Annotated in this window: 41 protein-coding genes; 14 read left to right on the top strand and 27 right to left on the bottom strand. The window is 54.5% G+C overall.

Going from position 1 to position 47,882, the window contains the following annotated elements; genetic code table 11:
• The first annotated feature begins 347 nt into the window (after positions 1-347).
• Positions 348-758 carry a GlcG/HbpS family heme-binding protein gene (locus ACT3TJ_RS15020; RefSeq protein WP_087107899.1) on the top strand — a complete coding sequence of 137 codons (411 nt, stop codon included), beginning with the start codon at positions 348-350 and terminating at the stop codon, positions 756-758.
• Positions 759-899: 141 nt separating this feature from the next.
• Here the strand turns inward: ACT3TJ_RS15020 and ACT3TJ_RS15015 are convergent, their stop codons facing one another.
• The 9 genes from ACT3TJ_RS15015 to pilM form a co-directional block, all read right to left on the bottom strand.
• Positions 900-2,318 carry an FAD-dependent oxidoreductase gene (locus tag ACT3TJ_RS15015; RefSeq protein WP_444665972.1) on the bottom strand — a complete coding sequence of 473 codons (1,419 nt, stop codon included), beginning with the start codon at positions 2,316-2,318 and terminating at the stop codon, positions 900-902.
• A 33-nt stretch (positions 2,319-2,351) separates the two neighbouring features.
• Positions 2,352-6,794, bottom strand: a complete 4,443-nt coding sequence (gene gltB, locus ACT3TJ_RS15010; RefSeq protein ID WP_444665970.1) for a glutamate synthase large subunit — start codon at positions 6,792-6,794, stop codon at positions 2,352-2,354.
• A gap of 456 nt (positions 6,795-7,250) precedes the next feature.
• Positions 7,251-8,357, bottom strand: a complete 1,107-nt coding sequence (aroB, locus tag ACT3TJ_RS15005) for a 3-dehydroquinate synthase (protein WP_444665969.1) — start codon at positions 8,355-8,357, stop codon at positions 7,251-7,253.
• Complete coding sequence (gene aroK, locus ACT3TJ_RS15000) at positions 8,354-8,920, bottom strand: shikimate kinase AroK (RefSeq protein ID WP_192526567.1); 567 nt, start codon at positions 8,918-8,920, stop codon at positions 8,354-8,356. Before aroK ends, aroB begins: the two co-directional genes overlap by 4 nt.
• Positions 8,920-10,959 (bottom strand): type IV pilus secretin PilQ, encoded by a 2,040-nt coding sequence (pilQ, locus tag ACT3TJ_RS14995; RefSeq protein WP_444665967.1) that lies wholly within the window; start codon positions 10,957-10,959, stop codon positions 8,920-8,922. Before pilQ ends, aroK begins: the two co-directional genes overlap by 1 nt.
• 60 nt (positions 10,960-11,019) lie before the next feature.
• Positions 11,020-11,550 (bottom strand): pilus assembly protein PilP, encoded by a 531-nt coding sequence (locus tag ACT3TJ_RS14990; protein ID WP_444665966.1) that lies wholly within the window; start codon positions 11,548-11,550, stop codon positions 11,020-11,022.
• Positions 11,547-12,269, bottom strand: coding sequence for a type 4a pilus biogenesis protein PilO (locus ACT3TJ_RS14985; RefSeq protein WP_444665965.1), 723 nt, complete (start codon positions 12,267-12,269; stop codon positions 11,547-11,549). The genes ACT3TJ_RS14990 and ACT3TJ_RS14985 overlap by 4 nt, the downstream gene beginning before the upstream one ends.
• Complete coding sequence (locus ACT3TJ_RS14980) at positions 12,266-12,838, bottom strand: PilN domain-containing protein (protein WP_444665963.1); 573 nt, start codon at positions 12,836-12,838, stop codon at positions 12,266-12,268. The genes ACT3TJ_RS14985 and ACT3TJ_RS14980 overlap by 4 nt, the downstream gene beginning before the upstream one ends.
• Entirely contained in the window at positions 12,835-13,896 is a 1,062-nt protein-coding gene (gene pilM / locus ACT3TJ_RS14975) for a type IV pilus assembly protein PilM (protein ID WP_444665961.1), read from the bottom strand. The genes ACT3TJ_RS14980 and pilM overlap by 4 nt, the downstream gene beginning before the upstream one ends.
• A gap of 193 nt (positions 13,897-14,089) precedes the next feature.
• Here pilM and ACT3TJ_RS14970 point away from each other — a divergent pair, with 193 nt between their 5' ends.
• Positions 14,090-16,615, top strand: coding sequence for a penicillin-binding protein 1A (locus ACT3TJ_RS14970; RefSeq protein ID WP_444665959.1), 2,526 nt, complete (start codon positions 14,090-14,092; stop codon positions 16,613-16,615).
• 105 nt (positions 16,616-16,720) lie between these two features.
• On the opposite strand, the gene ACT3TJ_RS14965 is transcribed toward ACT3TJ_RS14970, so the two are convergent.
• The 4 genes from ACT3TJ_RS14965 to lhgO all read right to left on the bottom strand — a co-directional run bounded on the left by ACT3TJ_RS14965 (position 16,721) and on the right by lhgO (position 21,568).
• Positions 16,721-18,730 (bottom strand): TRAP transporter permease, encoded by a 2,010-nt coding sequence (locus tag ACT3TJ_RS14965; RefSeq protein ID WP_444665957.1) that lies wholly within the window; start codon positions 18,728-18,730, stop codon positions 16,721-16,723.
• 34 nt (positions 18,731-18,764) lie between these two features.
• Positions 18,765-19,262 (bottom strand): DUF1850 domain-containing protein, encoded by a 498-nt coding sequence (locus ACT3TJ_RS14960; protein WP_444665955.1) that lies wholly within the window; start codon positions 19,260-19,262, stop codon positions 18,765-18,767.
• A 29-nt stretch (positions 19,263-19,291) separates the two neighbouring features.
• A complete protein-coding gene (locus ACT3TJ_RS14955) occupies positions 19,292-20,251 on the bottom strand; it encodes a TAXI family TRAP transporter solute-binding subunit (protein WP_444665953.1) in 960 nt (319 codons plus the stop codon).
• 120 nt (positions 20,252-20,371) lie between these two features.
• Positions 20,372-21,568, bottom strand: a complete 1,197-nt coding sequence (gene lhgO, locus ACT3TJ_RS14950) for an L-2-hydroxyglutarate oxidase (RefSeq protein ID WP_172118657.1) — start codon at positions 21,566-21,568, stop codon at positions 20,372-20,374.
• Between the two features lie 118 nt (positions 21,569-21,686).
• On the opposite strand from lhgO, the gene csiR reads away from it, so the two are divergent.
• From csiR to gabT, 4 genes are all read left to right on the top strand, one after another.
• On the top strand, positions 21,687-22,376 hold the full coding sequence (gene csiR / locus ACT3TJ_RS14945) for a DNA-binding transcriptional regulator CsiR (protein WP_087107872.1): 690 nt from the start codon (positions 21,687-21,689) through the stop codon (positions 22,374-22,376).
• Between the two features lie 146 nt (positions 22,377-22,522).
• Positions 22,523-23,701, top strand: coding sequence for an acyl-CoA dehydrogenase (locus ACT3TJ_RS14940; RefSeq protein WP_444665951.1), 1,179 nt, complete (start codon positions 22,523-22,525; stop codon positions 23,699-23,701).
• 39 nt (positions 23,702-23,740) lie between these two features.
• The gene (locus ACT3TJ_RS14935; RefSeq protein WP_444628710.1) at positions 23,741-24,955 is read left to right on the top strand and encodes a CaiB/BaiF CoA transferase family protein; all 1,215 of its coding nucleotides are present in this window, start codon (positions 23,741-23,743) and stop codon (positions 24,953-24,955) included.
• Positions 24,956-25,036: 81 nt separating this feature from the next.
• Positions 25,037-26,311 carry a 4-aminobutyrate--2-oxoglutarate transaminase gene (gene gabT, locus ACT3TJ_RS14930; protein WP_444665949.1) on the top strand — a complete coding sequence of 425 codons (1,275 nt, stop codon included), beginning with the start codon at positions 25,037-25,039 and terminating at the stop codon, positions 26,309-26,311.
• Between the two features lie 66 nt (positions 26,312-26,377).
• Here gabT and ACT3TJ_RS14925 read toward each other — a convergent pair whose 3' ends face one another.
• The 7 genes from ACT3TJ_RS14925 to ACT3TJ_RS14895 all read right to left on the bottom strand — a co-directional run bounded on the left by ACT3TJ_RS14925 (position 26,378) and on the right by ACT3TJ_RS14895 (position 33,248).
• Positions 26,378-27,682 (bottom strand): TRAP transporter large permease, encoded by a 1,305-nt coding sequence (locus ACT3TJ_RS14925; protein ID WP_444665947.1) that lies wholly within the window; start codon positions 27,680-27,682, stop codon positions 26,378-26,380.
• Between the two features lie 24 nt (positions 27,683-27,706).
• On the bottom strand, positions 27,707-28,219 hold the full coding sequence (locus tag ACT3TJ_RS14920; RefSeq protein ID WP_444665946.1) for a TRAP transporter small permease: 513 nt from the start codon (positions 28,217-28,219) through the stop codon (positions 27,707-27,709).
• Entirely contained in the window at positions 28,216-29,235 is a 1,020-nt protein-coding gene (locus ACT3TJ_RS14915) for a TRAP transporter substrate-binding protein (RefSeq protein ID WP_444665944.1), read from the bottom strand. Before ACT3TJ_RS14915 ends, ACT3TJ_RS14920 begins: the two co-directional genes overlap by 4 nt.
• A 136-nt stretch (positions 29,236-29,371) precedes the next feature.
• Positions 29,372-29,623: a thiamine-binding protein gene (locus ACT3TJ_RS14910; protein ID WP_444665942.1), complete on the bottom strand. Its 252-nt coding sequence runs from the start codon at positions 29,621-29,623 to the stop codon at positions 29,372-29,374.
• A gap of 9 nt (positions 29,624-29,632) precedes the next feature.
• Positions 29,633-30,460, bottom strand: a complete 828-nt coding sequence (locus tag ACT3TJ_RS14905; RefSeq protein ID WP_444665940.1) for an alpha/beta fold hydrolase — start codon at positions 30,458-30,460, stop codon at positions 29,633-29,635.
• A 206-nt stretch (positions 30,461-30,666) separates the two neighbouring features.
• The gene (gene dinB, locus ACT3TJ_RS14900) at positions 30,667-31,713 is read right to left on the bottom strand and encodes a DNA polymerase IV (RefSeq protein ID WP_444665938.1); all 1,047 of its coding nucleotides are present in this window, start codon (positions 31,711-31,713) and stop codon (positions 30,667-30,669) included.
• A 53-nt stretch (positions 31,714-31,766) separates the two neighbouring features.
• A complete protein-coding gene (locus ACT3TJ_RS14895; RefSeq protein WP_444665936.1) occupies positions 31,767-33,248 on the bottom strand; it encodes a protein adenylyltransferase SelO in 1,482 nt (493 codons plus the stop codon).
• A 52-nt stretch (positions 33,249-33,300) separates the two neighbouring features.
• Between ACT3TJ_RS14895 and ACT3TJ_RS14890 the strand changes: the two genes are divergently transcribed.
• Positions 33,301-33,912, top strand: coding sequence for a DNA-3-methyladenine glycosylase (locus ACT3TJ_RS14890; protein WP_172118649.1), 612 nt, complete (start codon positions 33,301-33,303; stop codon positions 33,910-33,912).
• Here the strand turns inward: ACT3TJ_RS14890 and ACT3TJ_RS14885 are convergent.
• Complete coding sequence (locus ACT3TJ_RS14885) at positions 33,846-34,748, bottom strand: NAD-dependent protein deacetylase (protein ID WP_087107848.1); 903 nt, start codon at positions 34,746-34,748, stop codon at positions 33,846-33,848. The genes ACT3TJ_RS14890 and ACT3TJ_RS14885 overlap by 67 nt on opposite strands.
• A gap of 155 nt (positions 34,749-34,903) precedes the next feature.
• Between ACT3TJ_RS14885 and ACT3TJ_RS14880 the strand changes: the two genes are divergently transcribed.
• Positions 34,904-36,076, top strand: a complete 1,173-nt coding sequence (locus tag ACT3TJ_RS14880; protein ID WP_444665934.1) for a UbiH/UbiF/VisC/COQ6 family ubiquinone biosynthesis hydroxylase — start codon at positions 34,904-34,906, stop codon at positions 36,074-36,076.
• Positions 36,077-36,144: 68 nt separating this feature from the next.
• On the opposite strand, the gene ACT3TJ_RS14875 is transcribed toward ACT3TJ_RS14880, so the two are convergent.
• From ACT3TJ_RS14875 to ACT3TJ_RS14860, 4 genes are all read right to left on the bottom strand, one after another.
• On the bottom strand, positions 36,145-36,918 hold the full coding sequence (locus ACT3TJ_RS14875) for an SDR family NAD(P)-dependent oxidoreductase (protein ID WP_087107844.1): 774 nt from the start codon (positions 36,916-36,918) through the stop codon (positions 36,145-36,147).
• Between the two features lie 21 nt (positions 36,919-36,939).
• Complete coding sequence (locus tag ACT3TJ_RS14870; protein ID WP_172118646.1) at positions 36,940-38,289, bottom strand: TRAP transporter large permease; 1,350 nt, start codon at positions 38,287-38,289, stop codon at positions 36,940-36,942.
• Positions 38,282-38,773, bottom strand: coding sequence for a TRAP transporter small permease (locus ACT3TJ_RS14865; RefSeq protein WP_192526547.1), 492 nt, complete (start codon positions 38,771-38,773; stop codon positions 38,282-38,284). Before ACT3TJ_RS14865 ends, ACT3TJ_RS14870 begins: the two co-directional genes overlap by 8 nt.
• Positions 38,774-38,848: 75 nt before the next feature.
• Positions 38,849-39,859, bottom strand: a complete 1,011-nt coding sequence (locus tag ACT3TJ_RS14860; RefSeq protein WP_444665933.1) for a DctP family TRAP transporter solute-binding subunit — start codon at positions 39,857-39,859, stop codon at positions 38,849-38,851.
• 176 nt (positions 39,860-40,035) lie between these two features.
• Between ACT3TJ_RS14860 and ACT3TJ_RS14855 the strand changes: the two genes are divergently transcribed.
• The 5 genes from ACT3TJ_RS14855 (at position 40,036) to ACT3TJ_RS14835 (ending at position 45,956) form a co-directional block, all read left to right on the top strand.
• The gene (locus tag ACT3TJ_RS14855) at positions 40,036-40,875 is read left to right on the top strand and encodes an IclR family transcriptional regulator (RefSeq protein WP_444665931.1); all 840 of its coding nucleotides are present in this window, start codon (positions 40,036-40,038) and stop codon (positions 40,873-40,875) included.
• The gene (locus ACT3TJ_RS14850; protein ID WP_444665929.1) at positions 40,875-42,044 is read left to right on the top strand and encodes an acetyl-CoA acetyltransferase; all 1,170 of its coding nucleotides are present in this window, start codon (positions 40,875-40,877) and stop codon (positions 42,042-42,044) included. The genes ACT3TJ_RS14855 and ACT3TJ_RS14850 overlap by 1 nt, the downstream gene beginning before the upstream one ends.
• A complete protein-coding gene (locus tag ACT3TJ_RS14845; protein ID WP_444665928.1) occupies positions 42,041-43,642 on the top strand; it encodes an acyl-CoA synthetase in 1,602 nt (533 codons plus the stop codon). Before ACT3TJ_RS14850 ends, ACT3TJ_RS14845 begins: the two co-directional genes overlap by 4 nt.
• The gene (locus tag ACT3TJ_RS14840; RefSeq protein WP_444665926.1) at positions 43,639-44,499 is read left to right on the top strand and encodes a hypothetical protein; all 861 of its coding nucleotides are present in this window, start codon (positions 43,639-43,641) and stop codon (positions 44,497-44,499) included. Before ACT3TJ_RS14845 ends, ACT3TJ_RS14840 begins: the two co-directional genes overlap by 4 nt.
• Before the next feature lie 218 nt (positions 44,500-44,717).
• On the top strand, positions 44,718-45,956 hold the full coding sequence (locus ACT3TJ_RS14835) for a PDDEXK-like family protein (RefSeq protein ID WP_444640004.1): 1,239 nt from the start codon (positions 44,718-44,720) through the stop codon (positions 45,954-45,956).
• A 30-nt stretch (positions 45,957-45,986) separates the two neighbouring features.
• Here the strand turns inward: ACT3TJ_RS14835 and ACT3TJ_RS14830 are convergent, their stop codons facing one another.
• Positions 45,987-46,196, bottom strand: a complete 210-nt coding sequence (locus tag ACT3TJ_RS14830; RefSeq protein WP_444665924.1) for a PcfJ domain-containing protein — start codon at positions 46,194-46,196, stop codon at positions 45,987-45,989.
• A gap of 250 nt (positions 46,197-46,446) precedes the next feature.
• On the opposite strand from ACT3TJ_RS14830, the gene ACT3TJ_RS14825 reads away from it, so the two are divergent.
• Positions 46,447-46,869: a hypothetical protein gene (locus ACT3TJ_RS14825; RefSeq protein ID WP_172118635.1), complete on the top strand. Its 423-nt coding sequence runs from the start codon at positions 46,447-46,449 to the stop codon at positions 46,867-46,869.
• A 79-nt stretch (positions 46,870-46,948) separates the two neighbouring features.
• On the opposite strand, the gene ACT3TJ_RS14820 is transcribed toward ACT3TJ_RS14825, so the two are convergent.
• On the bottom strand, positions 46,949-47,882 hold a 934-nt coding region (locus ACT3TJ_RS14820), incomplete at its 5' end, for a ribonuclease Z (protein ID WP_444665922.1).

Raw genomic sequence — 47,882 nt, 5'->3', positions numbered from 1 at the left:
AAATGAGGACACGCCCTAGTTAGCGGCATCTACGATCTCCAACCCCTGGTCGGCACCTATATTAACCAGCCTCTACACCTAACACCCCATCAATCCGCACAGCTAAGTCCATTACACCTACCGATTCACAATCCTGTACCTGTCGCCATAGCTTGGGGAGAGATGGAAACTACTGTTTTCAAGTACCAGAGTTTAGCATTAGCCGAACGACTGACCCACTACATGCCAGTTACAGCAGTACGCAGCTGCAGCGGTCGTAACCACTTTGACATTGTCTTCGATATTGCCATCCCGCAGACCACCCTAAATCAGTGTCTGAAAACTCTGCTTACTCCGGAGAAACTTTGATGAAAGTACGCCATTGCCTCACTGATAAAGATGTTCAATCCATAGCCAATGCCGCTCGTCATTTCGCCCAACAGCATAACTGGCCAGTGGCAATTGCCATCGTTGACGACGGTGGTCACCTATTGAATCTTCAACGCCTAGAAGACGCTGCCCCTATGACAGTGGAGATGGCCACCGCCAAGGCTCGCACGGCTGCGCTGACGCGCCGTCCAACGCAGTTTTATGAAGAGTTAATTCTTGGTCAAGGGCGGCTGTCATTTCTGGCTACGCCTATGACAGGGCTTCTTGAAGGAGGCTTGCCAATCTATGTTCGCGACAATGTGATCGGTGCCATCGCAGTATCAGGGGTTAGCTCCGCTCAAGATACCCAGGTAGCCCAGTCAGGTATTGATGCGCTGGAGCAAGCATGAAATGAACCAGCAAATATTCAGGTTACAATTCGCCAAAGCATCACGGCCCACCCCTCACGAAAAGCATAGCCACTATAAATGTATACTGTAGAGGATCTTCGGGAAGGGCGAGGGGTGCCGCAAGCACCCCATTGCTCCGAATTACACGCCGAGGTAGTCCAATATACCTTCTGCCGCCTGGCGGCCTTCATAAATAGCCGTGACCACCAGGTCAGAGCCGCGCACCATATCGCCGCCGGCAAAGATTTTTTCATTGCTGGTCTGAAAGGCAAACTGGCCGTGCTCGGGGGCTTTTACCAGGTCACGCTCGTTCAGATCAATGCGTGAGCCTTCAAACCAGGGTGCTGGGCTTGCCTGGAAACCAAACGCTACAACCACCGCATCGGCGGCAATAATTTCTTCAGAACCTGGCACCACCTCAGGGCGACGGCGGCCGTTTTCGTCAGGTTCGCCGAGGCGAGTGCGCACAACCTTCACGCCTTCGACCTTCTCTTCGCCCACCACCGCCACCGGCTGGCGGTTGAACAGAAACTCGACGCCCTCTTCACGTGCGTTGGTCACCTCACGGCGTGAACCGGGCATGTTCTCTTCATCACGGCGATAAGCACAAGTAACGCTCTCAGCGCCCTGACGAATAGAGGTGCGGTTACAATCCATGGCGGTGTCACCACCGCCAAGCACCACAACGCGCTTGCCTTCCATTGAGATGTAATCGCTGGGATCTTTTTCAAACCCAAGGCAGCGGTTGACGTTGGCGATCAGAAAATCGAGCGCTTTATATACGCCGGGCAAGTCTTCCCCGGGGAAGCCGCCTTCCATGTACTTATAGGTTCCCATGCCCAGGAAAACCGCGTCGTACTCCTGAAGCAGCGTGTCGAACTCGATATCCGTGCCGATTTCAGTGTTCAGACGAAACTCAATGCCCATTTCCTCGAACACCGCCCGGCGACGCTCCATGACGTTCTTTTCAAGCTTGAATTCAGGAATGCCGAAGGTTAGCAGGCCACCGATTTCCGGGTACTTATCAAACACCACGGGTTTGACGCCGTTGCGCGCCAGAATATCGGCACAACCAAGCCCGGCAGGCCCGGCGCCGACAATGGCGACTTTTTTATCCGTCCACACGACCTTGGACATGTCCGGGCGCCAGCCCATGGCAAACGCGGTATCGGTAATGTACTTCTCAACCGAGCCAATGGTGACCGCGCCAAAGCCGTCGTTAAGCGTACAGTCGCCTTCACACAGCCGGTCTTGCGGGCATACGCGGCCACACACTTCGGGCAGTGAGTTGGTTTTATGTGACAACTCCGCAGCTTCAATGATGTTGCCTTCCACCACCAGCTGCAGCCAGTTGGGAATATAGTTGTGAACCGGGCATTTCCACTCGCAGTACGGGTTGCCGCAGTGCAGGCAACGGTGCGCCTGGCTTGCCGCATCCGTGGGTTTGAACGGCTCGTAAATCTCGGCGAACTCTTTGGCACGCGTATGAGCGGCTTTTTTCTGTGGGTCCTGACGACCCACATCAACAAACTGGAAATCGTTATTTAAACGGTTAGCCATGATATTTCTCCTCGAAGCGTAGACACAGGCGGTTTATTGCGGCTGACGCCGAGATTGATCCAGCAGGCTACCCAGGCTCGCCGCTTTTGGCTTCACCAGCCAGAAGTGGCGCAAGTAGTCGCTAAAGTCTTCTAAAATCGCTGCCCCACGGCTAGATCCCGTCTCTTCGACGTAGGTGCTAATCAGTTCGCGAAGGTGGCGGCGGTAGGCCTCCATGGCTTCGGTACTGACGCGATGAATTTCGACCAGCTCGTGGTTGTACTTGTCCACGAAGGTGCGGTCTTCATCCAGCACGTAAGCGAACCCACCGGTCATGCCTGCGCCAAAGTTAACGCCCGTCTCACCCAGCACGCACACCAGGCCGCCGGTCATGTATTCACAACAGTGGTCGCCTGCGCCCTCAATCACCGCCGTGGCGCCGGAGTTACGCACTGCGAACCGCTCGCCTGCGGTGCCCGCGGCCATCAACGTGCCGCCGGTTGCGCCATACAGGCTGGTGTTACCGATAATCGCGGTTTTATAGCTTTCGAACTGGCTGACTCTGGGTGGCACGATAACGATCTTGCCGCCGTTCATGCCTTTACCCACGTAGTCGTTGGCATCGCCTTCCAGGTACAGGTTAAGGCCTCGGGCATTCCAGACGCCGAAGCTCTGCCCGGCCACACCGGTAAAGCGTGCAGTAACGGGCGCGTTTTCCAAGCCCTCTTCCCCATAACGCTTGGCGATAGCGCCGGAGGTAAGTGCGCCTACGCTGCGGTCGCAGTTGGTGATCGTAAAGCTGAACTCACCGCCCGACTGGCTCTCAATAGCCTCTTTAAGCGCCGCCAGCACTTCCTGGTTTTTGGCGCCCGGGTCGTGCGGCACGTTACGGCTCACCGTACAGAACTGAGGCGCTTCGGCGGGTACAAAGTCATTGGCCAATAACGGCATCAGGTCGAGCTTGCGCTGGCTTGCCGTGTTACCTTCAAGCACTTCCAGCAGGTCAGTACGCCCGATCAGGTCGGTCAGTTGGCGCACGCCCAGCATAGCCATCAGCTCACGCACTTCTTCAGCGATAAAGCGGAAGTAGTTTTTGACCATATCCACCGTGCCGCGGAAATGCTCGCCGCGCAGGAAGTCGTCCTGAGTCGCGACCCCGGTGGCGCAGTTGTTCAAGTGGCAAATACGCAGGAACTTACAGCCCAGCGCCACCATCGGTGCGGTACCAAAACCAAAGCTTTCCGCCCCCAGAATGGCCGCTTTGACGACGTCCAGACCGGTTTTAAGGCCGCCGTCGGTTTGCAGGCGAATCTTGTCGCGCAGACCGTTGATACGCAGCGCCTGGTGCACCTCAGGCAGACCCAGCTCCCAAGGGGAGCCCGCATGCTTGATAGAGGTCAGCGGGCTTGCTGCGGTGCCGCCGTCGTAACCCGACACGGTGATCAGGTCGGCGTAAGCCTTGGCAACGCCGGTGGCGATGGTGCCAATCCCCGGCTCAGATACCAGCTTGACCGACACCTGCGCATCCGGATTGATCTGCTTAAGATCAAAAATCAGCTGCGCGAGGTCTTCAATTGAGTAAATATCGTGGTGCGGCGGCGGTGAAATGAGCGTGACGCCAGGCACCGCGTGGCGCAGACGCGCAATAAGCTGATTGACCTTGCCGCCAGGTAGCTGGCCACCTTCGCCCGGCTTCGCGCCCTGGGCGACTTTAATCTGTAGCACTTCTGCATTGACCAGGTAAGCAGGCGTTACCCCAAAGCGCCCCGAGGCGATCTGCTTGATTTTAGAGCTGCGGATCGTCCCGTAACGGGCCGGGTCTTCGCCGCCCTCACCCGAGTTGGAGCGCCCGCCCGCCTCGTTCATTGCCTGGGCCAGCGCCTCGTGCGCTTCAGGAGAGAGCGCTCCCAGCGACATCCCGGCACTATCAAAGCGCGGCAACAGCGCTTCAACCGGCTCGACGTCTTCAAGCGGCAACGGCGTCGCGGCAGGCTTTAGCGTCAGCAAATCACGAATAGTGGCAACAGGGCGCTCATTAACCAGCTGAGCAAACGCCTTCCACTTGGCGTAGCTGCCCTCCTGCACGGCAGCCTGCAGCGACTTCACCACATCAGGGTTATAGGCATGGTACTCATGACCATGCACATACTTGAACATACCGCCTTGGGAGATCCCTTTACGGGTAATCCAGGCATCCTTGGCCAACAGCTCCTGCTGCATTTGCAGCTCGGTAAAACCCGCGCCCTGAATACGCGATGCCATGCCTGCAAAGCAGGTATCCATCACGTCATCAGAAAGGCCTACGGCTTCAAACAGCATGGAGCCACGATAGGAGGCCAACGTCGAGATGCCCATTTTGGAGAGAATCTTGAACAGGCCTTTTTGCAAGCCTTTGCGATAGTTCTCACGATCGTCGGCCGGGTTGCCGGTAAGCTCACCCGTACGGTGCATATCGGCCATAATCTGATAGGCAAGCCACGGATACACGGCGGTCGCACCGATACCAAACAGCACGGCCATCTGGTGGGCATCCCGGGCGTAGCCAGTCTCAACGATAATATTGGCATTGGGACGCAATGCCAGGCGGCCCAAGTGCGTATGCACCGCGCCAACGGCGAGCGGCGCCTGAATAGGAATAATACCCTTGGGTAGCTCCGCATCGGTAAGTACCAGGATTACCTTGCCCGCTTTCACCTGGGCTTCGGCCTCTTGGCAGAGCGCATTCAGCGCCTGCTTTAAGCTCTGCTGTTCCGGGTCGTAGCCCATTGACAGCGTGTGGCTTGCAAAGGCCGGGTCGTCCTGGCTAACCAGCGCGGTAAATTTACGTGGTGAAAGTACCGGTGTAGTCAGGATCAACCGATGCGCGTGCTCAGGCGTTGCCTTGAAAACGTTAAGCTCAGCACCGCAGCAGGTTTCCAGCGACATCACGATGGCTTCACGCAGCGGATCAATCGGCGGGTTGGTTACCTGAGCAAACTTCTGGCGGAAGAAGTCGGTTAACAGGCGCGGACGGCTAGAAAGCACCGCCATGGGGGTGTCATCACCCATGGAACCCACGGCTTCCTGGCCACTTTCGGCCAGCGGGCGCAGCACCTGGTCACGCTCTTCAAACGTCACCTGGAACATCTTCTGGTGCACGTTCAGCGCATCAGCCTCCATGGTCTGGAAGCGTGCAAGCTCGGTGAGCGCGGATTCCAGATAGTTGGCTTCCTGCTTGAGCCAGCGCTTATAGGGATAAGCAGACTTCAGGCGGTCATCAATATCCCGGGTATGCAGCACTTCGCCGGTTTGGGTATCAACCGCCAGCATTTGACCAGGGCCTACACGGCCTTTGGCGACCACGTCCTCAGGCTTGTAACCGTAAGTACCAATCTCAGATGCCAGGGTGATATAGCCGTTTTTGGTGATGACCCAACGAGCGGGACGCAGGCCGTTACGGTCCAGCATACACACCGCTTGGCGGCCATCAGTCATGACCACACCTGCCGGGCCATCCCACGGCTCCATGTGCATGGAGTTGTACTCGTAGAAGGCGCGCAGCTCAGCATCCATGGTTTCAACGTTCTGCCAGGCAGGCGGCACCATCATGCGCACCGCACGGTGCAGCTCCATCCCTCCCGTCAGAAGTACTTCCAGCATATTGTCCATGCTGGAAGAGTCGGAACCCGTGGTGTTAACGATTTCATCCAGCTGTGCGATATCGGGCAGTCGCTCGTTAACGAAGTTGGCCTTGCGTGAGTTCGCCCAACCGCGGTTAGCCTCGATCGTATTGATTTCACCGTTGTGCGCCAACAGTCGAAACGGCTGTGCCAGCGGCCAGCGCGGCGCCGTATTGGTTGAAAAGCGCTGGTGGAAAACACAGATAGCGGTTTCCAGACGCGGGTCGTTTAAGTCTTTATAAAACGCCGGAAGATCTTCCGGCATGACTAGGCCTTTATACGACACCACGTCAGAGGAGAGCGATGCGACATAAAAGTCTTCTTCGGCCCGTAAAGCCTGCTCGGTATAACGGCGCGCCATAAACAGATCAACAGTGAACTGCTCGCTCTCACCGGGCTCGATAAAGACCTGCTCGATACGCGGCAGGCAGTCAAGCGCCATGGGGCCACAAACGCTTGAATCAGTGGGCACAACGCGCCAGCCGACGACATTTAGGCCACGAGCACCCAATTCGCGCGCAAACGTCTCGCGCGCAGCCTCGGCACGGGCATCATCGTTGGGTAGAAAAACAACGCCCACGGCGAACTGGTCGCCCAGCGTAATCTCCAGCGCGTCTTGTGCGGCTTCGCGCATAAAACGGGTCGGCATTTTAAGCAGCAACCCACAGCCATCACCGGTTTTACCGTCAGCGGCAATCCCGCCCCGATGCGTCATACAGGTGAGTGATTCGATAGCGGTTTTCAGCAAATCGTGACTGGCCTGCCCTTCCATATGGGCAATAAGGCCAAAGCCACAGTTATCGCGAAACTCGCCGGGCTGGTGAAGACCTTTATTCATGGGCGTGCCTCTAGTCAAAGGTATTTTATTAGCAGCGTTATTATGATTTAATAGACGGTTTTTTCTTTTCACACAAAAACCTCTACCCGCCTATAACTGGGTGTTTCCCCGATTCACTGCCGCAAGAAAATGGTCGCTCAGCATAGCGACTTGCTCCCCGCCAGCGCAATCACCGCCAACATCAAAACCCCGAAAAGTCTTTTCAAATCCTATAGTTGCAAACCACCCCTCAACGAAAAATGCATACACTTCAAACACTTAAAAAGCCATATAACGCTATTTCAACGAAGTATGCCGAGCGTTAAACTTTAGTCTAAATACCCCTAATATAGCCATGCCGATAGTGCATACGGCATGCTAATAACATTATCCGGCGCATCGCCTGGTAATATCGGGCCATAAAAAAACCCACCTTGTCGGTGGGCTTAGTGAGCACAAAATACGTTTACAGGCGGGTTACAGCCGTGGGTAGTTATCCAACAAAGCACGCACTAACGCCTCTGGCGTCGTGTCATCAACACATGCATCGCCGGTAGCGTTTAGCAGCACCAGCCGAAGTCTGGTATCCACGTTTTTCTTATCCAGACGCATCCGGGCTAAAAAGTCGTCACTTAGCATATCCGCTGGGGCATGAAGAGGAAGACCAGCGCTTTCAATCACCGCCTGGATACGCGTTAAATCCGCACTACTGATACGCCCCAGTTGCTGAGAAAGGGCAGCCGCCATGGCCATGCCTGCACCGACTGCTTCGCCGTGCAGCCAGTTGCCATACCCTTGGTGGGCCTCAATCGCGTGACCAAAGGTATGACCAAGATTGAGCAATGCGCGCACACCCTGCTCCGTTTCGTCATCGGCCACAATGTCGGCTTTAATCTGGCAGCTGCGTGCGATGGCTTCGACAATAGCGTCGGGGCTGATATGGCGCAGCGCGGCCATATTGGCCTCAAGCCAGCCAAGAAACGCTTCATCACGAATAAAGCCATACTTGATAACTTCAGCAAGCCCGGCAGAAAGCTCTCGCTCGGGCAGTGTCGCAAGCGTTGCAATGTCGATCAGTACCGCTTTCGGCTGCCAGAAGGCACCAATCATGTTTTTGCCAAGCGGATGATTAACGCCCGTTTTCCCTCCGACAGAAGAGTCCACCTGGGAAAGCAGCGTGGTGGGCACCTGAATGAAGGCCACGCCACGCTGGTACGACGCGGCGGCATATCCAGCCATGTCACCAATTACGCCGCCGCCTAACGCAATCAGCGTACAGCGGCGGTTAAACCCTGCCTCCAACAGCGCGTCCCAAATGCGGCTAACCTGCTCAATGCTCTTGTACTGCTCCCCGTCAGGTAGAACGACGGTACGCACCTCCACATCGTCAGGAAGATTGGCGCACAGCGCCTCCAGATAAAGGGGCGCGATGGTTTCATTCGTCACCACCATCACCTGCTTACCGGCCAGATAGGGCGTTATCACCTCTGGGTCGCTCAGCAGGCCGGCGCCAATATGGATCGGATAACTGCGATCACCCAACGCAACATGAAGTGTACGCTGAGCACTGGCGGGCTGTGTCATTGGGATACCTTTGAGTTAAGCGTGGCGCTATTTTCCAGCGGGTCGGTCAAACGCCGCACTCGGCGCAATATCTCATTGACTACGGCGCGCGGGCTACGCCGATCCGTGCGCACTGAAATATCCGAGGTGGCGCGATAAAGCGGGTCGCGGGCAGCAAACATATCGTTGAGCACCTGCTCCCGGTTTGCGCACTGAAGAAGCGGGCGATTACGGTCTTTCGCCGTGCGTTTAAGCTGCTGTTCAACCGTGGTCATCAGGTAGATCACCGTTCCGCGCTCACGCAGCATCCGGCGATTATCCTGGTGCAGCACGGCGCCGCCGCCGGTTGCCATCACCACGCAGGAGAGCCTTGTCAGCTCATCGATCATCTGCAGCTCACGCTGGCGAAAACCGGGTTCACCCTCTACATCAAAGATCCACGGGATATCCGCACCGCAGCGATCCTGTATGGCGTGGTCACTATCATAAAACGTGCGCGTAAGCTCTGCCGCCAACAAGCGACCTATTGTGCTTTTACCAGCCCCCATGGGGCCGATCAAAAAAAGGTTGGGTAAATCCTGCATCAGCGAACCGCCAAGCCATCGTCAAGTAGTCGTGGAGTAATAAAGACTAACAACTCTACCTTTTCATTGCTCTCTTCGGTATAGCGAAACAGGTGTCCGAGCAAAGGAATATCACCCAAAAGCGGTGTTTTGGTCATTTGGTTTAATTGTTCCGTGGTCAAAATGCCGCCCAATACAACCGTTTGGCCATTATCGACCAGCACCTGCGTTTCAATTTGATTGGTATCGATGGGCGGTTCTCCGCCAAATCCCGACTCCCTGAAACTATCATTTTTCACCACCAGGTCCATGATAATACGATTATCCGGCGTGATCTGCGGTGTCACTTCCAACGAAAGCTCGGCCTCTTTAAATTCAGTATCGGGGTTTCCCTGCGCATCGACACTCTGAAATGCGCGCTCCTCGCCTTGGCGAATAATTGCCGTACGCTGATTGGCCGTGATGACCCTTGGCTGCGAGATGGTTTGGCTTTTGCCTTCACTTTCCAGCGCACGAAGCTCCAGGTCCAGCAAAATGTCGCCGGACAAGTAACCAAAGCTAAATCCTGTACCTGGCCCTGAAGGCGCGCCCAGGTCTACCGCTAAACCGCTGCGGGCACGGTTCAAGCCATCCGGATTGATATTGCGCGCGCCAACATTGCCGTTATCCAACGCCTGAAAACCTCGCGTCGTCGAAGCGCCCCAGTTAACACCTAGCGCTCGAGAGGCGGTATCCCGAGCGATAACGATGCGTGCTTCAATTTGCACCTGACGCACCGGCACATCCAGGCGCTCCAGAGTACGCTTGATAATACTTACCTGGTTCGCCGTGTCCTGAACCAATAAGGCATTGGTTCTTGGGTCGACACTGATCCGCCCTTTCTCGGTCAGAAGCCCAAAGCCATCCTCACCCTGCAGCAGTTGGGCAAGATCTTCAGCACGCGCGTACTTAACCTCGATAAATTCATCAATGATTGGTGACAGCGCTTCATGATAGCGGTGAGCCTCAATTTCCTGGCGTTCAAGCTCAGCAAGCTCGGCGACAGGCGCCACCAGGATAACGTTGCCATGCTCACGACTTGCAAGCCCTTGGCTTTTTAACATCAGGGCAAGCGCTTGATCCCAAGGCACCTCATTAAGGTTCAGCGTGACACGTCCGGTCACATTTTCGCTGGCGATCAGGTTAAGCCCCGTAAATTCAGCAAGCGTTACCAGCACCGCACGTACCTCCATATCCTGGACGTTCAGGCTTATCCGCTCACCACTAAAACTATCTTGTAGGAGCTCATGATCGACCAAGCGTTGCTGGTCAGCAGGCTGCACTTCGATACTCAGCACACGGCCATGTTGTGAAGAGAGCATGGCATAGGGGCCGTCGATGGTAAGTGCCAAACGCGTTTCCTGCGCATCAACGTGAGGGGTGATCCGCGTCACCGGTGTCGCAAAATCGGTAACGTCATAAATCTGGCTAAGCGCATCCGGCAGCGTTACGTTAGGCAATGTGGCAATTACCTCGCCGCCCGATACATTCGAATGTCCGCTTTCCTGAACGCTTGCGACGACGCCTTCACGGTCAAACGTCACTAGCAAGCGACCTGCCTGATCAGCCCCGCGCTCAAAATCAATAGCGCTAATCTGCGGGCCTTGGAGGGCTTCAAGGGAGCCCTCTATTGGCGATTCAAGCGTTGTCGATTCACGCAAGGAAATTCGTAGCCGATCCCCCATTACCCGGGAGGTGTAATTCGACGAGTTGGCCAGGCCGATAACTAACCGCGTACGGCCACTGCCTTCCAATACCTTAATGTGCTCTACACCCGCACGCGCTACCTCAATGTGGCGATGACCCAAGCCATTTTGTGTATTGGCCAGGTCCAGCGCCAGGCGTGGCGGAGCCTCCAGGCGATAACCCTGAACGTTGGCGACGCCACCGCTGAAGTGCAGATCAATATCCACGGCGCCAGCACTTACAGGATGCACCTCAATATCGGTTAACACCGACGCCACTGCCTGCCAAGGCAGTACCACCCACACAAGCATAATGATTCGACTAACCACGGCCATGGCGTGCTCCGATAAGAAAAAAAGAGGCTTTCGGTAAGCTCACCGAGTTGCCTAGGTTGATCATGGCGGCGATGTCAGCGAAAGGAGAACCTGCTGCTCTTGCCACCCCTGCTGAGTAGTAATGCGCTCGGTAATACGGACTTTGTGCGCCTCAATATGCGTGATACGCCCGCCATTGCTGCCTACATGATCCCCCGCACGAACGCTTGTCACACGCCCATCCGGCGCCTCTATCAACGCGACATGGCGCTCTCCCATAACCAGCGTGCCCACCAGGCGAAGCTCCGAAATAGAGAAACGCTCAAGCGGCTCGGGGGTTCGCTGTGCGTCAGGCACCAGCGGGGCATCCTGGGTTACGTCAGCTATCTGCAAAGGCGACTGCACTGCTTGGAAAGGACTGCGCGTGTCTGAGTAGCCATACGCCTCTACGGGATATACAACCAGTGGCTCAATACGCGAAGCGGAGGGAGTGCCTGGGGTTTGGCGAATCCTTGAGAGCGTGCCATCCAGTTGATCAAGCTCAGGCCCATGACAACCAGAAAGCAAAACGACACTGACCAGGCAGCTCATCACGCGGGCAAGCCACTTCACTGATCTTCCTCCCGCCGATTTAAGCTATTTTCGCTGCCACCCTTTTCGCCTTCAGCCTCTTCGCTTTCATCCTGGCTGACAGCATCAGCGTCGCTATAGGCCTTAGCCACAAACGACAGGGACAATCTGCTCGCAGCTTGATCAATCGGCGCAAGCGTAATGTCATGCTGCGTGACAAGGTATTCCAGCTGACTAATATCAGTAATAAACTGCGCCAACTGGTGATAATCGCCTACTACCTGAATATCAATAGGATGCTCTGACACTTGGCTAACGACAGGACGCAGATAAATATCATCGATGGTGAGCTGGTTCTCATCAGCCGCGTCTCTAATGCTATCCCGTAATGCTGGAAGCGCCGCCTGGGGTGTTAACAGGGCACGCATCCGGGTCATTTGCTCCTCCAGGCCAGCCAGCTGGGTACGCGCACCGTTCAGCAATCCGGCAGCATGAACACTGCTGCGGTAATCGCTTAACAGCCTTATCTCTTGTTGCTGTGCCTGTGCCAGCGACGCACGATGCTCACTCACCAGCCATGCGCAGGTCGCCACTAACGCCATTAGAAACACCAGCCCGCCGCTAAGTACTTTTAACAACCAGGGCCATGCGCCTGCATCACGTAGATCAAGCGTCTGCCAGTCAAGCGCACGCAAACGCTGCCACTCTTGCTGCCACACTTTTCCCCATCGCAGCAGGTATAGCGGCGCCCCTGATTTCATGGCGATACTCCAGAATCGACCAAAGAAACGCTCGGCTGAGTGAGGGTTACTTCAAAATGGAAGGTTCTCCCACTGCCCTGCGGATCACTGGCCATTTCGGAGAGTACCGGAATATCAAACCCTGACATTTCAGCAAGACGACGTAACTGCTCGGTTATCTGACGCTCATCTTCTGCGATCGCGGATACGCTTAGCCGATTATGACGCTGTTCAAGGTGCTGAAAGACCACGCCCTCGCCAAGACTTGCGGCAAGGTTGTTAAACAGCTGAGCCGTCTGTATTCGCTGTTGAAGCAGGCGCTGGAAGCGGGTTAACTGCTGGCGCAGCTGCTCTCCCTGCAGAACAGTGCGTTCAGCTTCACTAATTTCATGTGTATAACGCTCTATATGAGCAGCGATATACGCATTGCGCTGCTCCTGAGCGCCCAGCATCCTCTGATAGACATGCGAAATCCCACTACCCAGCGCGATACCGGCGATCAGTAACAACAGCATGACGGTATAAAAGCGTCGCGTGTGCTGTTCTCGGCGCTCTTCCCGCCAAGCCAGCAGGTTGATCGTAATGCTCATAAAGGCGCCCGCATCGCAAGGCCGCTTGCGGTCAGCAAGCCGGGGAGACTCAGAGTAAGCGCCTGCCTATCCACGCGCTTGTTGACCGGCATCGTCTGCAGCGGATTTAGCGGCGTCACCGGTAGCTGACACGCATCAGCCATAAAGGTCGCTAACCCCGGCAGCGCATTTATATCACCGGCTAGCACGATATGACCCACAGGCGATTGGCGGCTGGTGGCGATATAAAGCTGCAAGGCTCGCGCAATGCTTTGTGCGAATGCACCCAGAAAAGGCTTCAGGACCACGTCCTGAAAATCAGCTGGCAAGCCGCCATGCTGACGAGCCCATAAGGCATCTTCTCGACTGAGCGCGTATCGCTCTTGAGTCGCGGTGGTTAACGGTTCGCTGCCCTGTAGGTTTTCGCGGACGTAAACGGTGCGTGCATTATGAAAAACGCGAAACGTACTTGTCTGCGCTCCGATATCGACCAGCGCAACGCTTGCGGCAGAGTCGTACGCCGCTGACAGCTGAGGGCGCAGCGCAGCAAAGGCACGTTCAATCGCAAAGGTTTCGACATCCACCGCAACAGGTTCCAGTCCTGCGCGCACCAAGGGTTCTGTCAGTTGCCAAACATCCTGTTGACGACAAGCCACCAACATTACTTGTTGTAAATGCGCAGCCAAGGGAGCAGGCCCCATGCATGCAAAATCAAACGCCACTTCATTGAACGGAAAAGGCAGATGACGGTCTGATTCGATCATCAAACGCTCCTCGATTTCCTGCTCGTTCAACTCAGCAGCAAACGTGAGCATTTTAGTAATCGCCATGCTGGCAGGAAGTGCTACCACGGCATTACGCGTAGAGGGCTTGGCGTGGTCAATGGCACGTTTTAAACTATCTGTGACGTAATTAATGTCCTGAATACGCCGTTCAGCCACTGCACCGTCACGAAGTGAGCAAACCGCATGGCTTTCCACTTGGTAGGTGTCGTGACTCTTTTTAAGCTCCAACAGTTTGATGGCGGTCGATGTAATATCGATGCCGATCAATCCCTTACTGGCTTTAAACAGGCGCATTATGAGTTTATTCCTGCCATCTGATATGCCCAAGAAGTAGTGGCATAACGCGCTAGTCAGGTAACGCGCCGTTATATTTACGGCATATCAACACTGGTGGCCGCTGCCTCGCCTTCCTATAATGGCAGCCAATTGCGCGATACGGCCGCTTGGATGCCGATCCTATTCTCCTTTTCATGGGTGCCCTCTGTTCATGACGTTTTTGCGAACCCTCATTCTGTCGCTGTTCTTTCTTATCGTGTCGTTAGTCGGGGCCGCCGCATTAGCCATGGTGGGCGCGGCTATCTATTTTTCGCCTGGCTTACCTGATGTTCGTCAGTTGCAAGACTTCGAGCTTCACTCACCTCTGCGGATTTTCACCAATGACGGTAAGTTAATCGGTGAGTTTGGTGAGGAACGGCGCATCGTCGTTGATTTCGACGAAATACCTCAGAACATGGTCAACGCCCTGGTGGCCGCCGAGGACACCAATTACTTTGAGCACTCGGGGGTTGACCCTCGAGGGCTTGCCCGTGCCGCAGTAGAGCTGGCCCGAAGTGGCAGTATTCAATCAGGCGGCTCCACCATCAGCATGCAGGTCGCGCGTAACTACATGCTGACGCTTGACCAAACCTTTACTCGTAAGCTGCGTGAAATTCTGCTGGCTCTACAGATGGAAAAACTGCTCAGCAAGCATGAGATATTCGAACTTTACGTTAACAAAATTTTCTTAGGAAATCGAGCATATGGCATTGCAGCCGCTGCCGATACCTATTACGACAAGCCGCTTTCCGAACTGACGCTTGCAGAAACGGCCATGATTGCCGGGTTGCCTAAAGCTCCTTCCGCGTTTAACCCGCTGGCCAACTCCGAGCGCTCACTGATTCGTCGCAACTGGATTCTGTTCCGTATGCGCGAGCTGGGCTTTATTGATGACACCACTTATCAGGCTGCCGTACAGGAGCCGGTCACTGCACGTCGTCACTTCACCCAAACCGAAGTAGATGCTTCTTACGTGGCAGAAATGGCGCGTCAATATGCGATTGAGCGCTTTGGCGATGCGGCGTACACCGGCGGCTACCGCATTTATACGACGCTGGACAGTGAGCTTCAGCCGTTTGCCCGCGAGGCCTTGGCCAATGGCCTGCTTGAGTATGATTTACGCCACGGCTGGCGGGGCGCTGAACAGCACGATATCGCTCCCAGTCTCGTTGAAGCCCAAGAGCGTACGGCAACCCAAGGATTGGAAGAAGAGCTTGCCGAGTCGCCTGAAATTCGTCAGACAGCCCGCCAGGCCGCCGAGCGTAGCCAAACGGAAATTGCCGGTGTTGAAGGCGATGTTAGTAACTGGCTGCAGGTACTTGAGCGTACCCCCAACTATGGTCTGCTAAAACCCGCCATCGTCGTGGAAAGCGGTGGTCGTGAAATGCAGGTACTTACCCGTGGCGGCGAGCTGAAAACCATTAACTGGGACGGCCTAAGCTGGGCACGTACCTATAACAGCCCACGCAGTCGTGGTGCTGAGCCAAGCTCTGCCGACCAGATTGCCGTACGCGGTGACCTGGTTCGCATTCTCGAAACCCAGGATGGCACCGTACGCCTTTCTCAGCGGCCAGATGCAGAAGGCTCGCTCGTTGCTCAGGACCCACGTACCGGCGCGATTCTCGCCTTGCAGGGCGGGTTTGATTTTAACGCCAGCAAGTTTAATCGCGCGGTTCAGGCACAGCGCCAGTCGGGTTCTATTTTCAAGCCCTTCATTTACCTTGCGGCACTTGAAGATGGCGAAATGAACGCTTCCACCGTGATCAATGACGCGCCTGTTGTACTGGACGATGGCAGTAACTCGCTCTGGCGCCCTGTTAACTCCAGCCGTGACTTCGCAGGGCCAATGCGCTTACGCCCGGCGCTTGCTCGTTCGCGCAACCTGGTCACTATTCGCGTTCTACAGGCGATGGGGCTTGATCATACGATCAACTATCTGGAAGGTTTTGGCTTCGCGCCAGGCCGCCTGCCTCATGGCCTCTCTTTGGCCTTGGGCAGCGCAAGCCTAACGCCCATGGAAATGACCAACGCCTACTCCGTGATTGCCAATGGCGGCTTTCAAGTGGCGCCGTGGTTTATTGAACGTGTAACTCGCAATGATGATCATGAGCTCATTGATGAAGCGACACCCCAGGTGGCTTGCCCCAGCTGTGCAGAGGGTCAGGAAACCGTTGAGATTGATGGCCGTGAATACCCGGTTGCCAAACGCGTTGCCAACGCAGCGGCCACCTACATTCTGCGCGATATGCTGCGTGATGTTATTACCTCGGGTACTGGCCGTGGGGCACTGAGCCTTAACCGTGAAGATATCGTCGGTAAAACCGGCACCACCAACAGCCAGCGTGACGCATGGTTTGCAGGCTTTAACACCGACCTGGTGACAACCGTTTGGGTGGGCAAAGACAGCAACGAAACCATTGCCGAGTATGGCGCCAACGCTGCACTGCCTATTTGGAACGCCTTTATGGGCAAGGCGCTTGAAGGCACACCCTCTGCCGTGCCTGAGCGTCCTGATACGGTGGTGACTGCGCGGGTAGACCCTAACTCAGGCCGACGCTTACATGACAATCAGCCGGGAGGCATCAGCGAGTTCTTCCACCGCGACCACTTGCCCGCCTACCAGCCGCGCGGGATTAGCCGAGAGCTGGAAGAGGCCAGCGGCTCACAAGGCTCGGGCACAGCAGAGTCCATCTTCTAAGCAAGCCTGAAGCCATGTAACCGCTAAGGCAAGAAACGCAAAAGCCCGGAAACCTAATGGTCTCCGGGCTTTTTTTACATCCAGCTTTCGCCATCGTTTTAAGCGCTATGCAATACTCGGCGCTTCATGCTTACTGGCTCGCCAATTTGTACCAATCGCAACGATCATGACGGCAACACCGGCAATCTCGGTGATCAAGCTGGGGTAGAAAACCCCTACGATAGCGGCGCCAATGGCAAGACGCGGCAACAAGCCCATACGGGTAAACAAGTACCCCTCAAGGGCAGCGGCAAAGGCGCACAACGCAAAAATCGCAATAACGGCATTCCAGATCACCACCAGCACCGGGCCGCCGACAATAATCTCCGGATTGAACACCATAAACAACGGAATGAGATAAAGCCCTTTGGCAAACTTCCACGCCTGAAAGCCGGTTTCCATCGGTTTACTGCCCGCGATTGCAGCCCCGGCAAACCCTGCCAAGGCGATGGGCGGCGTCACGTTAGAGTCCTGGGAGTACCAGAATACTACCAGGTGAGCGACCAGTAGCGGCACGCCAAACTCCGCCGTTAGCGCCGGGCCCACCAGAACAATCAGCACGATATAGCTTGCGGTAACCGGCAGACCCATACCCAGAATCAGGCTTGCCAACAACACCATGACCAGGGCAAGTACCAGATTGCCGCCCGAGAAAGCGAGCATCATGGAGGAGAACTTAAGCCCAAGGCCGGTTAACCCAACCACACCCACGATAATGCCTGCCACCGCACACGCCATGGAAACCGCCACGGCATTGCGTGCGCCCAGTTCAAGGCCCTGCACCAGCTTCACCAGGCCGATCCAAACCACCTCTTGGGTCCGCCTGACTGTCACCGGCTGGCCTTGGCCAGGCGCGACAAAGAAGTACCATAACGCGTAACGTAAAACCGCCACGGCAATCATGGTAATTACCGCGTAGTAGCCGACCCGCATGGGCGAAAGGTTCATTACCAGTAGCCACACCAGCACGGCCAGCGGCAGCAGAAAATGCCAGCCATCCTTCATGACCTGGCGCATTTTCGGCAGCTCGCTTCTCGGCATGCCCTGCATTCCCTGTTTAAGGGCAATAATATGTACAAACAGATACACCGTCGCGAAGTACATGATCGCCGGTAAAATACTGACTTTGACAATATCCAGGTACGGCGTATTGGTGTACTCGGCTATCAAAAAGGCGCCTGCGCCCATCAGCGGCGGCATAATTTGCCCACCAGTGGAGGCAGCGGCTTCAATTCCTCCCGCCTGCCTGGGCTGATAGCCCAGTTTTTTCATCAGCGGGATAGTAAACGCGCCCGTGGTGACCACGTTGGCAATCGCGCTACCCGAGATAGACCCCATGCCCGCCGACGCCAGCACAGCCGCCTTCGCCGGGCCGCCGCGCTGGCGCCCTGTGGCTGCGTAGGCCATATCAATAAAGAATTTTCCCGCCCCGGTGCTCTCTAAAAACGCCCCAAACAGCACAAATATAAAAATGTAGGTCGCGGCAACCCCTAACGGCAAACCAAAGATACCTTCCTGACCCAAGTACAGCTGGCCTGCTACTCGGTCCAGAGAATAGCCGCGATGATTTAAAATACCGGGCAGCCACTCGCCAAGCCAAGGCAGCTCACCGCGTGGCCCGGCAAAGGCGTATATGATGGCCAGCACGCCAATAATCGTCATCCCGAAGCCCACGGCACGACGGCTGGCTTCCAGTACAGTGACCGTCGCAATGCAGGCCACCAGAATATCGGTTTCACTCCAGAAACCCGCACGATTGATAATCTCGTCTAAAAACAGCACCAGGTAGCCGCCGGTAATCAGCGCGCCCGCTAAAAAGACAAGATCAATTCCCCAGCCAAGTACACCTCGCTTACGGCTCGGCCCAAAAACCGGGAACATTAAAAACGCTAACAGCATAATCAGCGCCAAGTGGATACCGCGCTGATAAAACAGCCCCAACGGCTGAATACCGGCGGAGTAGAGCTGAAACAGGGAAAGCCCGACAGCCACGATGGTGATACACCGCAGCACCAGGCGGGGTTGAATCGCATTACCGCCCGGCATTAATACCGGCGGTGGAGTGGATTCGTTCATGAAGTCCTCGGAAGTGTTGTCTCGCTTGTTTCTTTTAGAAGCGCTCTGGCTCACCCAGTTGGATGATGACTCGCTGCCCTGCCGCTTGCTCGCTCAGGCTAATGTCAGGGTGCTCGCCACCGGGCCACACCACTTGATGGTTGACCGCATTAGCACCGACTCGAAGTACATACCGGTTATTGATGACAGGCTCGTTAATCGCATTGATCCAGTAGCCGCCCTGGCCATCAGACACTTGCTCACCTCGACCCACAATATGCCCAAGTCCTGCGGCAAAGTCGGGCTGGTGGCTGCGCTCAAGCTGCATGACACCGCTGGCGTTGCGATAGCAATCCAGCACCGTGAAGTGTTCGACCGAATGCTGCCACTGAATGCACCAGCGCACGCCTTCAGGAGCGGCTTCCTCCAACAGCGTTTCGCCATCTTCAGTGGTAACCGTAAGGTACGCAGACGCCGAGGCGGGGGAAGCCCCAGCCTCGGCGAACGGTAAGCAGACCAACAGGAGCGCCATCAGTTTTTGTTGCCACTGCATGACGAATGCTCCGTTAGATGAAGGCGTCGTTACGGACGCAAACGGTCCGGAATTTCGACATCCATTTCCTCAAAGTAGCGAATTGCGCCCGGGTGCAGCGGCACGGGCGTTGAGTTCATGGTGAACTCAATCGTGGTGTCGTTGGCGGCGGGGTGGACGGCAATCAGCTCATCGGTGTGCTCAAACAGCAGTTGGGTCAGTTGGTAGGCAAGCTCTTCATCCATCTCGGCGTTAACCACCAGGACATTGGGGATGCCGATGGTCTGAACGGCTTCGTCCATGCCGTCGTACATGCCAGCAGCAAGCTCGTAGGGAGCAAACACCGCTTCCTCTTCCTGCGCGTTGGCAATTTCTTCATCGGACAGGTTGATCAAGCGAATGTCGCGCGTGGCGGCCAGGTTAAGAATGGAGCTGGTAGGCGGGCCTACGCTCCAGAAACCGGCATCAATATCGCCATCGCGGATGGCATCGGCCGTTTCGTTGAAATTGAGCCGCTGAGGAGTAAAGTCTTCGTAGCTAATGCCGTTGGATTCCAGTACGGCGCGGGCATTAAGCTCGGTGCCGCTACCCGGTGCGCCAACCGAAACTCGCTTGCCCGCCAGGTCATTGATGCTTTGAATATCGGATTCGGCAAGCGTCACCAACTGCACCGCATTGGGGTAGAGGGATGCCAGCGCCCGGGTGTTTTCCACCTGACGCCCTTCAAAATCGTCGGTGCCGGTATAGGCTTGATACACCGTATCGGCCAGTGCGGTGGCAAGATCGGCGTCGCCGCGCATGATGAGCCCCATATTTTCAACCGAGGCGCCAGTCACTTCCGCCGTCGCTTGGGCACCTTCAATATGGTTATTGATCATTTCAGCCAGGCCGCCGCCAATAGGATAGTAAACGCCCCCGGTACCGCCAGTGGCGATAGAGAGCTGTTGGGCGCTGGCGGGCAGTGCTATGGCGAGCAGCGATGCTGCGGCTGCATATTTTAGTGTTTGCATGCGAGTTGCCTCCGTCCGGCTTGGACTTATAAGTATGCGTGACGATCAAAATATTTGTTGTGCTTGCCGCTGCATTCGCAGCGGCGGCCACGTGACGTTAGCACGGCTGTTGCGTTGATGTTAATGGGACAATAGTGCCACGACCTGCTGAGTAATATGCGCCCCAATAGGAAGCGCTGACGTTGCTGCTGGCGAAGGAGCATTGCCGACGTTCACCGTCCGCCGTGTATTGACGAATAAAAAGTCATCGACCAACTTACCGTCACGGGATACAGCCTGGGCGCGAACGCCTGCTGGGTAAGGTTGAAGGTCATCAATAGTGATATCAGGGCAATATTTGCGGACCAGCTCCAGGTAGCCACGCTTATAGAACGAGTTTTTCATCTCCCCGATTCCTGGCTTAAGGTGCTTGCCCAATACCTTTAAAGTACCGGGATGGGACAACATCTGAGCTATATCGCGTAGCGACATATCCTGTTTTCGATAGCCTTCACGCTTTAACGCTAATACCGCGTTGGGGCCGACCGTTACCCGGCCATCGATCATTCGGGTTAAATGCACGCCCAAAAACGGCATGCCCGGGTCCGGAATAGGGTAAATCAAGTGGTTAACGATATGATTATGCTGCTCGGGCAGTAAGTAGTACTCCCCCCGGAACGGGCAGATGGTAAAGCCTGGTTTCTGACCCAGCATGCGGATCACCCGGTCAGCCATTAACCCGGCACAGGTCACCAGATAGCGGCTGCTCAACGTATCGCTGGAAGTGGTGACCACCACCTCGGCACGGCGCTCTTCCAACCCTTTCACCTCAACGCCATAGCGAATTTTCCCGCCAAGACGTTCAAATTCAGCGGCCATGGCACGAGTCACCTGGGCATAGTCGACGATGCCGCTTGAAGGGACGTAAATAGCGGCCTCGCCACGGATATTCGGCTCACGCTCTTTAAGCGCCTCCGCGCTAAGCCACTCACGCTCCAGACCATTGGCCGCAGTACGTTCCCAAAGCGCTTGCATGCGCTGGATCTCAAGGGCATCGGTGGCCACCAGCAGCTTGCCGCAAATGGCGTAATCGACCCCATGCTGATCACAAAACGCCCGCGTTGCTCGGTTGCCCTCAAGACAAAACCGCGCCTTCAAACTGCCCGGCGTGTAGTACACCCCGGCATGAATAACACCGCTATTATGGCCGGATTGGTGCTGAGCGGGGCCGTGCTCTTTTTCAAGCACCAGCAGACGCTTATCAGGGTAGGTCTGCTGCAGCTGCATTGCGGTAGACATCCCAAGGATTCCGCCGCCAATAATGATGAAATCCCACATCAATCACGCCTCTTATGCCAAAGTGTTAATTTTTAGTAATAATAGCCGCTATTCTTATATCTTCGCCGGTTTGCCACCCTTTCACCAGCGAGCCGACGTTATAGCAATGGAGATTGCCATGGAGCCAGATGCGCCGCGTCAAAACTTAGCGATTAACGCTTACCGAACGCTCAAGCACGACATTATCCGAGGCCGCTATGCGCCTGAAGAGAAGCTCCTTATGAGCCGCTTAAAGGAGCATTACGGCGTTAGCACCGGGCCGCTACGGGAGGCGCTTTCGCAACTGGTAGCCGACCGCCTGGTCGTGGCTATTAGCCAGCGGGGATACCGCGTAGCGCCCATGTCACTTGCTGAGCTTAATGATATTTATGACGCACGTGCCCAGCTGGAAGGGCTTATTTTGCGCTTGGCCATCGAGCGGGGCGACGATGAGTGGGAAGCCTCGGTGGTAGCCACGGCACACCGGCTTTCCAGGGTAACCGATATCAGCTCGCCCGATGAACTACTTGATGGCTGGGATACACGTCACAAGGCGTTCCATACCGCGATTGCCAGCGGCTGCAACTCCCCTCACCTGCTGCAAATGCGCCACACTCTGTTTGATCAGGTGGAACGTTACCGCCACTTGTGGCTACAGGAAACCGTTATGTCACCCACCGCACTAGCGCAAAAGCGCCAAGAGCACGCCGCCCTTGTTGAGGTTATTTTGGCCCGCAATGCCGAGCAGGCTGACACGTTAATGCGCGATCACTTGATGACACCAGTCCCCATCATTACGCAAGTGCTTAAGGCTCGCGGCATCCAATAAATTCTTCATTTCAAAAAAATGTAGATATTTTTAAATAACGGCGATAAATTGGAATAGCTTTCAAAGTAGATCGCTGGATCGGCGTGGGCGCCTGGATGTGTCGACGCGAACCTGTTTCCCCTCAAGAATTCTCAGGAGACTACGTAATGACACACTTCAATTGGGACGACCCGCTATTGCTGGAGCACCAGCTCACAGAGGAAGAGCGCCAGATTCGCGATGCCGCCCACGACTACTGCCAAAACAACCTGCAGCCCCGTGTATTAAGTGCATTTCGTGAAGAGCGCTTTGACCGCGAGATCATGACGGAAATGGGAGAACTGGGCCTGCTGGGCGCGACCGTTTCCCCGGAGTACGGCGGTGCAGGCGTTAACCACGTTGCGTACGGCTTGATAGCCCGAGAAGTGGAGCGTGTCGATTCCGGCTACCGCTCAGCCATGAGCGTACAGTCGTCGCTGGTGATGTATCCCATTGAAGCGTACGGCTCAGAAGAGCAGAAACAAAAGTACCTGCCCAGGCTTGCCAGCGGTGAAATGGTCGGCTGTTTTGGCCTTACCGAACCCGACCACGGCTCCGACCCCGGCAACATGATTACCCGCGCGGAAAAAGTCGACGGCGGCTATCGGTTAACCGGCGCCAAAATGTGGATTACCAATAGCCCCATTGCCGATATCGCCGTGGTATGGGCCAAGTCGGCTGCCCACGACAACCAGATCAAAGGCTTTATCGTTGAACGTGGCACAGAAGGCTTCTCCACCCCAAAAATTGAAGGCAAGGTGTCGCTTCGCGCCTCGATTACCGGTGAAATCGTACTGGACGGCGCCTTTGTCCCTGAAGAGAACCTGCTGCCTAACGTCAGCGGCCTTAAAGGGCCTTTTGGCTGTTTGAACAAAGCGCGTTATGGCATTGCATGGGGTGTAATGGGCACTGCTGAATTCTGCTGGCACGCCGCCCGCCAATACACCCTGGACCGCAAGCAGTTTAACCGCCCGCTGGCGGCTAACCAGTTGATCCAGAAAAAGCTGGCCGATATGCAAACGGAAATTACCCTGGGCCTTCAGGCCGCGCTTCAGATGGGTCGTCTGATGGATAGCGGCAACTGGGCGCCGGAAATGATTTCGCTGATCAAACGCAACAACTGCGGCAAGGCGCTGGATATTGCGCGCATGTCGCGAGATATGCACGGCGGTAACGGCGTTTCCGACGAGTATGGGGTAATTCGCCATATGGTGAACCTGGAGTCGGTGAATACCTACGAAGGTACCCACGATGTTCACGCATTGATTCTTGGCCGCTCTCAAACCGGCATTCAGGCATTTTTCTAAGCTGCCGCGCACAAACCACAATAGGCCACAGGAATCATCATGAGCAACGTAACCAAACCGCTGGCGGGCATTAAGGTACTCGATATTTCTCGCGTACTGGCCGGGCCCTGGTGTGGCCAAATGCTCGCGGACATGGGGGCCGATGTAGTGAAGGTCGAGCGCCCAGGCAGCGGCGACGACACGCGCCACTGGGGACCTCCCTGGCTTGAAAACACCGCAGAATCAGCTTATTACCTGTGCGCCAACCGGGGGAAACGCTCGGTGACGATTGATATGGCCAGGCCAGAAGGCCAAACGCTGATCAAGCAGCTCGTTGCCCAGTCAGATGTGCTGCTTGAGAACTTTAAAGTCGGCGGCCTGAAGAAATACGGCCTGGATTACGCCAGCCTGCAAGCGCTTAACCCGGCACTGATCTACTGCTCGATTACCGGTTTTGGCCAGCAAAGTCCCTACGCCCACCGCGCAGGCTACGACTTCATGATTCAAGCCATGGGCGGCATCATGAGTTTGACCGGCAAACCCGACAGTGAACTCGGTGGCGGCCCGGTGAAGAGCGGCGTGGCGTTTACCGATATTTTTACTGGCCTGTATGCCGCCAACGCTGTGCTGGCAGCGCTTTATCAACGCCGTGACAGCGGCGTCGGCTGCCATATTGATATGGCGCTGATGGATGTCCAGGTAGGCGTGCTGGCCAACCAAGCGCTTAACTACTTAACCTCCGGCAACGTGCCTCAACGCTTGGGCAATGCGCACCCTAACATCGTGCCCTATCAAGCGTTTGCGACCGCGGATGGACACATCATTGTGGCCGTAGGCAATGACGCACAGTTTGCGCGCTTTTGTGAGGTGCTCTCGCTAAGCGATCTGCCGCTCGATGAGCGTTTCGCCACCAATGGTGCCCGCGTTAACCACCGTGAAACACTCGTGCCCCTACTCGAAGCGGCCCTTGCTCAGCGAACCATGGATACATGGCTGACCGCCTTTGAAGCAGCAGGCGTGCCCAGCGGCCCCATCAATACGCTTGACCGCGTATTTGATGACCCGCATGTAAAAGCGCGCGGCTTAAAACAGACCCTGCCCCACTCACAGTCGGGCCAGGTGGACCTGGTGGCTAACCCTATTCGCGTCAATGGTCACTCCATGAGCGCCAGCACAGCACCGCCAGGCTTGGGTGAGCATACTGAACGTGTGTTAAACGACATCGGCATTAGCCCGGCCCAACAACAGGCACTGCGTGAGGCAGGTATTATTTGATTGCTCGGCGTATACGGTGTTTACGCCTATTAATTACGCACTATGCTGAAAGCCTATCCCTTATTAGATAGGAGTTGAGCCATGAGCAATGCTGAGCTAAACGAACTAAAGCGGAAATACGTTGCCAACGGCGCAGCGAGCCCTGCCACAGCGTTTGCCGACCATGCCGAAAACGCTGAAGTGTGGGATGCTGATGGCAACCGATTTATCGATTTTGCTGGCGGAATCGGCGTCCTGAACATCGGCCACCGCCACCCTAAAGTGGTTGCCGCGGTGAAGGCACAGCTCGACAAGGTAATGCATACCTGCCAAACGGTCATGCCCTATGAAGGCTACGTTCGCGTAGCCGAAAAACTTAGCCACCTGGTACCGGTTCGTGGCCACGCCAAGGTAATGCTGGCCAACTCCGGCGCCGAAGCGCTGGAAAATGCCGTCAAGATTGCCCGCGCAGCGACCGGACGCGCTAACGTCATCTGCTTTGATGGCGGCTACCACGGCCGCACCTTCTTCACCATGGCGATGAACGGCAAAGTAGCGCCCTATCAAACCGACTTTGGCCCCATGCCAGGCACCGTATTTCGGGCGCCCTACCCGGTCGATTATCACGGTGTTAGTGAAGATGAAGCCCTTCGCGGCCTGATGATGGCGCTTAAAACCGACGCGGGCCCGTCCAATACCGCCGCCATCATCCTGGAGCCCGTGCTTGGCGAAGGCGGCTTTTACCCGGCACCGGCCTCGTTTCTTAAAAAGATCCGCGACATCTGTGATGAGCACGGCATTCTGATGATTATTGACGAGGTGCAGTCTGGCTTCGGGCGCACAGGCAAGATGTTCGCCATTGAGCACAGCGGTGTTGAGCCCGACATCATGACCATGGCCAAAAGCATGGCCGACGGCATGCCGGTTTCAGCCGTGGTAGGTACCGATACAATAATGGACGCCTCAGGCCCCAACTCATTGGGTGGTACCTACACAGGCAGCCCAACCGCCTGCGCTGCCGCACTTGCCGTTATGGAAGTGTTTGAAAAAGAGAACATCCTGGAGAAAAGCCAAGCCCTCGGCGATAAGCTGGCCAAGCATTTTAATCAGTGGCAGGCACGTTACGAAAGTGTCGCTAATGTTCGCCACATGGGCGCGATGGCCGCCTTTGAACTCGTTGCTGATAAAACTACCCGAGCACCCAATGCAGAGCTTGCCAGCGCATTATGCAAAAAGGCCCGCGAAGAGGGTTTGATTCTGCTTTCCTGCGGGATGTACGGCAATACCATCCGCTTTTTAATGCCCATTACCATCGAAGACGACGTTTTGAACGAAGGGCTGGATATTATCGAGTCATGCCTAGAATCGCTGGTTTAGAACGACCACGTGTCAAAAACAAACGCGCCGCTCAAATCGAGCGGCGCGTTGGGTGTTTATCTGCCGTCACCCTGCCATAAATCTTGGCAGCCAAAGGGCAATTTGTGGCCAGATACTCACCAGCATGGCAGCAACACACATGAGCAGGAAAAACGGCAGTGATGCCCATGCAACACGGCTGATGCTTTCACCTGTCAGGCTTTGCAGTACAAAGAGATTGAAGCCAACAGGCGGGGTAATCTGACCAAGCTCAATCATGATAATCAGAAAAATACCAAACCAGATTGGATCAAACCCTGCCAGCAAAACGATGGGGAGCGTAATCGGCAAACTCATTACGGTAATCGAAATACCGTCCAGGAAGAGCCCCAGCACGATATAGAAAATGGCTAGCGCAAACAGCAATACCATGGGACTGAAGTTCTGCTCAGCAATCCAACCTGCCAACTCGCGCGGTAGATGTAGATATCCCATCGCCGTAGATAGAAGCGTTGCTGTGATGAGCAGACTACACACCATGATGGTGGTGATTAACGTCCCGCGAAATGCTTCAACAAATAGCCTGAGGTTTAGCTGTCTTTCAAATCCCAATAGCATCAGAGTAGCTGCCACGCCCACTGCTGCTGCTTCTGATGGTGTTGCAATGCCGCTATAGATTGATCCAATCACAATGGAGATCAGCAATAATATGGGCAACAGCAACATAAAGGATTGCCAGATAGTCTGTTCAGACACCACGGCTTTAGGCGTTAAGGATGGCGACATCCAGGACCTGAAACAGATATAGCAGCTGTAGAGAAAAGCGATCAAAAGCCCAGGCACCACGCCTGCCATAAACAACTGACTGATCGACACCTCCGCTTGCACTCCATAGACAATCATCACGATTGATGGAGGAATCAACAGGCCGAGACTACCGGCGCCTGCCAGAGAGCCTATCGAAAGGTTTCTGTCATAGCCTCTCTCTTTCAGCTCCTGAGTAGTAATTTTACCGATGGTGGCCGTTGTAGCCGCGCTGGAGCCACTCACGGCTGCAAATAATGTGCAGCCCAAAACGTTGGTATGGAGTATTCCGCCGGGCAAATGGCTGGTAATTGGTACAAGTCCCTTGAACAAACGCTCCGAGATATTCGAGCGAAATATCAACTCTCCCATCAGGATAAACAGCGGAATGGCAGATAATTCCCAGCTGTTGCTAGCCCGATATAAAATCCGAGAAAAAATCAGGCCAATGCGATCTGCACTAAAATCTCCAAACAGCCAAAGAGAGCCGATAGACACTGCCATCATGGCAGCAAAAATCCACATGCCCATGGTCAGAAAGAAAAGCAGTAGAACCGCAACGCCTATAGCCGTCCAAAAAATATCCATGCATGACTTCCCATCAGTTAAATCTTATTCAGCTACAGGCAAATACTGAGAGCGCAACATCAGTATTTTCAGGGCTCTGACAAGAAGCGAAAAAGAGATCAGCCACATACCAATCAGTATCGCGCCCTCGGGTATCCAGATAGGCGTTTCAGCGAGCGTTTCACTGACCACCCCTCGGCTAAAACTCCGCTGAACGTTCTGCAGCCAGAACGTAGATATCCATAGAAAGCAGCCAGCGGCTACCAGGCTACTGAAGAGCTCAAGCGGCCATCGCTTATTCACAGGGATACGTTCAAGCAGAAGGGAAACTCTGATCAGCCCACCTTTCTCAAGTACGTAAGGAAGGCCTAGAAACGACATGGTGGCAACGGCATAGCCAATATACTCATCGAGGATATAGGTGGATTGGCCAAAAAACCTCAGCGCTATCTCCAGAAGAATATGGGCCAGCATATAAATAATCAGTACGATGGCAATCACAGCGCCGATTCTATTAAGCAGCATGGAGACTCGCTCCATGCTCTTTAGAAACATCATTGCTCGCCTCTAAACTCAACCAGGATTGATTGCCCCACATCACCAGTGTTTTGTAGCCAATTCTCAATAACGCTGGCTGATGCGTCCGAAAGCGCACTAAGCAACTCAGCTGATACCGGATCATTGATGGTTACATCATGCTCACCAAGCGTTTGATAGTTTTCTTCGGTGCGGGTCTCAACAGCCGCCCAATTGTGCTGGTCAGTGAGGCTGGCGGCTTCAAGAAGTGCATCTTGCTGCTCAGCGCTCAATGCCTCAAATACACCTTTATTCATATGTACCATATTGAGCGGGATAGCATATTGAACTCCCGCAAAATGGTTCTGATGCTCCCAGAAACTGCCATTCGCGCCCGCCTCTGCCGAGGTTAATACAGCACTGATTCCACCGGTAGCCAGCTGAGGCACTACATCTCCCCAGGACAGGCTGACGGGTGAAGCGCCTACATTTCGGAAAGTTTCCGTTCCACTGCGATCAAAGGTACGGATTTTTAAGTTTTCCAGGTCATCCGGACTCTCTATTGCCGTCTTGGACCAGACGCCGCTCGGCGGCCAAGGTGATGCATAAAGCAGTATCTGGCCATTATCTTCAAAGACTTCTTCGTAATGAGGTTTCGCTATTTCATATAAACGTCGCGCATCTTCGACGTTTTCAACAATAAAGGGCAAGGAAGAGAGTAGGAAGATAGAGTCAATTCCACTCATGGTGCCCGAAAGCGTATCGGCTATATCAACGGCGCCATCGGCAACGGCATAAAAGTGGTCTCCTGAATTAAAGCCTAAAGCACCACCCGTATGTAGCGTAATATTGATATCGCCGCCCGTAAGTTCGCCTACTTTATCAATAAAATAGGCATCGCCTTGGGCGTGTATGGAGTTCGCATTATATTCATTGGAAAAGTCCATATTAGCTGACTGAGCAAAAGCGTAGCCGCTCACCAGTAACGAACCTAATAGAAGAGATGTGTTTATTACCGGCTTAAGCCCATTTTTTTTCGCAGCAGCTTTAGAAATCATTCAATGATCCTACTATTTATTATTGAAGGTATTTCTTAAACTACATTCATTGGCCAGCCAACTGTTTCCTATAGCGACACAAAAGCGTCAGATAGCGACACTGCGTGATAACAGATCTGGGAAGATAGGCCGTAACTTAATCACGGGGTCGTCGATCGCCCTCCAGGAAATTGGCCGTAAACACCGCTTTGCCGTACGTCTCAAACGACCATTTCATCACATCGTTCAAGGCTGCCATGACCGTATCGAACTCACCAAATATCTGAGTGCTCATGCGGTTGGGATACACCTCTAACCCCGTCGCTTCAAGGCGCTTGACCACGTCTTTTACTAGCGGTTTAACATCATTGCCCAGCGGGTAGTAGCTAAGCTGTACAGAAAGATACATAACGCCTCCTTACGTTGTGTGTGGTGGCCTGCCAGTTGCGCTCGAAAAGCGCTGCCAAGCGGCCAGAATGGCTAGCCGTGTTTCGTCGGGGTGCTCCATCGGAAACATATGGGTTCCTGGCGTGTCGCTCACGGTTAAGCCTTTCCGCTTCAAACGTTTGATACGCGCTGCGGTAAGCAAATCCGACTCCTGACCGGCAATAATCGCCAGCGGCACGCCTACCCGGCTCGGCAAGCGCGAAAGGTGGTCCGGCAAGTGGCGAAAAATCTCCACCTCGACACGCGGATCAAACGTCAATTCTGCGCTGCCATCCTCTAAAAGCCGGGTACCTGCTTCAATGTAGTCGTTAAGCGCTGCCGGGGTAAAGCGGCTAAAGAGGCCGCGCTGACTTAAGGATTTAGCCATCACCTCGCGGCTTGGCCATACGCTGCGCCGGCCCTGGGTCTTACCTGCCGGTGTAATGCGATCCATAAAGCCAAAACGTTTGGCCACTTTCATGGCCCAGGCATCGGCTCCCAACATCAACGGCGGGTCGAGCAGGATCACCCCGCAAAAACGCTCGGGCTGCTTGTCGGCCGCCATGGCCATCAGCGTGCCGCCCAGCGAGTGGCCCACGCCTAGCAGGGGCGCTTGGGTATCCGGCAGATAGCTTAATAGCTCATCCACCAGGTTGGCCCAATTGTGGTTCACTGGGTAGTCCGGATGATGGCCAAGCCGATCCACGGGGTGGATATCAAAGGTATCGGCCAAGGGTTCGAGCAGACTTTTATAGCTTAGCCCAGGAAACCCATTGGCATGGGCAAACATCAGATGAGGCCGTGCGGGGGTTGTTGTCATAAAAAAACTCTTGGGCCTTTAACGCCGCCGTTATGGTCGCCAGTACACGTGGCAATACCGTTTTCATTCAATCGTTCTCATACAATCGTTTTCATATAAGCGTTTTCATATAAGCGTTTTCATACAACTGTTTTAACGTGCGGACTAAAGAGCGTCAATCGACATAAGGTTTAACAGGCTAACAAAATATCGGTAGGCGCTGATTTCTAAAACAGAGAGAGCTGCTCAGTGGGTGCGGCTTCTACCAGGCGATACCCCACCCCCAGCAGACGCACCGGGCGCTCGCCGCGTGCCCAGCCAACGTTCAACAGCGTCTCGAACTGCTCAAGGTTGGGCGCGGGGTCGGCATGCTCCACCGTGGTTTGGGTAAAGTCGTTAAACTTCACCTTGACCATTAACCCTCTTACCCCAGGCGGTGGGTCCAGGCGGGCATAGCGGCGCTCTAAATCTTCTAACAGCACGGAGAGTTGTTGGCGGCACGCCGCAAGCGTGGGCAGGTCCTTGGCATAGGTCTGCTCGGTACTTACCGATTTACGCTCACGATGGTTTTTAACCGGCCGCTCGTCATGGCCGAGGCTTAACTCGTGCAGGCGTTTACCAAAGCGGCCAAACTGTTCCACCAGCTCAGTAAGTGGGCGAGCGCGCAGGTCAGCGCAGGTATGGATATCCAGCCGTGCCATCTTTTCAGCGGTGCGTGGGCCCACTCCATGAATCTTTTTCACCGGCAGCGCCTGAACAAAGTGCTCCACTTCATCAGGCGTAATTACACACAGGCCGTCCGGTTTATTCCAGTCGCTGGCGATTTTGGCGAGGAACTTGTTGGGCGCCACTCCCGCCGACACGGTGATGCCTACCTCCCGCCGAACCCGCTCGCGAATCGCCTGCGCCATGCGCGTGGCACTTCCCTGGTGCAGCGTCACCTCGGAGACATCCAAAAACGCTTCATCCAATGACAACGGTTCGATTAAATCGGTCACCTCGCGATAAATCGCAAAGACCTGGCGCGCCACTTCCTTGTACTTGGCCATATCGCCACGGATAAGCGTTAAATGTGGGCAGCGTTTCAGTGCCTGAGCCATCGGCATGGCGGAATGAATGCCGTATTCGCGGGCGGGATAATTGCAGGTTGCGACCACCCCGCGCTGCTCGACGCTCCCCCCAATGGCAATGGGAATATCCTTGAGCGCCGGGTTGTCGCGCATTTCTACCGCCGCGTAAAAACAGTCACAGTCGCAGTGGATAATTTTGCGCACTGGCCACCCTTCTCACCTGTAAAAAAACACAGTTTATCACAGATTTTTCCTGTTCAGGTTCCGCAGAACGTTCTTAATACTTGTTCGCTGCTGGTGGCGGGAACGGCTAGGCGGCGCGCTTCCGGTGAATCCTCGAAGGGCTTAGTCACCGCTGCAAGCAAGGTATGAAAAGGTGCGTAGTCGCCCTCGTAAGCGGCATTAATGACCTCCTGAACGCGGTGATTACGCGGAATAACGACCGGATTGGCGTGCCGCATCGCCTCCCAACGCGCTACATCCTGATGAGCAACACACTCGGCCTGCCAGGCCTCTATCCACGCGCCCAAGGCGTCAGGCTGAGTGGTTAACGCAAGCACGGCATCATGAGTTTGGGCACCCGGTGAGGCGGCGTACTGGGTCAACGCGTCAAAGGTTGCCGTCATATCCATCTTGCCTTGGGCCATTTGGATTTCAAGCGACGCCATCAGCGTATTGGCTTGCTCGCTATCAGACGAAAGCCCTAGCTTGTCCGCCTGACGCTTGCGCTGCTCATCGGCATGTATATCGGTAAAACGATGAATGGCCTGCGTTGCCTGCTCCACCGCCTCATCGCCCTGCGTCTGCATTAGCGGCAGTAACGTTTCCGCCAAGCGGGCCAGGTTCCATTGGGCAATCGCGGGCTGATTGCCAAAGGCGTAACGGCCGGCCTCGTCAATAGAGCTAAACACCTTTTGCGGATCAAACTGCTCCATAAAGGCACAAGGGCCGTAATCAATGGTCTCCCCGGTGATGCTGGTGTTATCGGTATTCATCACACCGTGGATAAAGCCTACGCTCATCCAGTGCGCCACCAGCGCGGCCTGGCGGGCAACAACCGCCTCCAGCAGTGCCAGGTAAGGGTCATCGGCTTGGGCCGCGTCTGGGTAGTGGCGCTCAATCGCGTAATCTGCCAGGGCTTTTAGGGTCTGTTCATTACGCAGCACTGCAGCAAACTGAAAGGTGCCAACGCGCACGTGGCTGCGAGCCACCCGGGTAAAAACAGCCCCTGGCTCAGGTAGTTGGCGTCTAACCACCTCTCCGCTGGCTACCGCGGCCAGCGCCCGCGTAGTGGGTACGCCAATCGCCGCCATAAATTCACTGACCAGGTACTCACGCAGCACAGGCCCCAAGGGCGAGCGGCCATCACCACCGCGTGAAAAAGGAGTTCGCCCGCTGCCCTTCAGCTGTATATCCCGCCGCTGGCCCTGCTCGTCTACCACTTCGCCCAGCAAAAGTGCCCGGCCATCCCCCAACTGAGAGACAAAATTACCAAACTGGTGGCCCGCATAGCCAAGCGCAATAGGGTCCGCGCCTGGGGGCAGCGTATTACCGCTAAACCACTGCGCCAGCGTGGCGTTATCAGGCACCTCACTCGCCCCCAGGGTTTGAGCAAGGGAGTGATTAAAGGCAATTAAGCTGGGCGCTTTTACCGGCGTGGGCTGGCACGCCATCCACAGCGGCTCAGGTAGTGTTTTGTAAAAATGCTCAAACGTCAGCACAGTCACCTCCTCTATCATTGGGCGTTATCTCCTAATACCCTAGCAGTTCACTCAAGCAGGCGGTGAGATAATGTCATCTCTTCACGGGTTACCTTTGCCTCCGGTAGCACGCGACTTCTATCAACGCGATACCGTCGCCGTCGCCAACGACCTGTTAGGTTGCTGGTTAGTGCGTGTCATAGACGGCGTTCAAATGGCGGTGCGTATTGTTGAAACCGAAGCTTATTGCGGCGCCCACGACTCAGCCTGCCATGCCCACCGTGGATTAACGCCCCGCACGGCGGCGATGTTCGGCCAGCCCGGCCACGCCTACGTGTACTTGGTGTATGGCATGCACTGGCTGCTTAATATCGTCACCGAACCTGAAGGGTCGCCTTGTGCAGTGCTGATCCGCGCTGTTGAACCCGTGCTTAACGAACACGCCATGCGCGAGCGGCGCAGTATACCGGGCAGGCAATTATGTAACGGGCCCGGCAAACTCACCCGGGCACTTGGCGTGGATAAAGCACTTTACGGCCACGATATGACGCGCGCCGAGCAGTTGTGGGTATGTGCAGGCAGCCACTCGACGCCCATTGCCAGCGGCCCGCGTGTCGGCATCGACTACGCCGAGCCTCATGACCGTGATGCGCCCTGGCGGTTTTGGCTGGAAGGCAACCCGTGGGTATCCAAAGCGCGCTGACCCAGCGTCAACCGCTTAACGGCATGGGTTAATACCGGCGTTAATGGGGCACGCCATTGATGGCTGAGTAGCGTATCTGCCCGGGTAACACCCAGCGACAGCGAGGCAATGGGCAAGCCCATGGCATGAGCATCACGACAGAAGCGGTAGCCCGAAAACACCATTAACGACGTGCCTACGGCCAGCACCGCATCCGCCTTGTTCAAGCCTGCCTGCGCCGCTTGGCGACGCTCTGCAGGCACCACGTCGCCATAATAAACCACGTCCGGCTTTAAAATACCGCCGCAACGCGGGCAATCAAGCACGCGAAACGTACTGAAATCGGTTTCCAGGTCAGCGTCGCCATCTGGCGCGTGCGTGGCATTAAGTACCGCAAAGGCAGGGTTCATGCGCGCCATTTCGCTATGCATGGCGTGGCGCATCATCTGGTAATGGCAAGTCATGCACTTCACCAGATCCGCCCGGCCGTGCAGGTCGATGACACGCTTTGAACCTGCCCGCTGATGAAGGCGGTCAACGTTCTGCGTTACCAAAAGCTCTACAAACCCCATCGCCTCCAGCGCTGCCAACGCCTGGTGAGCGCCACTTATTTGGGCTTCGCGGAGCGCTTTAAATCCGACCAGCGCACGCGCCCAATAGCGCTGACGCACGCTGAGCGATGCCATAAAGTCGCCGTGCTGAACAGGAGGTGGCCGCTTCCACTGCCCGTTAGCGTCGCGGTAGTCGGGAATACCGCTATCGGTACTCACACCTGCGCCGGTAATTACCCACAACCTGGGGTGCTGCTCGATAAAGCGAGCAAGTTCAAACCCCGCTTGGGCCACACTTTTTTCCATTTCCACGGCCTGCGTCAATTGATGCCCTAGGCAAGTTTCCCCTATCTCGACGATACTGTAGGACATTATGGGCACATGCAACGTACCTGGTCTCAGCGTACCTGGTCTTAACGTACTTAGCAGCGATGCCTGACTACGCATTGAAGGAGCGCCTCATGCAGAGCGATCACGATATTATTATTGTTGGCGGCGGTATGGTGGGAGCCGCGCTGGCGGCCCGGTTGGGTAACGCGGGCTACGCTATCGGACTGATCGAGCGAGGTGCCACGCCTACCCCCATGAGCGGCGATTATGACCTGCGTATTTCATCGTTAAACGCCCGCTCGCTGGCGTTTGTTAAGCTCAGTGGTACAGAACTGCCCCAGGAACGCTGCTGCCCCTTCCGCCACATCGATGTCTCCAACCTGGACGGCACTGGGCATAGCGTGTTCTCTGCCAGTGATAGCGGCATGGACGATTTTGGCCTGTTTATTGAAAACCGAACGCTTCAGTACGCCCTTTGGCAGCGCCTTAAAGAGCTGCCCAGCGTTACCTGTTATACCCACTGCGCGCCTATCAATACGCTGATTGCTGGCGACAAGCGGGTGGTCGAGCTGGATAACGGCAAGATGCTGAGCGCGCGTCTGATGGTCGGTGCCGACGGTGCGCGTTCAACGCTACGCCAGTTGGCAGGCATTGAGGTCACTAGCCATAACTACCATCAGCGGGCGCTGATTGTGAACGTGGAAACAGCGCTTCCTCAGCAGGATGTTAGCTGGCAATACTTTACGCCGACCGGACCCATCGCCATGCTGCCGCTACCCGGCCATCGGGCATCGTTAGTGTGGTACGACCATGATGAGACGACCAAAGCCCGCGAAGCGCTGGATGACGACGCGCTTAAAGCGGCGATTGAAAACGCGTACCCCAAACGGCTGGGCAAACTGACCCGCATTGTCGCCCGCGCCAGCTTCCCGATTAAACGCCAGCACGCCCGCCGCTATATCGGCAAGCGCTTAGCGTTAATTGGCGATGCTGCCCATGTGGTTCACCCGCTGGCAGGCCAAGGGTTAAATATTGGCCTGCACGATGCCGATACATTGGCCGAGATGGTTATTAAAGGCCGCGACCCGGGCGACCACATTAACCTGCACCGTTTCGAGTGCCAGCGCCGCGTGGCAAATCAGGCCATGATCGCCGCGACCGACAGCTTCCACCACTTGTTCACCGGCGCCAAACCACTGCGCCAGCTGGGTGATCTAAGCCTGCATTTGGCCGAACGCTTCCCACTCGCCAAGCGCATGATGATGCAACAGGCCAATGGGTTGAATCCGTTTAAGAAGGGATAGATTTATTTCATAACCGGTCGGTAAACGCAGTGGCGCATGCTGCCAAGACTGGAGCTTGCGCCAGCTACTTACGGGTTATTAGCACTTCGTAAGGCGGTGAGCCCCACTCCCGCTGACTGAAAACCACCGTCAACCGCAATTGTCTGCCCCGTGACATACCCGCCCTCAGGGGAGCATAAAAAGGCAATCACCTCGGCTATTTCTTTCTCCTGGCCAAACCGGTTAAGAGGAATGGTCTCAAGGTAGCTTGCTTTCATTTCCGGCGCGGCTTCCACCAGTTTTGCCAATAGCTCCGTCTCTACGGGCCCAGGCGCTACACAGTTGGCTCTTATACCGTGCTCGCCCAACTCCATTGCCTGCTGCTTGGTTAAATGAATAACCGCCGCCTTGGACGTACCATAAGCCGTTCTTAACGTACTGGCGCGCAAACCCGCGATAGAAGCTACGTTAACAATCGCTCCGGATACCTTTTTCATCAGCGGCGTAAGGGCCTGCGTGACAAGAAAGGTGCCGTCCAGGTTCACCGACATGATTTTTTTCCAACTATCAAAGCCAGTCTCCTCTATCGGATGAAGAGCGGCTATTCCTGCGTTATTGACGAGCGCATCGACACGACCATATTGGCGCTCGATGACCGCAGCCATGGCGATAACGTCATCAGGATTAGAAACATCACATTCGATTGGCAGCACGCCGCTGTACGTCTCGGCCAATTCGTTGGCAACCGTATAGCTCATGTCCACCACGGCTACGTCATAACCCTTTGCAAGAAAAATCTCTACGGCAGCAAGCCCGATTCCCCGCGCACCACCGGTTACAACGGCAACTTTTTTAGTGACCATCAAGCACCTCTTCTCTCGTTATTATTGACTGACCAAAAGCATGGATATCTGCGGGAAGAAAGCCACTAATGCGAGCCCTACCAAACACGCGCCAACACAAATAAAGGTGCCTCGCGCTATTTTTTCAATGGAAAGACCTGTCACATTCGCAGCGACATAAAGATTAATACCCACAGGTGGTGTTATCAGGCCAATGGAGAGGTTAATCATCACCAAAACACCAAACCAGACAGGGTCCCAGCCAAGCTGGTGCACAATAGGAAGAAACACCGGTAACGAAATAAACATTACCGTTACCGCATCCATAAACATGCCAATAATCAGTAGAATCAGCATGATAACCAATAAAACAACCCACTCGTTGTTGCTCATGCCTAACAGCATGGAAGAGTAAGTGCCTACCAGGTCATCAACCGTTACCACCCAACCAAACAGGCTTGCGTAAGCAACCACCAGCATAACGACGGCAGACGATGCCGCCGCATCACTAACGGCTTCATACAATTTTTTGATACTTAATGTTTTATAGATGACCGCGCCCACCAGTAACGCATAGATAGTGGCCACTAATGCGGCTTCCGTAGGGGTAAACACACCGGCGTATATCCCTCCCAAAATAACGACCGGTGTGAGCAGGCCCCAAAAAGAGTCTTTAAAGGAAGCCCATAATCGACCTGCATAGCCCAGTTGCGGGTAAGGGTTATCGCCCATCGACATAACGGAAGGTTCAGATGACAGGCCCGATGATCCCGCAGTTCCCGCGTTTTTTACGCGCCCCCACGGCAGGGTCACTATCATTAAACCGCCCATCATCAGGCCAGGTAAAATGGCAGCCATAAACAGCTTCGATATTGAGGTTTCAGCAATAACGCCGTAAATCACCAACCCGATAGAAGGCGGGATAACGATCGACAAGGCCGCACCCGTACACACCAAACCTGCAGCATAGGCCTTGCGGTAGCCGTCTTCTTCCATGCCTTTTATGATCATGGGCCCAATGGCGGCAACCGATGCCGGGCCAGAACCGCTAACAGCCCCCCAAAACAAACAAACGACCGTACCGACGATGCCCATTCCACCGGGAAGACCACCCACCAGTACTCTGAAAAATCGGATCATCCGGTCAGCAATTCCAAGCCTTCCCATCAACGTTCCAGCAAGAATAAAGAAGGGAATCGCTAATAATGAAAATTTGGTAATACCTGTCGCAATCAAATCACCGGCGAGATCTAATCCAAACCCCATGTGCCACATGGCATAAATAGCGGACAGACCGAGTGAGAATGCGACGGGCACTCTCAACAAAAGCAGCAGGAAAAAGACGGTAATCATCTGTGAACCTGTCGAAAGCGTGCCGAAGATATCAAACATCTGCGCCTCCGATCGTGGGTTCCACGTTGCCGTTCATTTCTTGCCATGCACGCTGCAAAAATCGAATAGCAATGAGAATAAAGCCAAAAGGTATCGCAACGTGGTAGTACCAGGCGGGCAATCCTAATCCGTAAGAGCGGGTTCCACTATTAAACTGATTGCTTAGCACTTCCCAGGAGAAATAGGCTGACATGCATAGTAACGTTACAGACAGCAGCACAGACAACATAAAGACGACTGTTTTAGCGTGCCTTGGCAATACGTTATAGAGAACAGTTACCGCCAAGTGTTCACCCCGCCTTGCCGCAATCGCCGCGCCAAAAATGGTTAATATCAAAAACCCATTGGTAAGAAGCTCTTCTGTCGCGGCAAGCGAGTAGTTAGTACCGTATCGAACAACGACATTAGCGAAGCCAAGTAGCGCCATACTCAAGAAGAGGCCAGTGCATACTATTTTTTCAAATTCGTTAATTATAAATTTCATAAGGCATTGACCCTATACTGACACCAATAACTCTGACTAAGGTTAGTCAGAGTTATTGTCAGTAAATGCTATTCGTTATTGCTGCTTGGAACTTTCTATCGTTTCGACAAAGCTGGAAACAATGTCAGGGCCGACTCTTTCAGCCCAGATATCAAAGGCAGGTGCCGTTGCTTGCCTAAATACCTCAATCTCTTCCGGGGTCAATTCGGTAATATCCATGCCTTGCTCACGAAGGAAGTCGACGCCCTTGGCCGTATTTTCGCGAGTGATGGCGAGCTGATGCGCCATGGCCTGGTCAGCCGCTTGCTGAACCATCTCCTGCGTTTCAGCATCAAAGCTTTCCCAACGCTGCTTGGAAACGCCTAAAAAGACAGGGTCATACGAGTAGTGCCAGAGCGTTATATAGTCTTGCACTTCATAAATACGCTGGGGAATGATAACGGCACCAATTCCATTTTCCTGACCGTCAACAACGCCTTGCTGCAATGCCGAGATCGTCTCGACCCACTGCATTTGCTGCGGGTTGGCGCCCAGTGCATCCATAACATCAACATACATAGGGCCTGCCACACGCATATTTAACCCGCGCATATCGTCAGGGCTACGAATCGGCCGTTTACTATTGGTCAGTTCACGAAAACCGCTTTCACCCCAGGCCAGCACCTTAACGCCCTTTTCATCCATGATCTCTTCAAGCAACTTAACCGGCTCGCCGTTCATGGTGGCGTCTACCTGATCATAACCGTTGTAGAGATAAGGCAGTGAAAAAACAGCCATTTCAGGTATTAACGGCGTGACATTAATGGCGGAGGTCATCACTAAATCAATAGCGCCCCTACCCACCATTTCAAACTGGCGCATCTGGTCGCCACCCGCTAACTGCGAGTTAGGAAACGTACGAACCGATAGTTCGCCTTCTGAGGCTTCACTTAACAAGTCGTTAAAGAGTTCAGCGGCTTCATGCCACGTGGTGGTGTCACCGGTGTTATGAGAAAGCCTTAATGTTTCAGCGGATGCCGCACTGGCAAAAAGCAAGCTTGCAGCAGAAGTGGCCCAGACAGTTTTTAAAAAAGCATGGCGTTTCATTATGTTCTATTCCTCGTGGCGTATTCGTGCTAACGCACTTGATTGTTATAATCCACAATATGGACCATTCGTTATATATACGACAATAAAAATTTGCCAAAAGCATTCCAGAAAGTCAAAGTATCAGCAAAACAAGCTCAACACACGCGCCATTAAAACAACAATCGGTCCATAATATGGAACACAAAGCCTTAATAACGGAGAGCACAACCGCTGGTGCACAAAGTGTTGACCGTGCACTGGGGTTATTAAGCCTGATTGCTCGACAAGCCGAAGGCAGCTCACTGGCCGATTTAACCAGGCACAGTGGTTTAAACAAGCCCACGGTAAGACGATTGCTGCTGGCACTTATTAATGCAGGAATGGTAGAGCAATCGCCCGCTAATCATCATTATCAATTAGGCCCAGAAGCCTATTTGCTGGGCCACAGAGCTTCCGAGCAACATAACCTGACGCGCCTGGCTACGTGCAATGTCGCTCGTTTAGCGCAGCGAACGGAAGATGCCGCTTGCCTCTCTATCCGTCGAGGCCACTTCTCGCTGTGCCTGTACCGGGAAGACGGCGTTTATCCCATTCGGACCCATGCCCTGGTGCAAGGCGCCTATCATCCTCTGGGAGTAGGCGCAGGCTCACTCGCCATGTTGGCAGCGCTGCCTGACGCTGAAATTACCCACGTATTAGATGCACAACGCTCGCTCCTTGAACAGCAGTACCCCCAACTGGCTCCAGAGCATATGGTAAATCTGGTGAACGAAACGCGGTTACAGGGCTATGCCGTTAACCCTGGGCTGGTGTTTGCGGATTCATGGGGAATCGGCATTGCCCTACGCTGGCCTGATGGCGTACTGGCAGGCTCACTTTCGTTGGCAGCGATAGAGAGCCGCATGCAGGAACCACGCCGTTCCCAAACGCTTGTGACGAGATTAAAAGAAGAAGCGTTAGCAATTGAGCATCTGTTAGCCGCTGAATTTACAAGACATCAAACATCTCCCACTCCCCTCGCCAGGAGCAAATAATGACAAAAGCACAGATCGTCGGCTGGGCCCACTCCCCTTTTGGAAAATTGCCCGAACCCGATACCCAAGCGCTGATGCAAAGCGTGGTTCAGGATGCGCTTGTTCATGCAGGCGTCGATCATGAGGCTATCGACGGCATTTTTGTCGGTGTCTATAACAACGGCTTCTCGGCTCAGGATTTCCAGGCAGCCCTTGTTGCGATGGGCGATGAGCGCTTTGCGCACACGCCCGCCACGCGTTACGAAAATGCCTGCGCGACAGGCAGCGCAGCGCTACATGGCGCGCTCGACTTTATAGAGTCTGGCCGTGGACGCATCGCCCTGGTCATCGGCGCTGAAAAAATGACAGCGACGCCTACCGCTGAAGTGGGCAACATTCTGCTAAGCGCCAGCTATCACCGTGAAGAAGCCCATATCGCGGGGGGCTTTGCGGGGGTGTTCGGTGAAATTGCGGAACGTTACTTCCAAACTTATGGGGACCGCTCCTACGAACTCGCCATGATCGCGGCCAAAAACCACGCCAACGGCGTGTTTAACCCCTATGCCCAAATGCGCAAAGATATCGGCGTCGATTTCTGCGCCACAGTTTCAGACCGCAACCCGACGGTCGCAGGCCCTTTGCGTCGTACAGACTGCTCGCTCATTTCGGATGGCGCGGCAGCCATGATCATTGCCGATGCCGAAACGGCCGCTCAATTAAAGCGTGCGATTGCCTTTCGGGCACGAACGCAAGCCAATGACTTAATGGCGCTTTCAAGACGAGACATATTGGAGTTTCGTGGGGCATCAATGGCCTGGCAGAAAGCGCTCGCAAGCGCTGACGTCAACATTATGGATTTATCCCTCGTCGAAACACACGACTGCTTCACTATCGCCGAGCTGCTTGAATACGAAGCGATGGGGCTCGCCAAAAAAGGGGAAGGCTATCGTGTTATCCAGGAAGGTATCACGCAAAAAGATGGCGCCTTGCCCGTCAACCCATCCGGCGGGCTAAAGTCCAAAGGTCATCCTATCGGCGCTACCGGGGTTTCCATGCATGTAATGGCCGCCATGCAGTTAATGGGTGAGGCGGAACAGATGCAAATACCCAATGCAAACCTGGCTGGCGTCTTCAATATGGGCGGCGCGGCCGTCACTAATTACGTGTCTATTCTGGAGCGTGTGAAATGAGCCTGAATGAACACAACAGCGTCATGCCTGTTTCTACCCGAGTGATGAACCTGTCTCACCTTCTCACCGAAAGCGCGCGCCGCTTCTCGATTGAGATTGGCTTTGTGTGGGGCGAAAAAACCTGGACATGGCAACAGATGGAGGAACGTTCACAAGCGTTTGCGTACGCGCTCCGCCATGAAATGGGCCTGCAAAAGGGTGACCGCTTACTGGTTCAGTCCTCCAACTGCCACCAAATGTTTGAAGCGATGTTTGCCTGTTGGAGAATAGGCGCCGTATGGGTGCCGACCAACTATCGTCAGTCGCCCGACGAAGTGGCTTACCTGGCTGAATCCTCTGGGGCAAAAGGCCTGCTTTGTGGCGCCAGCTTTACCCATCACGCCGCCGCTTGTGCCCCTCTTATTGATGTGACGATCTCGATTGGAGAGAGTGATTTCGCCGTCGATTACGAAACGCTGGTTGAACGCTTTTCAGGCCAGCACATGCCAGCCGCCGCGGTTAATCGCGATGACCCTGCGTGGTTTTTCTTCACCTCTGGCACCACCGGACGCCCCAAGGCAGCCGTACTGACCCATGGCCAAATGGCCTTCGTTGTCACTAACCATTTATGTGACTTGATGCCAGGAACCAACGCCTCTGACGCGTCTATCGTCGTCGCGCCTCTGTCGCACGGCGCGGGCGTTCATCAGCTTGCCCAAGTCGCTCACGGCGTTAAAACCATACTCCCGGCGGACGAGAAATTTGACCCCGAGGTGATTTGGCAGCTTGTGGAAAAGTGGAACGTGACCAACCTATTCACCGTGCCCACTATTGTCAAAATGCTCATTGAGCACTCCAGTGTAAAGCGGCATGACCACTCCTCCTTACGCTACGTTGTCTACGCTGGTGCGCCCATGTACCGGTCCGACCAGGTGAAAGCGCTGGAAACATTAGGGTCTGTGCTGGTTCAGTATTTCGGGCTTGGCGAGGTAACCGGCAATATAACGGTGCTACCCCCTGCGCTTCACCACGTTGACGATAACCACATGAAAATCGGGAGCTGCGGCTTTTCGCGTACCGGCATGCAGGTGCAAATTCAGGATAGCAACGGTGCTGAAGTGGCCGCCGGTGAAACGGGAGAAATCGCCGTCATCGGGCCGGCTGTTTTTGCGGGCTACTACAATAACGCCGAAGCCAATCAAAAGAGCTTTCGAGATGGCTGGTTTTTAACGGGTGACCTGGGCCATCGGGATGAAGAAGGATTCATTTACCTGACCGGGCGCGTTTCGGATATGTATATATCGGGCGGCTCCAACATTTATCCTCGCGAGATCGAAGAGAAGCTGCTTAGCCATCCTGCCATTTCCGAAACAGCCGTATTGGGCGTACCTGACCCTGTCTGGGGTGAAGTCGGCATGGCCGTGTGTGTGCTTTACCCCGGCCAGCCACTGGATACTGCCTCCTTGAATGCATGGCTGAGTGAGCGCATTGCTCGCTACAAGATGCCTAAAAGCTACGTATTCTGGGAAGAAATGCCCAAAACGGCTTACGGAAAAATCACTAAAAAGCTCATTCGTGAAACATTAACTGAGCGTGGTGAATTACAGGAGGCAACATGAGTTCTCCTCCCAGCAATGCGGTAGCGCTTGGCTATATCGAACACCCAGGCACGCCTGCACAAACGCGCTACCAGGCGCAGCTCTGCCATACACAAGAGCGATCACTCACGCTTGAAGGCGGCCAAACGCTATATGACGCCATCGTCCAGGCGCTTCAAAAGCAGGCCATCTCGTCAGCGTACTTAACGATCAATAATGCAGCGATGCAAACGCTTCACTATGTCATCCCGGGCGATGACCCAAGTGGGCAACATGCTGCCTGGTATAGTGAAACGCATCGCTTATCACCACCGGCAAACATACACACCGCAGGCATTCATGTAGGCCTGCGTGATGGTGAACCTTTCCTGCATTGCCACGGGATATGGCAGCAAGGCGATGGGCATACCGCGGTTGGCCATCTGCTAGCGCCCGCGTCGATATTAGCCAATGACATTGAGGTGTCGTGTATCGCGATAGAAGGCGCCTATTTGGCCGTCACGGCTGATGAAGAAACCCGGTTTCCTCTTTTTGCGCCTTACCAGGGTGCCAGCAGTGCTGCTAAGCCCAATGCGCTTTTACTGACGCTACGCCCGAATCAAGACCTCAATGCCGCCATCGCAGCAACCGCTAAACGTTACGGGATTGATACGGCACAGATCATGGGCCTTGGAAGCCTGGTGCAAACCTGTTTTACAGACGGCCACCAGCTTAAAAGCCACGCGAATGAAATACTGATACTCGATGGAACATTGAAAGATGGGCAACCCTCACTTCAAGCAGTCTCTGTCGGTATCGGTGGCGAACAACATCAAGGAGCGCTTGCCCCTGGGCGAAATGCTATCTGCGTTACCTGTGAGCTATTGCTGAGCTTTTAATTCGCTCTTATCAGTTAACGTAGAAGGCGTCAGCGCCACGTGGCCCGCCTGGCAACGATGACGAATACCGACAGTTTCCCTTAACGCTATGCTATCGCGTGACCAATTATCGCTGGATAATTTAAGGTTACCTAGTCATACGATTCGCATTCGCCAATAGTATAATTAGGCAGCAAGCTAATGGACGGGATCCATTTACCACTCTTTAGGATTAATCAATGTCTTCAGAATCGGCCGATTTGGCAGCGTTGGAGCGTTTTTTCGAGAAATTGGCACTGCTGCCTAAACCAGAACCTTTAACACCCAATTTGTTTTCCGTTGCAGGGCCAGGTCAGCATGAGAACCGGCTATCCGACTTAATGGCCTTCTTTATGGGCGGCTATCCCGGCGCACCGCACTGGTTAGCCAAGGCCATTTTGCATGCGCTAGCTCGTAAGTTTGATCATGACGATCTACAGCAAGTCGACTGGGAAGCAATCACTACCGAACGGGAAGTAGGAAGCTGGAATGTTGAAAGCGAGTCAACCAAACGCTTGGACTTAGTGGTTTCAGGAAACGACTTCGTATTAGGCATCGAGCATAAAGTATGGGCTGCAGCGACGAATAATCCGTTTTATGCCTATGACAAATTGCTGGAAAGCTATGCGGTTACCACCTACAAGTGCGTTTTATGCCCGGATGACACCAAAGAAGGTGTTCGGATACCCGCCCGTAACGCAGGCTGGCCGACGCTATCCTACTCGGAAATAGTGGCCTCGGCGTATGAACTTTACGGGCAAGACGTGGCCCCGTCCAATCAGACAAAATGGCAAGTTTTCTACCAGGAATTATTACAGCATCTCGCCTCTATCGCCCACCCAACTGAAGAAAAGACGATGACAAAAAACGAACTGGATTTTTCGTTAAAGCATTTCAATAGCTTATATGAAGCATCTCAACGTTTGAAACAATTCGAGCAAGAACTGGTGGCGGAAGGTAAAAGTCATATTGCTGCTGCATTGCAAATAGCGACGACAGACATTAATACCAAAAATAACCCCGAGGACTGGGGTGACAATATAAAAGCCTGGCGCTTTTCCCCCAGTACTTGGGGTAATTCAGGAGCTGCCCAAATATGTCTCATTTATTATCCTTCTTCAGTGTCAGAAGGCGATGAAAGTATCGGTTTTGAAGTTCGAGTATATCTGGAAAGCCAAACAAGCAATGACCCTTGGCTAAAAAATATCGAGCAAGCTTTCCTGGACGTAACACCTGACACTAAACAGCCGAGCTGTAGCTGGTACAGAGACGGTAATGACACGCATACCTGGTACGAAGTTAAAGGGCGCTGTTTAGCATTGAGTGCATGGCCCCACGAGTACACTAAAGCAGGCGCCATGAAAGCGCTGGGCGATTTAGCGAAATGGGTGAACGAGCACGCCTTCCTGCCAGAAGCCCAAGCCACAACCCACTCCTAATAGTGAGCAGTTAACCATCGCTGTATTGCCTCAAGTGACGCCTCGCTCGGTAATGCATTGCAATAGCCACGTATTTTGCACTCCCCACTGGCTGCCTTGTGAGGAGATCGCGATGGTTAACGCTTCTGGTGCTTCCATGTGGTAGACAAATACCTGACGAGCGCTGACTTGTGCCGCATAACTGCCAATGCAGTGATGCATTTGCTTGCCTTCAGCCAGTAAAGCATCCCAACTTTCCAACGCAACAATATCGGATTTTCTAAATGATACTGAATATTAATGCAGCGGTCTGTGGGTTGAATACGCTCAGAAGGTGTTAGTAACTAATATAAGCACCGTGTTTTAGCGAATAGATGCGCAAAAAAAGGGGTAGTCTATTTCTCGTAAAGCTCGCTATTGGGAGTGCTGTACCTTTAATCTCCGCCAAAGGGCTTGATCAAGACGAATCTCAGATTACCCTTCAACTACCCCACCGCCGGTGACACTCGCCATGATGAAAACAGCGTTAGCCCTAGGCACCATGATACTGATCAGCGGGTGTAATCAAGACACCAATACCGCCGCATCAAGTGCCGCCGATTCAGATACGGTAGCCGAGCAAAGCCAGCTCTCTCACGAGGTTACCGATCAATGGGTCGGCAGATGGACTGGTGTGGAGGGTTTATACCTTGAAGTCCAACAGGACGAGACGGCAGGCCCCGGCCATTATCTGCTTGAAATGCAGTACGGCCTGGACGCCGACCAACACGGCACATTCGAAGGGCAAGCCACAGACGACGGCATTAGCTTCAGCCGCGATGACGGCCAGCAGCGACTTCGCGCCGGAGACGGCGAAGCCACCGGCTTGAAATGGCTAGCGGAGAAGGAAGACTGCCTGGTAGTGCAAGCAGGCGAAGGCTACTGCCGCGACTGATTTTCCCGGCAATCACAAGAAGCGGCTACCTGCTTTCGGGTAGCCGCCCATTCGCAAGAATCGTTAAAACCGGGAAAACTTATTCGCTCGCCACTTCAGAAAAGTGGCCCGACTTATCCAGGCTAAATTCAAGAAAATCTCGCGCCAGGTAAAGCGCGCCCGAATAGGCGCTTTGGGCCTCTTTGCGGATATCCTCGATAGAGGGCGATGCCAGGGGGTTGAGCTGATAACGCGGGCTAAAGTGCGTCAGCACCAGGTTGGGCAGCGCTACCGTTTCGGCAAAATCAGCTACAAGCCTGGCGTAGCTATGCCCTACTTCAAGCGCCTTCTGGGCCATTTCCTGCGTATACGTGGCTTCATGCACCAGCACTTGCGCCCCAGCGCACGCGTCCCACAACAGCTCAGGCTGGGCATTGTCTCCTGCGATGACCACTTTCCTGGCCTCATGCTTGAGGAGTAAGCACTCATGGCTTGTTAATGTCTCACCCGCGAACTCAATATCGAACCCTTTTTTCAACTGCCCCCACAACGGCCCTCTGGGAATCCCCTTCTGGATGAGCTTTTCGATATCCAAGGCAGCATCGACGTTTTTCTCTGTCAACGCATAGGCATAAGATGCCACCCCATGGGAAAGTTTGAACGTGGCAACCGCCATGTTTTCAAACTCAATGCTCGGCAGGTCATCTGAGCAGATAAACTCCAGCGCGAAGGGCAAGCTTAGCTGCGTGGCCTCGCAAGTAGCCTCCCACCACGCTTTGATGCCTGCGGGTGCGACAATGGTAAGCGGCGCTTTTCGGCCGTTCATTCCCGCACTCGCCAGTATGCCCGGCAGCCCATAGCAGTGGTCGCCGTGCACATGGGTAATCAAAATGGCGTTTAATGAATGAAACGACAGCTTCGTACGCAAAACCTGATGCTGGGTGCCCTCTCCACAATCAATCAGGTACCAGCCTTTGCCCTTGCTCTCGCGCAAAGCAATGCCAGTCACATTTCGGCTTTTGGTGGGCACACCG

The organism is Halomonas sp. AOP30-A1-24 (assembly GCF_052378165.1).
Taxonomy (GTDB): Bacteria; Pseudomonadota; Gammaproteobacteria; order Pseudomonadales; family Halomonadaceae; genus Vreelandella; species Vreelandella citrativorans.
Note: the sequence above shows the minus strand (reverse complement) of the source record. Positions and strands in the feature narration are given on the sequence as shown.

Coding starts and splice junctions, on each gene's coding strand:
- ACT3TJ_RS15020 (WP_087107899.1), top strand. CDS start 348: ATGAAAGTACGCCATTGCCTCACTGATAAAGATGTTCAATCCATAGCC.
- ACT3TJ_RS15015 (WP_444665972.1), bottom strand. CDS start 2,318: ATGGCTAACCGTTTAAATAACGATTTCCAGTTTGTTGATGTGGGTCGT.
- gltB (WP_444665970.1), bottom strand. CDS start 6,794: ATGAATAAAGGTCTTCACCAGCCCGGCGAGTTTCGCGATAACTGTGGC.
- aroB (WP_444665969.1), bottom strand. CDS start 8,357: ATGACACAGCCCGCCAGTGCTCAGCGTACACTTCATGTTGCGTTGGGT.
- aroK (WP_192526567.1), bottom strand. CDS start 8,920: ATGCAGGATTTACCCAACCTTTTTTTGATCGGCCCCATGGGGGCTGGT.
- pilQ (WP_444665967.1), bottom strand. CDS start 10,959: ATGGCCGTGGTTAGTCGAATCATTATGCTTGTGTGGGTGGTACTGCCT.
- ACT3TJ_RS14985 (WP_444665965.1), bottom strand. CDS start 12,269: ATGAAATCAGGGGCGCCGCTATACCTGCTGCGATGGGGAAAAGTGTGG.
- ACT3TJ_RS14980 (WP_444665963.1), bottom strand. CDS start 12,838: ATGAGCATTACGATCAACCTGCTGGCTTGGCGGGAAGAGCGCCGAGAA.
- pilM (WP_444665961.1), bottom strand. CDS start 13,896: ATGCGCCTGTTTAAAGCCAGTAAGGGATTGATCGGCATCGATATTACA.
- ACT3TJ_RS14970 (WP_444665959.1), top strand. CDS start 14,090: ATGACGTTTTTGCGAACCCTCATTCTGTCGCTGTTCTTTCTTATCGTG.
- ACT3TJ_RS14965 (WP_444665957.1), bottom strand. CDS start 18,730: ATGAACGAATCCACTCCACCGCCGGTATTAATGCCGGGCGGTAATGCG.
- ACT3TJ_RS14960 (WP_444665955.1), bottom strand. CDS start 19,262: ATGCAGTGGCAACAAAAACTGATGGCGCTCCTGTTGGTCTGCTTACCG.
- ACT3TJ_RS14955 (WP_444665953.1), bottom strand. CDS start 20,251: ATGCAAACACTAAAATATGCAGCCGCAGCATCGCTGCTCGCCATAGCA.
- lhgO (WP_172118657.1), bottom strand. CDS start 21,568: ATGTGGGATTTCATCATTATTGGCGGCGGAATCCTTGGGATGTCTACC.
- csiR (WP_087107872.1), top strand. CDS start 21,687: ATGGAGCCAGATGCGCCGCGTCAAAACTTAGCGATTAACGCTTACCGA.
- ACT3TJ_RS14940 (WP_444665951.1), top strand. CDS start 22,523: ATGACACACTTCAATTGGGACGACCCGCTATTGCTGGAGCACCAGCTC.
- ACT3TJ_RS14935 (WP_444628710.1), top strand. CDS start 23,741: ATGAGCAACGTAACCAAACCGCTGGCGGGCATTAAGGTACTCGATATT.
- gabT (WP_444665949.1), top strand. CDS start 25,037: ATGAGCAATGCTGAGCTAAACGAACTAAAGCGGAAATACGTTGCCAAC.
- ACT3TJ_RS14925 (WP_444665947.1), bottom strand. CDS start 27,682: ATGGATATTTTTTGGACGGCTATAGGCGTTGCGGTTCTACTGCTTTTC.
- ACT3TJ_RS14920 (WP_444665946.1), bottom strand. CDS start 28,219: ATGATGTTTCTAAAGAGCATGGAGCGAGTCTCCATGCTGCTTAATAGA.
- ACT3TJ_RS14915 (WP_444665944.1), bottom strand. CDS start 29,235: ATGATTTCTAAAGCTGCTGCGAAAAAAAATGGGCTTAAGCCGGTAATA.
- ACT3TJ_RS14910 (WP_444665942.1), bottom strand. CDS start 29,623: ATGTATCTTTCTGTACAGCTTAGCTACTACCCGCTGGGCAATGATGTT.
- ACT3TJ_RS14905 (WP_444665940.1), bottom strand. CDS start 30,460: ATGACAACAACCCCCGCACGGCCTCATCTGATGTTTGCCCATGCCAAT.
- ACT3TJ_RS14895 (WP_444665936.1), bottom strand. CDS start 33,248: ATGATAGAGGAGGTGACTGTGCTGACGTTTGAGCATTTTTACAAAACA.
- ACT3TJ_RS14890 (WP_172118649.1), top strand. CDS start 33,301: ATGTCATCTCTTCACGGGTTACCTTTGCCTCCGGTAGCACGCGACTTC.
- ACT3TJ_RS14885 (WP_087107848.1), bottom strand. CDS start 34,748: ATGGAAAAAAGTGTGGCCCAAGCGGGGTTTGAACTTGCTCGCTTTATC.
- ACT3TJ_RS14880 (WP_444665934.1), top strand. CDS start 34,904: ATGCAGAGCGATCACGATATTATTATTGTTGGCGGCGGTATGGTGGGA.
- ACT3TJ_RS14875 (WP_087107844.1), bottom strand. CDS start 36,918: ATGGTCACTAAAAAAGTTGCCGTTGTAACCGGTGGTGCGCGGGGAATC.
- ACT3TJ_RS14870 (WP_172118646.1), bottom strand. CDS start 38,289: ATGTTTGATATCTTCGGCACGCTTTCGACAGGTTCACAGATGATTACC.
- ACT3TJ_RS14865 (WP_192526547.1), bottom strand. CDS start 38,773: ATGAAATTTATAATTAACGAATTTGAAAAAATAGTATGCACTGGCCTC.
- ACT3TJ_RS14860 (WP_444665933.1), bottom strand. CDS start 39,859: ATGAAACGCCATGCTTTTTTAAAAACTGTCTGGGCCACTTCTGCTGCA.
- ACT3TJ_RS14855 (WP_444665931.1), top strand. CDS start 40,036: ATGGAACACAAAGCCTTAATAACGGAGAGCACAACCGCTGGTGCACAA.
- ACT3TJ_RS14850 (WP_444665929.1), top strand. CDS start 40,875: ATGACAAAAGCACAGATCGTCGGCTGGGCCCACTCCCCTTTTGGAAAA.
- ACT3TJ_RS14845 (WP_444665928.1), top strand. CDS start 42,041: ATGAGCCTGAATGAACACAACAGCGTCATGCCTGTTTCTACCCGAGTG.
- ACT3TJ_RS14840 (WP_444665926.1), top strand. CDS start 43,639: ATGAGTTCTCCTCCCAGCAATGCGGTAGCGCTTGGCTATATCGAACAC.
- ACT3TJ_RS14835 (WP_444640004.1), top strand. CDS start 44,718: ATGTCTTCAGAATCGGCCGATTTGGCAGCGTTGGAGCGTTTTTTCGAG.
- ACT3TJ_RS14825 (WP_172118635.1), top strand. CDS start 46,447: ATGATGAAAACAGCGTTAGCCCTAGGCACCATGATACTGATCAGCGGG.